This window comes from Crenobacter sp. CS_VA4, from assembly GCF_055597485.1.
On the sequence record NZ_JBVMAE010000016.1, the window covers coordinates 55,024 to 104,288 of the forward strand.

The window sequence follows — 49,265 nt, forward strand, 5'->3', positions numbered from 1 at the left end:
ACTGGACCCGTTCGTCAATACCACGGCGGATATGTTTGGCGGCATTTTCGACCGGGGCGGGGCGCGCCTGACCAACAGCGTGCATTATTATTCGCCGACACTGGCGGGCTTCCGGGGCGGTGTGACTTACAGCTTCGACGAGACGAGACCGGTTGCGACCAACGGGGCGGCGCAGAACAACCACCGCTTATCGACGGCAGCCAGGTATGAAAGGCAAGCGCTGACGCTGGTGCTGGGCTACGACGTGCAAGGCAACAAGCTCAATGCGGCCAAAACGGCGATCGACTACGACCGGCGCACTTTCAGCCGGGCCAGCGCCTCGTATGTTTTTACCAGCCGTACGACGTTTGGCGGCGCATTCGAACGGGACAGGAAATACAACAGCCGCACGAGCGATACCACGCAGGACGGATGGCTGGTCGCCCTGACCCAGAACTTCGGTCGCACCAATGTCAGCATGGTGTATTCGGAGCTCGGAAAGTTGCAGAGCGCCGCAATTGGCCAGCCGGACGACTACAAGGCCAAACAATGGCTGCTGGGCGCCATGTATGACTTATCCAAAGCCACGCAGCTGTATGCGTTTACGACCAAGATCCACAACAATCGTCGCGCAACCATCAACTTTACCGGCAGCATCGACCCCGTTTTCGACAGGAATGTCGGAACCCCGGCGGCCGCGCTGACGCCCGGTAATAGTCCGCAATCTATTGGCGTGGGGATGAGGGTGTTCTTTTAAAGCCTTGCCGGCGAATCAGGGCATCTTTGGATGCCCTTTTTCTTGCCTATAGGTCTCGTTCGAGAAGCTCGAGAAAGAAGGTTGGCCGAAAAGAAGGGAGGCATTAGCCACGGAAAAACACGAAATGCCGCGCGGCATTTCGTGTTTTTCCGTGGGGTTCGTGGCAAGCAAGCCTTTCAAAGCCGTTTCCCTATCCGGGGACACGGCTTCTGGGCTTCTCACTCACAGCTCGAGCTCGAGCCGAGAGCTTTTGGCGCGAGACACGCAGATCAGCATGCTGCGGCCGGCCGCCTTTTCCTCCTCGGACAGCACGAAGTCGCGGTGGTCGGGCTCGCCCGCGCAGACGGCTGTCTCGCAGCTGCGGCACAGGCCGGCGCGGCACGAAAACGGCACGGCAAATCCTTCCTGTTCCAGCACGTCGAGGATGCTCTGCCCGGGAGGCACCTGCAGCGTGCGGCCGCTCTGGCGTAGCACCAGCTCGAAGCCATCGCCGGCGCCGTTCTGGCCCGTCGCCGGCGGGGCGAACCATTCGAAGTGCACCGAGCCGGACGGACGGCCGTCGCAGGCGGCGTCGACCGCCCGCATCAACGCATCCGGTCCGCAGCAATAGACCTCTTCCCCGGCCTGCAGCGTCGCGGCCAACGCCGCGACGTCGAGCCGCCGCCCGTCCTGCTCGTCGTTGAAGTGAAACCGCACCCGTTGCGGGCCGAACCCGCGCAGTTCCTCGTAGAACGCGGCGCGCTGCCGGCTGCGCGCCGTGTAGATCAGGCGCCAGTCTTTGCCCGCGCGCTCGCACCAGCGGATCATCGAGAGGATAGGGGTGATGCCGATGCCGCCGGCGATGAACAGGTAGCGCGGCGCCTGCGTGCCGAGCGGGAAATGATTGCGCGGCGGCAGGATGCCCAGTTTCGCACCGACGCGCAGCTGGTCGTGGATATGGGCCGAACCACCGCGGCCGTCGGCAGCGCGGCCGACCGCAACGAGGTAGCGGTCGGTCTCGTTCGCGTCGTTGAGCAGCGAATAGTGGCGGATCAGGCCGTTGGCGAGATGCACTTCGAGATGCGCGCCGGGGGTGAAGGCGGGCAGGGGCCGGCCTGCGACGTCGCGCAACTCGAGCGCTACGACATCCTTGGCTTCGGCCGACATCCGGCTCACCCTGACCGTGATTTTCTCGTCGTGCATGGCGCTCTCCTGCTGTATGGGTTCGTAACTCGTCGACAGTCGCTGCGATCGGAGGGGGCGGCCGGGCTATCCCATCTGGCGCAAGCCACCGATGCGACGAGTATTGCCAGCGGAGAGCCCCCTGTTAAGTGGATGCGCTGCATTGCTGGTATGCAGCGGGTTCATCGCATCGGGGGCGCCTGCGCGTTCAGCCGGGCAGCGCGGCGGACGTTTCCTGCAGCAGGGTGCGGAACCAGCGCATCACCGGATTGAGTTCCTGGTAGCGGTGGTACTGCGCCACGACCGAAAAGCGCGGACAGGCGAACGGGGTCGGGTAGAGCGCGAGCGGCAGATAAGCCGCGTAGCGTTCGGCGAGCCGAGTGGGCAGGGTGGCGATGCGGTCGGTGCCGGCGACGAGGAAGGCGAGCTGGGCGAAACTCGGTACCACGCATTCCGCGCGTCGGACGATGCCCTGTTCGGCGAGCACTCGCTCGTCGAAGGTCGGCACGCGGCCGCCGGCGTATTCGACCACCACGTGGCCGAGCGAACGGAAGTCGTCCAGCGTGAGCGCGCCGTGCAGCCGGCGGTTCTCCGACCAGGCGATGCAGACGTAGCCGTCTTCGAACAGGACGTCCTGCGGGTGTTTGTCGAGCGCGAACGGCTCGGCCATCAGCAACAGGTCGATCTCGCCGCGTTCGAGCCGCTCCGGCCAGCTCTCGTGCATCTGGCGGATGTGCAGGCGGATGCCGGGCGCGAGCTTGGCCGCGCGACGGGCGACGTCGGGCAGCAGCACGGTGCCGGAATAGTCGGACGCCATTACCGTCAGCGTGCGCTCGGTGCGCTCGATCTCGACCGAGGGCTCGAGCGCGGTGATCGCCTCGATCTGCAACAAGGCATTGCGCACCGGCACGGCCAGCTCGCGCGCGAGCGCGGTCGGCATCATCTGCCGCCCGACCGGCACCAGCAATTCGTCCTGGAAGAATTCGCGCAAGCGGGCGAGCGCATGGCTCATCGCCGACTGGCTGATGAAGGTGCGCGCCGCCGCGCGCGACACGTTCTGCTCGACCAGCAGGGCGTCGAGGCTGACCAGCAGGTTCAGGTCGAGGCGTTTGAAGCGCATCGTTTATTTCTCCCTTACCCATGCGCGCGCTGCACGGATGGTATGTATACGCCGCATTATTTGGCCCGGGAAACGGCGTGCAACTATGTTCCTGCGGTGGCGGATGCAGGTCATCGGCCCGGCAGCCAGAACAAGGCACCATCGATCGCCCGCCGCCGCGTTTACCGAGAGAGAGGAGAAAGAATGAGCTTGCCCAATCCCGCGCTGATCGCCGCCGCCCGGAAAGCCTCGGCTCGGCTGGCAGACCGAAGCACCCCCTTCATCGCTAACGAATGGTATGTGGCGGCGTTTGCCGGCGAGGTCGGCCGTACCTTGCTGGCGCGCACGCTGCTCGGCCAACGCGTGGTGCTGTACCGCACCGAGGCGGGCCCGCCGGTGGCGCTGGCCGACCGTTGTGCGCACCGTTCCTTCCCGCTGTCGCAAAGCCGGCTCGACGGCGACACCATCGTCTGCGGCTACCACGGCTTCCGCTACGACGCCGGCGGCGACTGTATCGAAGTGCCGTCGCAGAAGCAATGCCCGCGCGGCATCGGCGTGCGCGCCTACCCGCTGGTCGAACGCGGCCCGCTGATCTGGATCTGGATGGGCGATGCCGGCCTCGCCGACGAGAGCCGCATCCCTGACCAGGCCTGGCTGTCGTCGCCCGAGTGGGAATGTTCGCAAGGCTATCTGCACCACGAAGGCAACTACGTGAGCATGCATGAGAACCTGCTCGATCTGACCCACCTGAGCTTCCTGCACGCCGACACCATCGGTACGCCGGACTATGCGAGCGCGCCGTTCGAGGTCGCGCTCAACGAAGGCCACTATAAGCTGGTGCGCCGCGTGGTGCCGACCCGGCTGTCGCCGGTATGGGCCGAGACCACCGGTCTTGGGCAGTCGGACACCGCCGCGCGCATCGCCACGTCGGAGTTCCTGTCGCCGGCGCTGCACCGCGTCAGCGTGACCTTCTACGATAACGCCTTGCCCGAGTCGGCAAGGCCCGAATTCCATATCCGCACCGCGCACATCCTGACGCCGGAAACGCCGACGACGATGCACTACTTCATCGTGCACGGCCGCGATTTCGCGCTCGACGACGAGCACATCACGCACTTTATGCACGAGCAGCTGTTCGCCACCTTCCGCGAGGACGTAGTGGGGTTGGGCGCGCTCGAACGGGTCCTCGCCTCACCCGGCGACGAGCCGTACGAATTCTCGGTGGCGAGCGATGCGCCGGCGGTGGCGATGCGTATCCACCTGAAGCAGCGCGCCGAGCAGGAGCAAGCCGAACGGGACGGGGCCGCCGGCGAAATATAAACCGGACTGTCCTGCCGACAACCCCATCCCTGCGGATGGGGTTTTTTGCTGGACGTTGCCGACCGGTTTGGGCACAGTCGCCGGCTCCTTCGCGGGGAGCCGGGCCCATAGCCTGTTCAGAATCTGTCGCGAGCTGCCCTCAGCGGGGGTGAAGAGCAGCGCAGAAACCGGAATGGACATTGAAGTCCATGAGGATTTCTGATCGCTGAGCGAATCAATAGATTCGCACGCCGAGCGCCTGAGCCCCGATCAGGGCCGCGCAGCAAGATTATGAACAGGCTAGAGTCGGGTCATGGTCAGCGGCGTGTGGACTGGCCGATAGGCAGCGTCATCACGACCAGGGCGCCGAGTACCAGCACGGCGACCGCGTAGAGGAGTCCCGAGGTGAAGCTCTGCGTGAGATCGTGCAGGTAGCCGATCAACACCGCGTTGAGCGCGCCGCCGACGTTGCCGGCGGCGTTGATCACCGCGATGCCGACCGCGCGGGCGCTCAGCGATAGCACGCTGTCCGGCGCGGTCCAGAAAATCGCCATCGCGGTGAACGCCCCGGTCGACGCCATGCACAGGCCGGCGAGGCGCACGATGGGGTCGGCGGCGAGCGCGGTGGTCAGCCAGCCGGCGGCCGCGAATAGCATCGGCCACACGATATGCCACTTGCGCTCCTGGCGGCGGTCCGAGCGGGCACCCCAGACGATCATCCCGGTGATCGTGCACAGCTGTGGAATCGCGGTGAGCAGGCCGATGGTGGCGTTGCTGCTGCCGGCGTTGAAGCTCTTCACGATCTGCGGCGCCCAGGTATTGACCATGCCGAGCGTGTTGACGAGGAAGAAGTAACCGAGCGCGAACTTGATCACGCCGGGCGAGAACAGCTCGCGCCAGACGTTGGCCGAATCGGCGGCCTTCGCGTCGGCCCCTTGTTCTGCATCCAGCATCTTGTCGAGGCAGGCTTTCTCTTCTGTGCTCAGCCACTTGGCCTTGGCCGGGCCGTCGTCGAGGTAGCACCACACCGCCAGCCCCAGCACCACCGACGGCGCCCCCTCGAGCAGGAACAGCCACTGCCAGCCGGCGAGGCCATGCAGCCCGTCCAGCCCCAGAATGTAACCCGACAACACCGAACCGAACGCCGTGGTGGCCGGCATCGCGATCATAAACAGCGCGTTGGCGCGGGCGCGGTACACGGCCGGAAACCAGTAGGTCAGATACAGCAGCATGCCCGGCAGGAAGCCCGCCTCGGTGATGCCGACCAGCACGCGCAGCAGGTACAGCGAGTGCGCGTCGTGCGCGAACATCGTGGCGGTCGACGCGATGCCCCACGCGATCATGATGGCGGCCATCCAGCGCCGCGCACCGACCTTGCCGAGCATGATGTTGCTCGGCACGCCGCACAGCACGTAGGCGATGTAGAACACGGTGGTGGCGAAGCCGAACTCGGTGGCGGTCAGCCCCATGCTCTTGCCCATCGTCAGGCCGGCGAAGCCGATATTGATCCGGTCGAGGAAGGAAAAGACGAACAGCACGAACAGAAAGCCGATCAGGCGGCGGGAGATTTTCTTCACCACCGCCTGCTCGAGCCGGCGCTGGACGGCAAGCGGGTCGTGGTCGGGCACGGCGTCCCGGTAGCCCGCGCGGGCCATTTTTTCCATGCTCATGGTTTCTCCTCTGTAGAGCGTGGGTGGTGGGTGTCGCGCCGCCTGGTTTTATCGGTGTGGCGGCGGCGTGGCGTCTGCTGCGTCAGCTCATGGCGTTTTTATTAAGATGTTAACTACAGGCTAAAAAACCGGCCGGCTGCCCCAGGCAAGCCGGCCCCAGTTCAATACACCTCAGTACACGCCGTCCTTGACCTCGGCCGCCGTGCCGCCCTTGAAGCGGCCGGCCAACGCCTCGGCGGTGCGGGCGAGCAGGGTGGTGTCGACGCCGACCGCGACGAACTGCGCGCCCAGCTCGATATAGCGGCGAGCCAGCTTCTCGTCGGCGCTGAGGATGCCGGCCGCCTTGCCGTGGCGGCGGATGCGCACGATCGCGTCCTCGATCGCGGCCTGCACCTCCGGATGACCGGGCTGGCCCAGGTAGCCGAGGTCGGCCGACAGGTCGGCCGGACCGATGAAGATGCCGTCGACGCCCTCGGTCGCCGCGATCGCGTCGAGATTGTCGAGGCCTGCTTGCGTCTCGATCTGCACCAACACGCACAGCTGCTCTTCCGCCTCCTTCAGATAACCGGGGATGCGGTTCCAGCGCGAGGCGCGCGCCAAGGCGCTGCCGACTCCGCGGATGCCGCGGGTCGGGTAGCGGGTCGACGCCACCGCCTGCGCGGTTTCTTCCGCGCTCTGCACCATCGGCAGCAGCAAGGTCTGCGCGCCGATGTCGAGCAGCTGCTTGATCAGCACCGGGTCGTTCCAGGCCGGCCGCACGATGGCGTGCGAGGGGTAGGGTGCCAGCGCCTGCAGCTGGCCGAGGATGGTGCGCAGATCGTTCGGCGCGTGCTCTCCGTCGATCAACAGCCAGTCGAAGCCGGCGCCGGCCAACAGCTCGGCGCTGTACGGGTCAGCCAGGCCCAGCCACAGGCCGATCTGCACCTCGCCGTTTTTCAGCGCGGCTTTGAAGGTATTCAGGGGGACTTGCATGGGTTCTCCTCAGACGAAGCGGCAGCTGATCGCGCCGAGCGGGCCGTAGTCGACGTGGAAGGTGTCGCCGGCGCGCGCCGGCACCGGGCGGGTGAACGAGCCGCCGAGGATCACCTGGCCCGGCTGCAAGCGGACGTCGAACGGCGCCAGCTTGTTGGCGAGCCACGCGACGCCGTTGGCCGGATGGTTGAGCACCGCGGCGGCGACGCCGGATTCCTCGATCACGCCGTTGCGGTACATCAGCGCGGACACCCAGCGCAGGTCCAGCTCGGACGGCTTCACCGGACGGCCGCCCATCACCACGCCGGCGTTGGCGGCGTTGTCGGAAATGGTGTCGAACACCTTGCGCGGCCGCTTGCTCTCCGGGTCGATCGACTGGCTGCGCGCGTCGATGATCTCGAGCGCCGGGATCACGTATTCGGTGGCGTTGTAGACGTCGAACAGCGTCACGTTCGGGCCGCGCAACGGCTTGCCGAGGATGAACGCCAGCTCGACCTCGACACGCGGCACGATGAAGCGGCCGGCCGGGATGTCCGAGCCGTCGTTGAAGAACATGTCGTCGAGCAACGTGCCGTAATCCGGCTCGTCGATCTGCGACGACATCTGCATCGCGCGCGAGGTCAGGCCGATCTTGTGGCCCTTCACGGTGCGGCCTTCGGCCAACTTCATGTCGACCCAGGTGCGCTGGATTTTGTACGCGTCTTCGATGGTGATGTCCGGGTAGTCGAGCGAGATCTGGCGGATCTGCTCGCGCGCCTTTTCGGCCTGGTGCAGCCGGCGGGCGGTCTGCTCGATGATGTCTTGACTCAGCATGCGGGTCTCCTCAGGCGTTCAGGCCGCCGAAGCACAAATATTTGATTTCCATGAAGTCCTCGAGGCCGTACTTCGAGCCCTCGCGGCCCAGGCCCGACTCCTTGATGCCGCCGAACGGGGCGACCTCGGTCGAGATGATTCCTTCGTTGATGCCGACCATGCCGGCCTCGATCGCCTCGGCGACGCGCCAGATCCGGCCGATATCGCGACTGTAGAAATACGCGGCGAGGCCGAACTCGGTGGCGTTGGCGAGGCGGATCGCGTCTTGCTCGGTTTTAAAACGGAATAGCGGCGCGAGCGGGCCGAAGGTTTCCTCGCGCGCGACCAGCATGGTGTCGTCGACGTCGGCGAGCACGGTCGGCTCGAAGAAGTTGCCGCCGAGCTCGTGCGGCTTGCCGCCGGTGACGATACGGGCCCCCTTGGACAGCGCGTCGTCGACGTGCTCGGCCACCTTGGCGACCGCGCGCGCATTGATCAGCGGGCCCTGCTGCACATCGCCGGCGACGGCCGGGCCGACTTCCAGCTGGCGCACCGCTTCGGCCAACTTGGCGGCAAACGCGTCGTAGACGCCGTCCTGAACCAGCAGGCGGTTGGCGCAGACGCAGGTCTGGCCGGTGTTGCGGAACTTGGACGCCAGCGCGCCCTGTACCGCGGCGTCGAGGTCGGCGTCGTCGAACACGATGAACGGCGCGTTGCCGCCCAGCTCCAGCCCGAGCTTCTTCACCGTGCCGGCGCACTGTTCCATCAAGAGCTTGCCGATGCGGGTCGAGCCGGTGAAGCTGAGCTTGCGCACCACCGGGCTGGCGGTCAGCGCCGCGCCGATCTCGGCGGCGCGGGTGCCGGTCACCACGTTGAGCACCCCGGCCGGCACGCCGGCGCGTTCGGCCAACTCGGCCAGCGCCAGCGCCGACAGCGGCGTCTCGGCGGCCGGTTTGACGACGACGGTGCAGCCGGCGGCCAACGCCGGGCCGACCTTGCGGGTGATCATCGCGTTCGGGAAGTTCCACGGCGTGATCGCCGCGACCACGCCGATCGGCTGCTTGATCGTCACCAGCCGCTTGTCGGCGGCCGGGCTCGGGATCACGTCGCCGTACGCGCGCTTGGCCTCTTCGGCAAACCACTCGATGAAGCTCGCGCCGTAGGCGATCTCGCCGCGGCTCTCAGCCAGCGGCTTGCCCTGTTCGCGGCTCAGGATCAGAGCCAGGTCGTCCTGGTGCTGCATGATCAGCTCGTACCAGCGGCGCAGCACCTGCGCGCGCGCCTTGGCCGGCTGCGCGCGCCAGGCGGGCTGCGCCGCCTCGGCCGCGGCAATCGCGCGCTCGGTGTCGGCGGCGGACAGGTCGGCCACCTCGGCCAGCGTCTCGCCGCTGGCCGGGTCGGTGACGGCGAAGGTGATGTGCTGCTCGCCGCTGTCCCAGACGCCGCCGATATAGGCCTGGGTCTGCAGCAGGGTGGGGTATTGAAGTTTCATCGGTCTCTTTGCGGACGGAATCTCGGGAAAGGGGGCGCCATCTGCCGCCTACTTGAAGCGCTGGTGCACGTTGTTGTGCTTGTAGTTGAGCTCGGGATGCAGTTCGGCCAACTCGAACGACAGCGCGAGATACCCTAGCTCGAACAGCGGCGCGAAGTGCGCCTTGATCAGCTTGAACAGCTCGTCGCCGACCCGCTTGCGGTCTTCGAGCGAACGGCCGGCGCCGATCTTCAGCGTCATGTGCACGAAGGCGTAATCCTCCTCGCCGTCGGCCATCCGGTAGGTGTCGAGCCACAGGGCGCGGCTGCGGATGCCGCCGATAGGGAACAGGCCGGTGCCGGCCAGATACTCGTGTACCTGTTCGAACAGGCCGGGAAGGTTGGCCGAACCCTTGATGTTGTCGGTGCATTCGACGATGAAGTGCGGCATGGTGCGCTCCTAAGCGGGGCCAAATTAAATGGGAAAGATTGCGTTGATCTGGCCGGTGCCGGAGCTCGGGAACAGCTCGGTGATCACCTCCACCGGCTTGTCGTAGCCGTCCCAGCCCAAGAGGCCGAGCAGCATCGCGGTGTCGTGCATCTTGCCCTCGCCGTAGCAGTACTCGGCGTACTCGGGCAGCATCGCGCAGAACTCCTTGAAGCGGCCCTGCTTCCACAGCTCGACGACCCGGAGGTCGACCTGGCGGTCGAACTCGCGCGAGTACGAGTTCATGCCTTTCACCGCGCGGCGGTCGGGGATGAAGTAGTGCGACAGCGAGCCGCTGGCGAACACCGCGACGGTGCCGTCGTACGCGTCGATCGCGGCGCGCACCGCCTCGCCGAAGGTCTTGCTGTCTTCGAGCGAGTGGGCATTGCACCAGCCGGCGACCGACACCACCTTGAAGTGCTGGTCGCCGTTCATGTAGCGCATCGGCACCAGCGTGCCGTATTCCAGCTCCAGGCTCGGGATGTTGTGCGCCTGCGCGCGCACGCCGCGCTCGACGGCTTTCTTCGCGATCAGCTCGCCGAGCAGCGGGTTGCCGTCGTACGAGAACGTCATGTCGCGGATGAAGTGCGGCAGCTCGTTACTGGTGTAGACGCCTTCAAACTTCTCGCCACAGTTGATGTGGTAGGCGCTGTTGACCAGCCAGTGCGTGTCGAACACCACGATGGTGTCGACGCCGAGGTCGCGGCAGCGCTGGCCGATGGCCTTGTGGCCGTCGATCGCCGCCTCGCGGCAACCGTGGTTCGGGCCGGGCAGCTCCGACAAATACATCGACGGGACGTGGGTGATCTTGGCCGCCAGGGCGAGTTTGCCCATGGGTTTCTCCTCAGGTTTCTTGATTTCTCCGCCCCGGGCAGATGTCGGGGCGGGCCCGTTCTTAGAGCCTGTTCATAATCTTGCTGCGCGGCCCTGATCGGGGCTCATGCGCTGCTCGAAATCCTCATGGACACCACGTCCATTCCGGTTTCTGTGCTGCTCTTCACCCCGCTGAGGGCCGCTCGCGACAGATTCTGAACAGGCTCTTACACGCCCCAGCGCGGGATGTGGTGGCTGCCCATCGAGATGCAGACGTTCTTGACCTCGGCGAACACCTCGAAGCTGTACGCGCCGCCCTCGCGGCCGGTGCCGGACGCCTTCACGCCGCCGAACGGCTGGCGCAGGTCGCGCACGTTCTGGCTGTTGATGAACACCATGCCGGCCTCGATGCCGCGGGCGAGGCGATGTGCCTTGCCGATGTCCTGCGTCCAGATGTACGACGCCAGGCCATACTCGACGTCGTTCGCCAGACGCAGCGCCTCGGCCTCGTCCTTGAACTTCATCAGGCACACCACCGGGCCGAAAATCTCTTCCTGCGCGATGCGCATCCGGTTGTCGACGTCGGCGAACACGGTCGGGCGGATGAAGTTGCCTTTGGCAAGATGCGCCGGCACGTCCGGGCGCTCCAGGCCGCCGGCGACAAGCTTGGCGCCTTCCTCGATGCCGATCTTGATGTAGCCGGTGACCTTGTCGTAGTGCGCCTTGGTGATCATCGAGCCGACCTGGGTGTTCGGGTCCTGTGGGTCGCCGACGATCAGGCGGCCGGCGCGGGCGGCGAATTCCTCGACGAACTGGTCGTAGACGCTTTCCTGGATGAAGATGCGGCTGCCTGCGGTGCAGCGCTCGCCATTGAGCGAGAAGATGGTGAACAGCGCGGCGTCGAGCGCGCGACGGAGGTCGGCATCGTCGAAGATCAGCACCGGCGACTTGCCGCCGAGCTCCATCGAGAACTTCTTCAGCCCGGCGTTCTGCATGATCTTGCGGCCGGTAGCGGTGCCGCCGGTGAACGACACCGCGCGCACGTCAGGATGGCGAACCAGCGCGTCACCGGCGGTGGCGCCGTAGCCCTGCACCACGTTCAGCACGCCCGGCGGGAGGCCGGCTTCCAGCGCCAGCCGACCGAGCTCGTTGGCGGTCAGCGGCGACAGCTCGGACATCTTCAGTACCGCGGTGTTGCCCAGAGCCAGGCAAGGCGCGGTCTTCCAGGTGGCGGTCATGAACGGCACGTTCCACGGCGACACCAGGCCGCATACGCCGACCGGCTGGTACAGCGTGTAGTTGAGCATCTGGTCGTCGACCGGGTAGGTGTGGCCGTCCATGCGGGTGCACACCTCGGCGAAGAAATCGAAGTTGTGCGAGGCGCGCGGGATCAGCACGTTCTTGGTCTGGTGAATTGGCAGGCCGGTGTCGAGCGTTTCCAGTTCGGCCAGCTTCGGCACGTTCGCATCGATCAGCTCGCCGAGCTTGCGCATCAGGCGCGCGCGCTCCTTGGCCGGGGTGTTGGCCCACTTTGGGAACGCTTCCTTCGCGGCGGCGACGGCGGCGTTGATTTCCGCCTCGCCGCCCGACGCCACTTCGGTAATCAGCTCGCCGGTGGCCGGGTTGAAGTCCTGGAAGGTTTCCGCGCTTTCGACCTCGCGGCCGTTGATCCAGTGCTTGATCATTTACTGCTCCTAGCTAGGTTGGCCGAAAGGGCAGCCCCGCCGGCCTGAATGGGGTTAGGCCAGCTGGCGTTCGTAATCGGCTTGGCTGACGATGCGGTTGGCGAGGCGGCCGACGCCTTCGACCTCGACGATCACCTCGTCGCCCGGCACCACGTCGGACAGGCCCTCCGGCGTGCCGGTGGCGATCATGTCACCCGGCGACAGCGTCATGAAGCCGCTGAGGTATTCGATCAGGAAGGGGATGTCGAACACCATGTCGCGGGTATTGCCCTGCTGGCGCAGCTCGCCGTTCACATAGGTGCGCAGGGTCAGGTTCGCCGGGTCGGGCACGTCGGCCTTGTCGATCCACCACGGCCCGATCGGCGTCAGCGTGTCGCGGTTCTTCACGCGCAGATTCGGTCGGTAGTAGTTCTCGAGGAAGTCGCGCACCGCGTAGTCGTTGCAGACGCTGTAGCCGGCGACATAGTCCATCGCGTCTTCGCGCTTGACGTTCTTGGCGGTCTTGCCGATCAGCACCACCAGCTCGCACTCGTAGTGCATGTAGTCGACGTTGTCCGGCCGCACCGACACCTGGCGGTGGCCGGTCAGGGTGGACGGCGACTTCAGGAAGACCAGCGGCTCGGTCGGCGCCTTGAACGCGAGTTCGGCGGCGTGGTCGGCGTAGTTGAGACCGAGCGCGAACACGGTGCCCTGCGCCGGCGGCAGCCATTCGACCGCGCTTTCGGCCAACTGCGTGCCGTCGGGCAGGGCAACCGAATGGTCGTCGTTCACCGTCACGTTATGGGTCTGGCCCTGGTAGCGGATGCGGGCGTGTTTCATGGCTGGGCCTCTTCTTTCACGGTCTCTTCGGCGATGACGGGGTTTTCCAGGCGGCCGATGCCGTCGATCTCTATAGCAACGACGTCGCCCGCTTTCAGGTCGACGCGGCGCAGCGGCGTGCCGGTGATCAGCAGGTCACCCGGCTCCAGCGTCATGAACTGGCTAAGCTGCGCGATCAGCGCCGGCACGCCGCGCACCAGGTCGGCGGTATGGCTGGTTTCGACCCGCTCGCCGTTCACATAGGTGCGGATCGTCAGGTCATCCGGGTCGGCAATGTCGGCCGCGTCGACCACCAGCGGGCCGATCGGGCAGAAACCGTCGCGACACTTGGCCTTCACCGCCGGGCGGTAGAAGCTGTCCTCCGGCAGGCTGACCTCGTTCACCACCGTGTAGCCGGCGACATAGTCGAGCGCCTCGGCCTCATCGACCTTGCGCGCCTGCTTGCCGATCACCACGCCCAGCGCGCCACCCGGCTGGATGCGCTCGACGCCGTTCGGAAACGGGATCGGAGCGCCGTGGCCGATCTGGGTGTTGCGGGTCTTGATGAACAGCACCGGGGTCTTCGGCGGGGTCTTGTACGGCGCATCGTGGAAGGCCGCCTCCAGCGAGTCGAGCAACTCGCGGTGGTTCAGCGCCACACCGTAGATGGTGCCGGTCACCGGTGCGAGCCACTGCGGCGCGTCCAGCACCGGGTTGCCGTTGTCCAGCTGCAGGCCGCCGTCCGGCAATGCCGTGACCGGGCTTGCAAGATGGTCGATCACTATCCTGCCTTGCTTCATGTCGGTTCCTCTTTTATTCGCCCTGCGGATGCGGCGCGGTCTGTGCGGCAAGCCCGGTACTTTCGCGATGGGCTTGAGCTTTTTATTTAATATGTTAACTTTATCGGGCGACGTCAACCGTCTTGTCTCAGTCCCACTCACGGCTCCATGCCGGTAAACACGATAATGACAATAGGTCGGGGCACTTTCCGGTAAACGACTGGTACTTTTCATGGCAGATGTGCCGCGCATCATGCCTACCTGTAGAAGTGTCGGCCGCCATGGAAGCGAGGGTGGTCAGCCCGGCCAAATACCCGTGGCGACTGACTTTGCCAGACAGCGGCTCCGTCGTTTCGGCCACGATGGTGACGGGTACGATTCGGTGTTTTGGCCGCCGGGCGTGGCCAGACAGCAACAGCAAGGCAGAAGGGGATCTCGAAAAGCCGTCGCGAGCGGCGCGCAGGCGAGGCGGACGGAGCGCAGAAACCGGAGTGGACTTAATGTCCATGAGGATTTCGAGCACCGCCCAACGAAGCATCCGCGCTGCGCAGCAGGTTTTTCGAGATCCCCTATGAAGAGGCGTCGCGCCCTAGACGACTATGAACGGAGTCCCCCGATGTCCCGCTTCACGCTCACCCGCCCCGTGCCCACCCTGACGACGGAAGCCGCGCTCGCCGGTGTCAGCGCCGCCATCCGCCATGCCCAGGAACGCCGTCTCGCCGTCAACGTCGCGGTCGTCGATGCCGCCGGCACGCTGCTGGCCTTCTTGCGCTGCGACGGGGCGCCGCTGCATTCGGTCGACATCGCGATCGACAAGGTGTATACCGCGGTCAGCTTCGGCCGCGCCACCGCAGACTGGCAGGCGGCGCTCGCCGACAAGCCCGAAGCGTTGCGACTGGGCCTCTTGTCGCGGCCGCGCTTCGCCGGCTTCGGCGGCGGCCTAGCAGTCATCGATCAGGGACAACGCGTCGGCGGCATCGGCGTGTCGGGCGCCTCGGAGGCGGACGATATCGCCTGCGCCGAGGCAGGGCTCGTCGCGATGCTGGCCGGCGCCAACCGAAACGGGAGCCCTCCATGAGCCAACAGCCGCGCACCCCGATCCCGAACATCGACATCGGCAAGGTCTACGACCAGCGCTACGAAGAGGCGCAGGTCCACTACGAGGCGTTCGGCAAGCTCGCCGAGTTCTTCGGCCGCAATATGCCGGTGCACCGGCACGATCGCTTTTTCCAGCTGCACTATCTGGAGACCGGCCAGATCCGCCTCTATCTCGAGGAGCAGCAGTACCTGGCCCAGGCCCCGCTATTCTTCCTGACCCCGCCGACGGTGCCGCACGCCTTCATCACCGAGTCGGACACCGAGGGTCACGTGCTGACGCTGCGCCAGGAGCTGGTGTGGGGCTTGCTCGACACGATGCCGAAGAACCTGGCCGAATCGCGGCTGATGAATCCATTCTGCGTCGAGCTGGGCAAGCTGCCGGCGGAGCTGGCCGGCGAGGCCGAACGGCTGCAGCTCTTGATCCGGCTGCTGGGCGAGGAATTCGCCGGCACCGGCAAGGGCAGGGACGCGGCGCTGCGCGCGCTGACCCAGCTCTTGCTGGTGTCCATCCTGCGCCTGTCCAGCCACGCCGAGGAGCACCGGCACTTCCGCCGCGAAGACCTGCAGATCTACCACCGCTTCAACGCGCTGATCGAAAGCCATTACCGCGAGCACTGGGCGCTGTGGCGCTACGCCGACGAGATCGGCGTGACCGAGGCGCGCCTCAACGACATCTGCCGGCGCATGGCCGACTTCTCGTCGAAACGGCTGGTGCACGACAGGCTGATCCAGGAGGCCAAGCGGCTGCTGGTGTTCTCGGCCGTGTCGGTCAACGAGATCGCCTACCATCTCGGCTTCAAGGACCCGGCATACTTCTCGCGCTTCTTCGTGCGCTACGTCGGTAAGACGCCGAGCCTGTACCGGGAAAACAGCCAGGACGTCGCGGCCGCCGACGCGTAAACGGCGGCAGCACTATCCACGGAAAGTCCTGCACTTTCTACAGAAAGCCTGTTTCGCTGGGACTTATCCGGCAAACCCCATCGCAGCATTGCCACGAAAAGTACAATTCATTCCACCTAAAGTCTATTCAATCACCCCAGCCGGCCTGCTTAAATTTGACCGTGGTCAAGGCGGACTCATCCCGACCTGACGAACGAGACAAAACCAAAGCAGCGAGAAACCTGAGGAGAACAGCGTGAAACCGGAAGACTTCCGTTCGGACAGCAAGCGCCCGTTTACCGGCGCCGAATACCTGCAGAGCCTGCGCGACGACCGCGAGATCTACATCTACGGCGACCGCGTCAAGGACGTCACCACCCACCCGGCCTTCCGCAACGCCGCCGCGTCGATCGCCAAGCTCTACGACGCGCTGCACGACCCGGCCACCAAGGATGAGCTGTGCTGGGACACCGACACCGGCAACGGCGGCTACACGCACAAATTCTTCCGCGCCGCGAAAAGTGCAGACGACCTGCGCCAGCAGCGCGATGCGATCGCCGCCTGGTCGCGTCTGACCTACGGCTGGATGGGCCGCACCCCCGACTACAAGGCCGCGTTCGGCACGGCCCTTGGCTCCAACCCCGAGTTCTACGGCAAGTTCGAGCAGAACGCCCGCGACTGGTACAAGCGCATCCAGGAGTCCTGCCTGTACCTGAACCACGCGATCGTCAACCCGCCGATCGACCGCGACAAGCCGGTCGACCAGGTGCGCGACGTGTACATCTCGGTCGACAAGGAGACCGACGAAGGCATCTACGTCAGCGGCGCCAAGGTGGTCGCGACCAATTCGGCGCTGACCCACTACAACTTCGTCGGCCAGGGTTCGGCGCAGGTATTGGGCGACAACACCGATTTCGCGCTGATGTTCATCGCGCCGATGAACACCAAGGGCATGAAGCTGATCTGCCGGCCGTCGTACGAACTGGCCGCCGGTGTGGCCGGCTCCCCGTTCGACTATCCGCTCTCCAGCCGCTTCGACGAGAACGACGCGATTCTGGTGATGGATAACGTGTTCATCCCGTGGGAGAACGTGCTGATCTATCGCGACTTCGAGCGCTGCCGCCAGTGGTTCCCGCAGGGCGGTTTCGGCCGACTGTTCCCGATGCAGGGCTGCACCCGCCTGGCGGTGAAGCTCGACTTCATCACCGGCTTGCTGGTGAAGGCGCTGCAGAGCACCGGCTCGCTGGATTTTCGCGGCGTGTCGGCTGCAGTCGGAGAAGTGACGGCCTGGCGCAACTTGTTCTGGTCGTTGACTGATGCAATGCACGGTAACGCCACCGAGTGGAAGAACGGCGCCTGGCTGCCGAGCACCGAGGCGCAGCAGGCCTACCGCGTGCTGACCCCGCAGGCCTACCCGGAAATCAAGAAGATCATCGAGCAGGTGGTCGCCAGCGGCCTGATCTACCTGCCATCCGGCGTGCGCGACTTCCAGAACCCGGCGATCGACAAGTACCTGAAACAGTACGTGCGCGGCTCGAACGGCATGGACTACAAGGAGCGGATCAAGATCCTGAAGCTGCTGTGGGACGCGATCGGCAGCGAGTTCGGCGGCCGCCACGAGCTGTACGAGATCAACTACGCCGGCAATCAGGACGAGATCCGTCTGCAGTGTCTGCGGCACGCGCAGGGCAGCGGCAATATGGCGCGCATGATCGGCATGGTCGACCAGTGCCTGGCCGACTACGACGAGAACGGCTGGACGGTCGACCATCTGACCAACCCGACCGACATCAACGCGCTCGACCGCATCCGCCAGTAGCACCCGACAACCGCAGGAGACCTATCATGGCGACACCCCTGGACCCCACCCGTCAGACCTTCCGCAACGCGATGGCGCTGTTTTCCGCGGCGGTCAACATCCTGACAACCGACGGCGAAGGCGGCCGCTGCGGCATCACCGCCACCGCGGTGTGCTCGGTCACCGATAACCCGCCGACCTTGCTCGCCTGCATCAACCGCAACAGCGCGATGAACGAGGTGTTCAAGCGCAACGGCAAGCTGTGCATCAACGTGCTGTCCGGCGAGCAGGAAGAGCTGGCCAAGCATTTCGCCGGCATGACCGGCTCGTCGATGGAAGAACGCTTTGCCTGGGACATCTGGGACGAGGGCGACGTCGGCGTACCGGTGCTCAAGGGCAGCCTGGCCAGCCTGCAGGGCCGTATCCAGCGCATCGAGGAAGTCGGCACCCACTCGATCTTCCTGATCGAGCTGGACGAGATCGGCGTGCAGGAGCACGGCGACAGCCTGGTGTACTTCGATCGCCACTTCCACCGCGTACAGCGCCCGGCCAAACTGGAAATGCGCGCCGCCTGAAGCACCGTTCGACCCTCTCGACGCCCGCGGCCAGCCGCGGGCTTTTTTCGTCCGCACCTTGTCATCCTTCCGGCGGATACCGCCCCGCGTCGCCGCTCCCTAGACTTCAGCTAACGTTGCACAACCAAAGTGAAGGAGAAGACGATGAGCGAACAGACACTATGGATTCAGGTCGGCGAGTTGGCCGAAGGCTTTGCCCCGGACAACAACACGCTGCCGACCAGCACGGAGCTGACCGGCAAGACGCTGACGCTTCACGCCGACGACGGCCGGCTGACCACGCTGTGCTTCGCGACCGCCGAAGAACTGGCCTGGTCGACCCGCATCGCAACGGGTGACGACCAGGAAGGACGCGACCGCTACCGCGCCAGCTCGCTGCGCGACGGCATCTACTTCGTCGACTACCTCCCGCAGCAAGAACGGGCGAGCAGCGTCAGCCTGGTGCTCGACCTGAACCGCGGCATCTTCACCGCCGTCTACGGCGAACTGCCGACCGAGGCCGAGGCGCGCCGCGACATGTTCGGCCGGGTGCTGGCCGGCGACGAGCTGACCGCGGTGACCGCTAGCTTCGTGCACGGCGCGATCGATGCCCCGGTCAGCGCCGACATGCCGCGCCACGAGGTGACCCGCGAGCTGGTCGGCCAGCGCATCCAGTACACCTACAGCGCCACCGAAGAGTACGAGCACGTTTATCTCAACGACAAGTTCTACAGCTGGCAATGCCTGAAGGGCGCCGAGCAGGGCCTGGCCGACACCGATCGCTGCCACTACTACAAGATCGACGAGTCGCTCTACCTGTTCGTGTGGCGCGAAAAGATCATCCCGACGCTGGGCGTGGTGATGGTCGACCTGCAGCGCAACAAGACCGACGGCAAGATCGTCGGCTACCGCGGCAACGACTTCAGCACCTTGGCCAACTTCCCGGTGGGCGCCTACGCCAAGCCGCTCAACCTGACCCGGTACGACTGAAAGGAGAGCGCCATGACGCTAGGAGTCGATCTTAACCGGGTCGCCCGCCAGCTCGATGCGGAGATGAGCCGCTTCGTGGACAGCCACCCGGTGTCCGGCCAGCGCTACCGCGAGGGGCTGCGCCACTGGCTGTACGGTGCACCGCTGCACTGGATGCAGCAGTGGCCGGGCAAGTACCCGCTCTATGTGCAATCGGCCAGCGGCGCGACGCTGACCGATGTCGACGGCCACCGCTACGTCGACTTCGCGCTCGGCGACACCGGCGCGATGTTCGGCCACGCGCAGCCGGCTGTCACCGCGGCGATCTCGTGCCAGCTCGAGCAGGGCGCTACGCTGATGCTGCCGACCGAGGACAGCCTGTGGGTGGGGCGGGAGCTGGCCCGGCGTTTCGGCCTGCCGTACTGGCAGGTCACCACCTCGGCCACCGACGCCAACCGCTTCGTGATCCGGCTGTGCCGGATGATCACCGGCCGCCGTAAGGTGGTCACCACCCACGGCAACTATCACGGCAGCGTCGACGAGACCCAGGTCGAGCTCGACGAAGAGGGCAGGATGGTGCCGCGCGACGGCGTGCACCCGAACGGGCTGAACCACGACGAGACCACCCGGCTGGTCGAATTCAACGACATCGCCGCTCTGGAGCAGGCGCTGGCTGCCGGCGACGTCGCCTGCGTGCTGACCGAGCCGATCATGACCAATATCGGCATGGTGCCGCCGGCACCGGGCTACCATGCGGCGCTACGCGAGCTGACCCGCCGCTACGACGTGCCGCTGATCATCGACGAGACCCACAGCATCTCGACCGGGCCGGGCGGTTATACCGCCGCGCACGGCCTCGAGCCGGACTTCTTCGTGCTCGGCAAGTGCATCGCCGGCGGCATCCCGGCAGCGGTGTGGGGTGTCAGCGCGGCGATGGCCGAGCGGATCTGGCGGGTGCGGCCGCACTTCACGCCGGGCGAGCCGATCAACCATTACGGCTTCGGCGGCACCTTGGCCGGCAGCGCGCTGCAACTGGCGGCGATGCGCGCGACTTTCAGCGAGGTGATGACAGAGAAGAACTACGCGCACATGGTGTCCCTGGCCGAACGGCTGGAGCAGGGCGTGCGAGCCTTGATCGACAAGCACCGGCTGCCGTGGCACGTGACCCGGGTCGGCGCGCGTTGTGAATACCTGTTCATGCCGCGCACGCCGCGCAACGGCGGCGAGGCGCACCGTGCGCGAAACGGCCTGCTCGAAGCGTACCTGCACCTGTTCATGCTCAACCGCGGCGTGCTGCTGACGCCGTTCCACAATATGGTGCTGGTTTGCCCGGCGATCACCAGCGCAGAAATCGAGCTGCACAACCGTCTGCTCGACCAGTGCCTGGCGACGCTGGTGGAATGACGCGCTAGCGGACACCCGTTCAGGCGTCCGTTCGGATCGTCCGGGTTTAACGCTTGTCACCACCTTGCAAAGGGGCTGCTTCGGCAGCCCCTTTTTGCGTTGTCGCGGCCCCCTGCCAAACTGCTAACCATCCCGCATCTGCAGGATAGCCAAACCCCGGTCGGGGCGAACACACTGCAGTCATGGGGCTAGGCTTGCCCGGGCAGATGGCTCGGTGGCCAACACCCTTGCAAACAAGACAGAGACGGACGCCATGATGCGTTCGCGGTGATGCAAAGGAGAGACGGATGTCCGATCAGTGCAGCGGTACAGCCAGCGCCAGCCTCGCGCAGTTCAGCGCGGCCTTGCTCGAAATCTATCGCCTGGCGCGCGAGGAATCGCTCGAGCGCTTTCACCAGACCGTGCTCGAATGCTTGCGACCGCTGTTGCCGTTCGGCAAGGCCTGGTGGGGCCGCGCGGCGCAGGCCGAGGACGGCCCACACGAGCACAGCTCCTTCCTGTTCGGCTTGCCCGACGCCTATATCGACGACTGGAAGGCAATCCGCCACGAGGACGTGACCGTCGCCAGGGTACACGCCGAGCCCGGTACCGCCGTCATCGTCGACATGCGCGACGCCGACGCGCCGGCCGGCCTCGCCTGGCTCGGCGAACGGCACGGCATCGGCGAGCTCTTGTGCGTGATCCATGTCGACCCCGTCACCCAGTTGAGCGACCACCTCGCGCTCTATCGCGCGCCGGGCGATGCGCGCTTTAACGACGCCGACCGCGAACTCTTGGCCTGTCTGATGCCGCACCTGGCTTCGGCGGTATCGGTGAACCAGATCCGTACCCTGCAGGCGCTGCGCAATACTTTGGCCGAACCGCGTCTCGCGATGGCCGTGTGCGACCAGGTCGGCATCCTGCATAGCGCCGAGGCGGGCTTTGTCGACCTACTGCTGACCGAGTGGCCCGACTGGGCCGGTCCTCAACTGCCAGCCAAGGTCAGGCCGCAGGGTTACGACGGCGGGCGCCTCAGCATCGAGGCACGCCGGGTCAACGACCTGTATCTGTTGACCGCACGCTATCGCTGCGCGATGGAGCAGCTCTCGGCGCGCGAGGGCGACGTCGCACGGCTGTTCGGTGATGGCAAGACCTACAAGGAAATCGCCCGCCTGCTCGGCATGTCGCCCAACACCGTGCGCCATCACATCCGCTCGATCTACGCCAAGCTCGGCGTCAACGGCAAGGCCGGCATCGCCCAGCTACTGCACCAGCTGCCGCCGTTTTCCTGATTCCCCGGTACCCGCCTGACGCTCCCCACCCCTAGGTCCTGATCGGCAGCCCGCCCACGCAGGCACGCCGCCGGGGGAGCGTGCGCGCGAAATCCGGCCCCAGCCACACCCGACCCACCCGAAAGGAGACCTAGCAAGATGAACGATGTCAGTCGTTTTCTAAGCTGTACCGCGCTCGCGCTGACCGCCGCGAGTAGTGGAGCGTTCGCCGCCGACACCAACGCGCGCGACTTCTTCAGCGCGCCGCCCGGCACGTCGCTCGGCGTGCTCTACCTGCCGGTGACGCGCGCCGACAGTTTTCGCAGCAAGGCCGGCGACGTCGGCCCGGCCGATCTCAGCGTCGACGCGGTCGCCTACCGCCAGGTCTGGTTCACCGACCTTTGCGGCACGCTATGCACGCCGCAGTTCATCGTGCCGGCCGCGCATATCGACGCGCGGCTGCCGGGCAGCGCACAAAGCCAGAGCATTACCGGCGTCGGCGACCCGCAGGTCGGCGGCACGCTGTTCTTCGCCAACCACCCCGAGGCACGCGAATACGGCGGCCTGTTGTCGCTACTCACGCTGCCGCTCGGCCGCTACGACCCACAGCACCCGGACGTCTCGCCCGGCGCCAACCGCTGGGGCGGTACCTTTCTCTTCAACTACACGCGCGGCGTCGGCAAGAACTGGGTGCTCGAAGGCTCGCTCGAGGCGCAGCTCTACGGCCGCGACGACGACTTCCACGGCGGCACGCTCAAACAGGAGCCGCTCTACCGGCTGCAGGCCTTCGCCTCCTACGACTTCACCCCGGCCACCTACGGCGCGCTGCGCCTCTATTACGCGCAGGGCGGCGCGCTGAAGCTGAACGGTCAGGACCTGTCCGACACGCGCCAGCGCTATACCCAGCTCGGCTTCGAGATCGGCCACTGGCTCGACCGCCAGAATCAGCTGATGTTCACCGCCGCCAAGAACGTCGAATCCGAAAACACCTTCGACAGCGCCCAGGCGATGCTGCGCTTCGTTCACGTCTACTGAATACGAACAGACCCGCACACCGGGCATACCCCCTACACACTGCAAAGGAGTAGCAAATGAGCAATCTCTCCGAAGCGCGGCTGGATACGCCGCCGCAAGCGGTGACCGGCGCCGGCACTCTGGCCGCCATCGTCGTCTTCGCCGCGATCGTACCCGCCGTCCTGATGATGGCACCGGCCATCGCCGCTCAACTGGCGGCTCAGCTGCACCTGGGGCCGGTCCAGATCGGCAACCTGTTCTCGGCCGAACTCGGCGCGATGAGCCTTGCCACGCTGCCGGCCTACTACTGGCTACCGCGGGTGAACTGGCGCCGCGCCGCGCTCGTGGCTGCACTCGTGTTCATCGCTGCCAACCTTGCCTCGGCGGCGGTACCGGGCTACGGCGCACTCTTGGTGCTGCGTTTCGTCAGTGCGCTGGCGGGCGGTTCGCTGATGATCCTGTGCTTGTCGGCCGCCGCGATGACGCCCAATCCCGACCGGGTCTACGGCTTCTGGTTGATAGGACAGCTGGCGCTGGGCGCGCTGGGCCTCGCAGTTCTGCCGACGCTGTTCGAACGCCACGGCATCGCGGTCGGTTACCTGATCCTTGCCGCGCTGATGGCGCTCAGCTGCCCGCTCGCGCGGCATCTGCCCGTCGCCAGCCGTCCTGCGCCTACGGGTTCGGCCAACCTCGCCGCGTCCGGCTTCGCGGTCAAGGCGGCCATCGGCATCGTGGCGGTGCTGACCTTCTATATCAGCCTGGGCGGGGTGTGGACCTTCATCGGCGCGATCGCGGCGAAGGCGGCGATCTCGCCGCAGGCCTCGGGCAACATCCTCGCCATCGCCACCTTGCTCGGCGTGGTCGGGGCAGCCTGCGCGTCGGCGATCGGCAACCGTGTCGGTCGTGGGCGGCTGCTCCTGGGCGGTTACGGCTTGATGATCATCGCGGTCCTGCTCCTGATCGGCACGCCCGACGCGTCGCGCTTTGCGCTCGCCACCTTCTGCTTCAAATACGCGTGGACCTTCGTACTGCCCTTCATCCTCGCCACGCTCGCCGGCGTCGATCACACCGGCCGACTGATGAGCACCACCAATCTGGTGATTGGCGGAGGGCTAGCGATCGGCCCGGCGCTGGCCGGCCAGCTGATCGAGGCGAATGGCGGTGATTTCCACGCGCTGCTCGTGACCGCCGTCGTGGTCGCCGCCGTCTCACTCGGGCTGATCCTCGCCTTGCAGGGCCGCGCACTTGGTTCGGCCAACCTTCGCTGACTCGCCTCGGCCCATTTCCACCTAGGAGAACGACAGATGACACGACGCACCGCCTTCTATTTCGATGAACAGTGCCTGTGGCACAGCGCCGGCCTGCACGCGCTGACGCTGCCGGTGGGCGGCTGGGTACAGCCACCCGCGGCGGCCGGCCACGCCGAGTCGCCCGAAACCAAACGCCGCCTCAAGAGCCTGATGGACGTCTCCGGCCTGACGCGGCAACTGGTAGTGAAAAGCGCGCCGATGGCGAACGAAGCGGACCTCTTGCGCGTGCACGGCGCCGCCTACCTCGAACGCTTCAAGGCGCTCAGCGACGCCGGCGGCGGCGAGCTCGGCCCGCAGGCACCGATCGGGCGCGGCAGCTACGAGATCGCCAAGTTGTCGGCCGGGCTTGCTCTGGCAGCCGTCGACGCGGTGCTCGCCGGCGAAGTCGACAACGCCTATGCGCTGTCGCGTCCGCCCGGCCACCACTGCCTGCCCGACGAGGCGATGGGCTTCTGCTTTCTCGCCAACATCCCGATCGCGATCGAAGCGGCCAAGGCCGAGCACGGGATCGAACGCGTGGCGGTGCTCGACTGGGACGTGCACCACGGCAACGGCACGCAGGCGATCTATTACGACCGCCCCGACGTGCTGACCCTGTCGCTGCACCAGGATGGCTGCTTCCCGCCCGGATACGGCGGCGCCGACGACCGCGGCGCCGGGGCGGGCGAGGGCGCCAATATCAATGTGCCACTCTTGCCCGGCGGCGGGCATGACGCCTATCTCTATGCGATGGAACGCATCGTCGTGCCGGCGCTCGAACGCTTCCGTCCCGAACTGATCGTGGTGGCCAGCGGTTTTGACGCCAATGCGGTCGACCCCTTGGCGCGCATGCTGGCGCACAGCGATACCTTCCGCGCGATGACGGGGCTGGTGCGCGAGGTGGCCGCACGGCATGCGGGAGGCCGCCTGGTGATAGTGCATGAGGGCGGGTATTCCGAAGCCTATGTGCCGTTTTGCGGACTCGCGGTGATCGAGGAACTGGCGGGCGTGCGCACCGAAGTCGTCGATCCGATGCGCGACTTCATCGAGTTGCAGCAACCGGGTGTGCCGATGCGCAGGCTGCAGCGCGAACTGATCGACGCCATGGCCGTCGGGTTCGGGCTGTAATAGGGAAGGTGTCGCGCTAGCCGGGGCGCCCCGGAGCTGAACAAGGGGCCGGCCTGCATCGCATAGCAGACCGGCCCGTTTCTGTGGGGGAGGGAGGGCTTACTGGGACAGGCTGCGCATGCGGGTTTCCGACGGCAGTTCGTCGAACAGGCGCCGGTAATCACGAGAGAAATGCCCCAAGTGATAAAAGCCCCAGTGGCCGGCCACTTCTCGGATGCTCGGCACGACTCGATGCGGCGCCAGCAGCATGCGCCTCACCCCGTTGAGGCGGATCGAACGCAGGTAGTCGACCGGGGTGGTGTTGGCCACCTGTTGGAAACCGTTCTGCAGCGTGCGGCGGCTGATGCGCAACTGCCGGCACAGGTCGAGCACGGTGACCGGCTCGTCCGGCGTTGCCAGCACGATCGCCTGGCTACGCTTAACGATGTCGCTGTAGGTGGCATGGGTGATGTCACGGCGCGGCTCGGGCTCCGCGTCGCTGAGCAGGTCGAGCAGTAGGCTGATGAACTGGTGCTTGACCAGCTTGCGGGTGCCGTCGAAGTTCAGCATGTCCCGGTTTTCCACCAGCTGACCCAGCGTCTCGAGCAGCGTAGATCGGGCAGCGCACAGCCTCTCGGCGTTCACCCGGATCACCGGCTGCCCCCAGCGGCTACCCTCCAGGCTGGCGAACAGCTGCGGCGCCAGCATCGCCAGCTCGTCGTAGTCGATCGACACCTGGATCCAGTCCATATTCGGGGCGACGTGGAACAGGAACTCCTCCTTGCCACGCAACGCCATGATGGCGTCGGCGCCCACCGGACAGCCCTGCAACGACGACTGGGTCGGCGGCACGACGGGCACGGCAAAATGCACCATCCGCGGCGGGGTCTCGCCGTGCTGAACCACGCGCTGATTGAGCACCTCCCGGTAGACCTGCAGGCCGTCGATGCTGAGCTGGACCAGCGAGCTGCTGAAGCTGCCCGCCGAGATCTGGTCGTAGACCTGCCGCCAGCGGGTCACCGCTGCCGCATGCGCCTGAGCGTCGTCAAAACGGTGTACTTCGGCCAGCATTCCGCCATCCTCCAAACTCGCCCCGGACCTGGGTGACAAATCGAATAGATCCGGTCGCGAACACAGCCAAACGCTATAGCAGGGCGCGACGGATCAGGCATTTAGTTAATATATTACATATATTGTCCGACAGGCTAGCCACCGCCCGTCGGTTCGGGCGATTTCTTCATTCCGACCGCCCCTCGACCACCACGGCCGGCAAGACCTGTTTACCCGCCGAACCACGACACGCACTCCCTCTGCCGCGTCGATGTGACGCCCGTCACCACCATCGCAAGGCTTTGCCGATTTGGGATAAGGCCTCGCCAAACCAGCTTGTACATTGAGTCATAAGCAAGACGGCAATCGCACAACAACACCAGCCGTACAGTGGTTCAAGCAAAGGAGAACAAGATGGATAGAGCAGGATGGGTGCCGGTGCTCGCATCGGTACAGGCGTTCCTCGACAAGGAACACGGGCTGATCGTCGACGGCCGACCGGTGGCGGCACGGCAGGGCGGACGCATCGAGGTGCGCAACCCGGCCAGCGCCGAGGTGATCGCCAGCGTCGCCGACGCCGATGAGGACGACGTCAATCTGGTAGTGGAAAGCGCTCACCGCGCGTTCACTTCCGGCGTCTGGTCCGGGCTGCGCCCGGCCGACCGCGAGCGCATCCTGCTGAAGCTCGCCGACGTGCTCGAAGCGCACGCCGAGGAGCTCGCGCAGCTCGAAACGCTCAACCAGGGCAAGTCGATCCATATCTCGCGCGCCATCGAGGTCGGCGCCGCGATCGAGTATGTGCGCTACATGGCCGGCTGGGCGACCAAGATCACCGGCGAAACGATGGACGTGTCGATCCCGGTGCCGGCCGGCACCCGCTACACCGCCTTCACCCGCCGCGAGCCGGTGGGCGTGGTGGCCGGCATCGTGCCGTGGAATTTCCCGCTGATGATCGCGATCTGGAAGCTGATCCCGGCGCTGGCCGCCGGCTGCACCATCGTGTTGAAACCCTCCACCGAAACCCCGCTGACGGCGCTCAGGTTGGCCGAACTGGCGCTCGAAGCCGGCATCCCGCCCGGCGTGGTCAACGTCGTCACCGGCCGCGGCAGCCGTGCAGGCCAGGCATTGGCCAGCCACAAGCTGGTCAGCAAGATCTCGTTCACCGGCTCGACCGAGATCGGCAAGACCGTCGGCCACGCCGCCGTCGACAATATGACCCGCTTCTCGCTGGAGCTGGGCGGCAAGAACCCGATGGTGATGCTCGGCGATGTCGACGTCGACACCGCGATCCAGGGCGCGCTGATGGGCGGCTTCCTCAACCAGGGCCAGGTGTGCGCCGCCGCGTCGCGCCTCTACATCCACCGCAGCAAGTTCGACCAGATCGTCGAGGGCATCGCCGCGGCGGCCAACGGCATGAGCATCGGCGCCGGCATGGACCCGACCGCGCAGATCAACCCTCTGGTGTCGGCGCGCCAGCAGCAGTCGGTGTGCCGCTACATCGAGATCGGCCGCGCCGAAGGCGCCCGCGTGCTCGCAGGCGGCGGCGCGGCCGACCTGCCGGGCTACTTCGTGAAGCCGACCGTGCTGGTCGACGTCGATCACAGCAAGACCGTGGTGCGCGAGGAGATCTTCGGGCCGGTGCTGGTCGCGATGCCGTTCGACACGCTCGACGAGGCGATCCGTCTCGCCAACGACTCGCCGTTTGGTCTCGCCGCCAGCGTCTGGACCAACGACCTGACCGCGGTGATGGACGCGGTGCCGAGAATCCAGGCCGGCACCGTCTGGGTGAACAGCCATATCCCGCTCGACCCGAACCTGCCGTTCGGCGGCCACAAGCAGTCCGGCATCGGCCGCGAATTCGGCCGTGCCGCCGTCGAGAGCTTCACCGAACTCAAGTCCGTGTGCATCGCGCACTGACCCGTCGTACCGAGGAGAAACACGATGTCTTACCAAGAGTCCCGCTTCTGGCACCCGATGCTGCACCCGAATGAGATGAAGCAGCGCGAACCGATCCGCATCGTGCGCGGCGACGGCTGCCATGTGTTCGACGACAGGGGCCGCCGCTTAGTCGACGGCGTCGCCGGCCTGTGGAACGTCAACGTCGGCCATAACCGCGCCGAGGTGAAGCAGGCGATCGTCGACCAGCTCGACGAGCTCGAATACTTCCAGCTGTTCGATGGCATCAGCCACCCGCGCGCCGAGGAGCTGTCGGCGGTGCTAATCGATATGCTCGCGCCCGAGGGCATGGCGCGTGTCGCGTTCAGTTCCGGCGGTTCGGACGCGATCGAGACCGCACTGAAGCTCGCGCGCCAATACTGGCGCGTCTGTGGCCAGCCGGACCGCACCAAGTTCATCTCGCTGAAGCAGGGCTACCACGGCACGCACTTCGGCGGCGCTTCGGTCAACGGCAACACGGTGTTCCGCCGCAACTACGAGCCGCTGCTGCCGGGCTGCTTCCACGTCGAGACGCCGTGGACCTACCGCAACCCGTTCACCGAAGACCCGGAAGAGCTGGCGCGCATCTGCGCCGAGATGCTCGAGCGCGAGATCCTGTTTCAGAGCCCGGACACCGTCGCCGCCTTCATCGCCGAGCCGATCCAGGGCGCCGGCGGGGTGATCGTGCCGCCGGCCAACTACTGGCCGCTGATCCGCGCGGTCTGCGACAAGTACGGCGTGCTGTTGATCGCCGACGAGATCGTCACCGGCTTCGGCCGCTCGGGGTCGATGTTCGGCAGCCGGCTGTGGGGCGTGAAGCCCGACATCATGTGCCTCGCGAAGGGCATCTCGTCCGGCTACGTGCCGCTCGGGGCGACCGTCGTGAACGATCGGATCGCCGACGCATTCGCGCAGAACCAGGACTTCTGCGGCGCGATCATGCACGGCTACACCTACTCGGGCCACCCGGTCGCGTGCGCGGCGGCGATCGCCAACCTCAAGATCGTCCGCGACGAGAACCTGCCGGCCAACGCCGCGACCCAGGGCGAATACCTGCTTGGCAAGCTCAAGCCGTTCGCCGAGCGTTTCGCCGCCGTCGGCGAGGTGCGCGGCCGCGGCCTGATGATCGCGCTCGACCTGGTGAAGGACAAGGCCACGCGCGAACCGGTCGATCCGATGGACGGCTATGCCAACCGGGTCGCCGAGATCGCCCGCGAGAACGGCGTGCTGGTCCGCCCGGTCGGCACCAAGATCATCCTGTCGCCGCCGCTGGTGATCGAGCAGGCGCACGCCGACGCGATCGTCACGGCGCTCGAGGCCGGCCTCAGCGAGGCGTAAACCCACGGTCGCCCGCGACGGTGCCGTTCCGTCGCGGGTTTTCGATGGCCAGCCCGAAGGAGTACGTCATGGCCACGCTCTCAACCGGCACGAACGAGCTGTTCGCGCGCCGCTGCATCGATGCGCTGACCGGGCTCGTCGCCGTCTCGTCCTGCGCCTTTTACCGGGTGGACGACGCGCTGCGCCCGCACGACTACGTGCTGCATCGCGTGGCCGGACGCACCCACGACACCTACCTGGCCCACTTCCAGCACCTGGACCCCTTGCTGCCGTCGCGCGTCGCCGCCGGCCGCCAGAGCATCGTGACGATGGACGAGGCCCTGCCCGGTGCGCTGCGGCGGCAGTCCGGCTACGCCAGCTTCATGTCGCATCACGACATGGTCGACGTCACCGAGCTGTTCATACGCAGCAAGGGCCGGGTGGTCGCCGGGCTGTCGCTGATCCGCGGCGCCCATCTCGGCCGGTTCAGCCGCGACGACGTGGCCAGGCTGGATCACCTGCACGGCCTGATCGAGCTGGCCGCCCATTCCGCACTGGATGCCGAGCCGCCCGCGCATGCACTGACGCCGCGCGAGCAGCAGATCGCCGACCTGATCCGCGACGGCAGCAGCAACAAGCTGATCGCCCGGCAACTGGGCCTCGAGCTCTCTACCGTGAAGACCCATCTTCAACGGCTGTTCCGCAAACTGGGGGTAAGCAACCGCACCGAACTCGTAGCCACGCTGTTCCTTGACTGAAAGACCGCGCAGGCCAACCCTGTGCAAGCGACAACAAAAATAGCGGGCCCAAGCCCCACAAAACCAAAGACGTCCAGAGGAGAAACCAGATGTCGATTTCAGAGAAACTCGCCCAGCACCTTGACCGCGGGGTGGTGGGATTTCCCGTGGCGCTTGCCAGTTCGGTGGGCGTGGTGATGGCAAGCCCGGTCATCCTGACCGTCACCAGCGGCTTCGGCATGGCCGGCGGCACCTTCGCGCTCGCCATGCTGATCGCCTTCATCATGATGCAGGCGCAGGCCACCACCTTCTCAGAGGCGGCGTCGATGCTGCCGACCTCGGGCGCCGTGTACGACTACATCTCGTGCGGCATGGGCCGCTTCTTCGCCATCACCGGCACCATTGCCGCCTACCTGTTGGTGCACGTATTCGCCGGCACCGCCGAAACCATCCTGTCCGGCATCATGGCGCTGGTGAACTTCGATACGCTCAACGCCGCGATGGAACACAGCGGCACCTCGTGGATGGTCGGGGTGGCGATGGTGATCTTCTTCGGTCTGCTCAACGCCATCGGCATCACGGTGTTCGGCAAGGCCGAGATCATCCTGACCTTCGGCATGTGGGCCACCCTGACGATCTTCGGCGTGATCGGCCTGATCAAGGCGCCGGCGGTGCAGCTGACCGGTTGGTTCGGTGACCCGGTGTCGCTGGCGGACCCGACCGCGGTGCTCAGCCTGATCGGCATGGCGATGTTCATGTTCGTCGGCTTCGAATTGGTGACGCCGCTCTCGCCCGAGCTGAAAAACGCCGGCCGCAACATTCCGCGCGCGATCAAGCTCGGCCTGACCGGCGTGGCCGTCACCATGTTCATCTACGGCGCCGCGGTGCGCCGCCAGGTGGAGAACGTGCCGATGGACCCGAAAGGCCTGACCCATCTGCTCGACACCCCGTCGGCGATCCCGCACTTCGCGATGCAGGTGATGGGGCCGTTCGGCAAGGCCTGGCTCGGCGTCGGGCTGCTGTTCGCCGGCGCCGCCACCATCAACACGCTGATCGCCGCGCTGCCGCGCATCCTGTACGGCATGGCGCTCGATGGCGCGCTGCCGAAAGCGTTCACCTATCTGCATCCGCGCTTCAAGACGCCGCTGGTCGGCATCCTGGTGGCGGTGGCGATCCCGTGCATCCACGCCTGGATCATCCACGGCGATCTGGACCGCATCATGCCGCTGGTACTGGCCGCCGTCTGTGCCTGGGGGGTCGCCTATCTGCTGGTGACGATCTCGGTGGTACGGCTGCGCTTTACCCGCCCGGACTTCCCGCGCGCGTACAAGTCGCCGTGGTTCCCGCTGCCGCAGATCGTCTCCAGCGTAGGCATCATCATCGCGATCTGGTACATCACCCCGCCCGGCATGAACGAGCGCGACATCTACGTGCCGTTCGGCATCATGCTCGGCCTGACCGCGCTGTATGCGCTGTTCTGGACCGTGTTCGTCCAGAAGGTCAACCCGTTCAAGCCGGTGCCGATCGAGCAGATTCTCGAGGAAGAATTCGGCAAGGCCGGTACGCACGGCTCACTGATCGACGAAGAGATGAATCGTGTTCCGAGCGCTGGCTGATTGGCTGCGGCGCGAGCATCGGCCCAAGGGCTACCGCCCCGGGCTGACGCTGGAGAGGGTGCGGCGCGACCTGGCTCCGCTCGACTGCACCGTGCTCGATCCGACCCATGCCCGCTGCGAGGCGGGCGAGGGCGGCCTGAGCTTCGACGTGTGCGAGCGCGCCGAGTCGATGTTCCTGTCGCATACGGTGCTGTGCGAGTTCGTGTTGCCGCTGCCATCGAGCGGCGTGCTTGGGCGCGCCCGGATCGAGCTTAGGCACACCGGCGCGCTCAGGCGCCAGGGCATCGCCCTCAGCGTCAAGGAAGGCGAGCGGGCCGCGCTGGAACCGTTGCTGCAGCAGATCCAGAACGACGCGGCGCTCAACGCCGCCATCCTGCCGCTCGATTTTCGCCGCTGCGAGCTGAGCCATGATGAAGACGGCTGGCGCGTACTGATCGAGCACTTCGGCGCGAGCGAGGTGGTCAACCGTTTTCCGTCGATGCGGCGCTATATCCGGCTGACCGCCGAACAGCGCCAGGCGCTGCTCGCGAGCCTTGCCGCGTTTCGGCGGCTACTGGGCTGATCCGCCCATGCCGGGGAACCGGCGCACAGGATCATTAAAATAATCTGGAGGAGAAATGAGCAGTCTGAAAACACTCTGCCTGGGTGTGGCGGCAATGTGCCTCGCTATGGCGCACGCGGCTCACGCGGACACAAAAAAGCCCAATGTGTTGCTGATCGTCGCCGATGATTTGGGCCGTTCGGATCTCGGCGCCTTCGGTAGCGAAATCGATACGCCGAATCTCGATACGCTGATCAAGAGCAGCCGGATGCTAAAGACCATGTACGTGGCGCCGACCTGCTCGCCGACGCGTTCGATGCTGCTGTCCGGCACCGACAACCACCTGGCCGGCGTCGGCAATATGGCCGAGATGATCACGCCGCACCTGACGCCGGAAGAGTTGGACCATCCCGGTTACGAGGGCCGTCTGAACGACCGGGTCGCGCCACTATCCGAGCTGATGAAGGAGGCCGGCTACCATACCTATATGGCCGGCAAGTGGCACCTGGGCGGCGGCGAAGGCCAGCGCCCGGACCAGCGCGGTTTCGAGCAGTCGTACGCGTTGATGGGCGGCGGGGCTTCGCACTTCAAGCAAAGCGCGCCGATGCAGATCTCGTCGGACGCGCCGCCGACGACCTACCGCGATAACGGCGTGAAGGTCGACCTGCCGGACAACTTCTATTCATCGCAGTTTTATACCGACAAGCTGATTGCCTACATCGACGCCAACCGCAAGGACAGCAAGCCGTTCTTCGCCTATGCCGCCTATACCGCAGCCCACCTGCCGCTGCAGGCACCCGATGCATACCTGAAGAAATACCGCGGCAAATACGACGTCGGCTACGACGTGATCGCGCAGCGCCGGGTGCAGAAGATGAAGGAGCTGGGGGTGGTGAGCCCGGACAGCCAGGTGGTGCCGATGCCGGCCGGCGTCAAACCGTGGAAGGCGCTGAGCCCGGAAGAAAAGGCGCGCTCGGCCCGCACCATGGAGGCGTACGCGGCGATGGTCGATGCGTTTGACCATAACGTCGGCCGGCTGATCGACTACCTGAAGGCGAGCGGTCAGTACGACAACACGCTGATCGTGTTCCTGTCCGATAACGGCCCGGAAGGCAACGAGTGGGACAAGGACGTCGAAAACGACACCTGGATCCCGGCGCACTTCGACCTGAGCCTCGCCAATATCGGCCGCCCGAACTCGTTCGCGTTCGAAGGGCCGGCCTGGGGACAGGTGAGTGCGCAGCCGTTCCGCATGTACAAGGCGTATACCAACGAAGGCGGCGTGCGCTCGCCGGCGTTCATCCGCTATCCGGGCCTGGTCAAGCCGGGCAAGAGCGACCCGGTGGTCACTGCGATGGACATCATGCCGACCATTCTCGAGGCGGCCGGGATCAAGCATCCGGGCATCGAATACCACGGCAAGACGGTGCAGCCGATGAAGGGCATGTCGATGCTGCCGTATCTCACGGGCAAGGCCGGCACGGTGCACAACCCCGACTACACGGTCGGCATCGAGCTGATGGGGCGCAACGCGATCCGCAAGGGCGACTGGAAGGTCGTCTACTCGTACCAGCACGGCAAGGGCGCCTGGGCGCTCTACAATCTGGCGCACGATCAGGGCGAACTGCACGACCTGTCCAAGCAGAATCCGCAGAAGCTCAACGAACTGTTGATCGAATGGGCGCAGTACGTGCAGCAGAACAACGTGATCGTCACCGGCCGCGACACCACCTATCCACGCCGCGACTACTAAATCGAGCCTCCCCGTCTACGGGCGGGGATCTTTATTGAGGCATCAAGAAGGTTGGGCGCTCTATGTCGTCTTTCAGTAATTCAGGACTAGCCTGGCTGCTTGTGCTCGCGGCGGTGCTGGCCGCCGGATCGGCCGCGGCTGCGAGCCCGTATCCGCCGCTCGGCTCGCTCAAGGCGTGCCAGGCTTATTCGGGGCTGCCCGCCGGTGGCGCCAAGACCGACCAGCTATGGGTGCCGGGCGGATCGTTCATCATGGGTTCCGACACCGACTACCCGGAGGAGGGTAAGGCGCACAAGGTGACCGTGAGCGGCTTCTGGATCGACCGCCATGACGTCACCAATGCGCAGTTTCGCCAGTTCGTCGAGGCGACCGGCTACAAGACCCTGGCCGAGCGAGGGCTCGATCCGAAGCGCTATCCGGGGCTGCCGGCCGAGATGTACCGGCCGGGTTCCACGGTGTTCGTGCCGCCGAAGAAGCTGATGATCGAGAACATGCAGTGGTGGCAGTTTATCTCCGGCGCGGACTGGCAGCACCCGACCGGGCCGGGCAGCTCGATCAAGGGCCTTGATAACCATCCGGTGGTGCACATCGCTTTTGAGGACGCGTTCGCCTACGCCCAGTGGCAGGGCCGCGCGCTGCCGACCGAGGCCGAGTTCGAGTACGCCGCCAAGGGCGGCAGCACCACGACCTTCCCGTGGGGCAAGACGCTGACGCTCAATGGCAAGGCGATGGCTAACACTTGGCAAGGTGCGTTCCCATTCAAGAACGACCGGACCGACGGGTTTGTCGCGACCACGCCGGTCGGTTGCTACCCGGCCAATGGCTTCGGCCTGTACGACATGGTCGGCAATGTGTGGGAATGGGTGACCGACCGCTGGAGCGCGCATCATCCGGAGGAGGAACAGCTCAACCCACAGGTGGACCTCGAGGATGCGCTGGTGAAGGCGTCGCGCACGCCGCCGCTCGGCGTGATCAAGGGCGGCTCCTTCCTGTGTTCGCCGGTCTACTGCAAGCGCTACCGGCCGAGCGCACGCCACGCGCAAGACCCGACGATGGGCACCAATCACATCGGCTTTCGTACCGTGCTGCGCACTGCAGGGCCGAAATGATGGCTCTGCTTGCGCCGTCCATTCAGATATTCTTGGGGTCCCGCTTGTGGACCTGACAAGGCGACAGGGCGGCCATTGGCCGCCCTGTTTGCAAGTCCCTGCCTCTCAACCCTGTCTTACTTGTGGAGCCGGCAACTCCTCCAGTTGGGATAGCAGGTCCAGCAGCACGGACAGCTTCTCATTGCCCATGTAGGCTTCTATCTGTTCGTAGCAGAGCACGGCTTCCGGGGAAATTTGCTGCGTCAGCTCACGTCCGTGTGTCGATAGGGAAATAATCAGCCGCCGACTGTCGACACTGTCTCGCTCGCGCTTGATCAAACCGGCCTTTTCCATCCGTACCAGAATGCCGGTCAGGCTAGGCGACAGAATGCAGGCCCGGTCGGCAATCACGCCCGCTTCCAGCTCGCCGTGATCGTCCAACAGACGCAGGATGCGCCACTGCTGCTCGGTCACGCCGTAATTGTTGAGGATGGGCCGAAAATAGGCCATGACCGATTCGCGTGCCCGCAACAGGTGCTGTGGGAGGCGATGATTACGTTTCTGGGAAGCAGTTTCCATATCTTGATAAATGCCAATTCACAATTTACTTAATAAGTTAACATCTCGCTGAGTCAATGTGCAATGCGCGACCGCAGGTTTGCCGATGATTGAATCTACAGTTGAATTCACTGGCTGAGCCTTTCCATTTTGAGCAAGTACCTGATTTTTCAACTTGTGCGAAAAATTTTGGCGAACTCTGCAAACCTACACAAGATTCAGTTCAAACCGCCCGGCAGTCGTGCTTTGAAATTAACTAAGTCGTTAATTAACTTGAATCATGACCAAGCGCGTTGCCACGCCCCGTCTGCCGGGACGACCCGTCGCCGCCCAGGCGCACCCGGACCTGCGCGAGCAGCTGCTCGACGCGGCCACCATGCTGTTTGCCGAGCAGGGCATCGCCGCGACCACGATGGGGCAGATCGCCGCACAGGCCGGGGTAACGCCGGCGATGGTGCACTACTACTTCACCAACCGCGACCAGTTGCTCGACGCGGTGGTGGCCGAGCGGCTGATGCGCATCGTCGCCTACGTCTGGGGTCCGGTCGGGCGGGATGAGGCCGATGCGCTGACGCTGGTGACCGGCCTAGTCGAACGGCTGATCGACAGCGCCGAGCGGCTGCCGTGGCTGCCGCCGTTGTGGGTGCGCGAGGTGCTGAACGAGGGCGGGCTATTGCGCGAACGAATGCTGCAGCGGCTGCCGTTCGAGAAGCTGCAGTGGTTGGCCGAACGGGTGGCGGCCGGGCAGCGCGCCGGTACGGTCAACCCGGCGCTCGAGCCGCGGCTGGTGTTTCTGTCGGTGCTGGGGCTGACCCTGCTGCCGCTCGCCACCGCGCGAACCTGGCGGCGGCTGCCGGCGCTGGCCGGGCTGGAGCGTGACGCGCTGCAGCGTCACGTGGTCGCGCTGCTGACGTCGGGTCTGGCCGGCGTGCCGCCCGCCGATTGATTCCGTTGGAGACTGCCGATGCGCCGTTTTCCTCGTTCTCATTTCACCCTGCTTCCCGGCCTGCTGGTTGGCGTGCTGCTGGCCGGCTGCGGCGAGCCGGCGCAGACGACCTTCCAGGGCTATGTCGAGGGCGAGTTCGTCTACGTCGCCTCGTCGCAGCCGGGACGGCTCGACAGCTTGGCGGTGCGGCGCGGCCAGCAGGTGTCGGCCAAGTTGCCGCTGTTCGCGCTGGAGTCGGCTGATGAGACCGCGGCCCGCCAGCAGGCGCAGCGTCAGCTCGACGTGGCCGAGGCGCAACTCAAAGACCTGCAGACCGGCAAGCGTCCGCCCGAGCTCGACGTGATCCGCGCCCAGCTCGTCCAGGCGCAGGCCCAGGCGAACAAGGCCGCGCTGCAGCTGACGCGCGACCGCGAGCAGTACCGCGCCGGCGGCATTGCCAAGTCCCAGCTCGACGATAGCCAGGCCAGCGCCGACAGCAATGCCGCGCGGGTGCGCGAGCTGCAGAGCCAGCTGGCAGTCGGCCGCCTGCCGGGGCGCGACGAGCAGCTGCGCGCCCAGACCGCCCAGGTGGCCGCCGCGCGCGCCGCGCTGGCGCAGGCCGACTGGAAGCTCGGCCAGAAGTCGGTGACGGCGACCCGCGCCGGCCGGGTGTTCGACACGCTGTACCGGGTCGGCGAGTGGGTGCCGGCCGGCAGCCCGGTGGTGCGGCTGCTGCCGCCGGAGAACATCAAGCTGCGCTTCTTCGTGCCCGAGCCGGTGTTCGGCCGGCTGGCGGTCGGCCAGGCGGTGTCGGTGCGCTGCGACGGCTGCCGGGCGGTGCTGCCGGCGACGATCAGCTACATCGCGACCGAGGCCGAGTACACCCCGCCGGTGATCTACAGTAACGAGAGCCGCGCCAAGCTCGTCTACCTGATCGAGGCGCATCCGACGCTGGCCGATGCGCCCAAGCTGCACCCCGGCCAGCCGGTGGAGGTGACGCTGCGATGAACGATTCGGCCGACCTTCAGTACATGATCGACGTGCGCGGCCTCAACAAGCACTTCGGCGACAAACACGTGGTGCGCGACCTGAGCCTGCAGGTGCAGCGCGGCGAGATCTTCGGCTTCCTCGGCCCGAACGGCAGCGGCAAGACCACCTCGATCCGGATGCTGTGCGGCCTGCTCACGCCCGACTCGGGCAGCGGCACCTGCCTCGGCTACGACATCCTGAAACAGAGCGACCAGATCAAGCGCCACGTTGGCTACATGACGCAGCGCTTCTCCTACTGGGAAGACCTGACGATCCGCGAGAACCTCGACTTCGTCGCGCGCCTTTATGAAATGCCCGACCGGAAACGGGTGGTCGACGAGGCGCTGGAGGGGCTCGGCCTGGCGTCGCGCGCCAAGCAGCTGACCGGCACCCTGTCCGGAGGCTGGAAGCAGCGGCTGGCGCTGGCCGCCTGCATGCTGCACAAGCCGCGTCTGTTGCTGCTCGACGAACCGACTGCCGGCGTCGACCCGGCCGCGCGGCGCGACTTCTGGGAAGAGCTACACCAGCTGGCCGCGCAGGGCATCAGCGTGCTGGTCAGCACCCACTACATGGACGAGGCCGAGCGCTGCCACAAGCTCGCCTACATCTCCTACGGCTCGCTGTTGGCGCGGGGCAGTGCCGCCGAGGTGATCGCCCAGCAGGGGCTGACGACCTGGGCGATCCACGGCGAGCAGCTGGTCGAGCTGTCGCAGCGGCTGCGCGGCCAGCCCGGCGTCGACCTGACCGTGGCGTTCGGCTCCGCGCTGCACGTCAGCGGCCGCGACGGCGTGGCGCTCGAGCGCACGCTGAAGGCCGCGACCGCCGGCCAGGGATGGCGGCTCGAGCCCGAAGAGACCAGCCTGGAGCATGTGTTCATCTACCTGATGAGCCGCTCGACCGACAATTTCGGCGCCGATCCGGCCGGGGGGCGGCGATGAACAACTTCGGCTTCTCGGTCGCGCGCTGGTGGAGCATCGTGCTCAAGGAGTTCCTGCAGCTCAAGCGCGACCGCATCACCTTCGCGATGATCATCGTGATCCCGCTGGTGCAGCTGACCTTGTTCGGCTTTGCGATCAACACCGACCCCAAGCACATGCCGACCGCCGTCATCGCCGCCGACCAGAGCGAGTTCACCCGCAGCTTCGTCGCGGCGCTGCGCAATTCCGACTACTTCACCATCGTCGGCACGCTGCCCAACGAGGAGGCGGGCAGGGCGGCGCTGGCGCAGGGCAAAGTGCAGTTCGTGCTCAACATCCCGCCCGACTTCACCCGCCGGCTGCTGCGCGGCGAACGGCCGGCCTTGCTGGTCGAGGCCGACGCCACCGACCCGACCGCCACCGGCCTCGCGCTGGCGGCGGCGCAGCAGTTCGCGCAGTCGGTCGCCAGCAAGGACCTGACCGGGCCGCTGACGCCGCTCGCCGGCGGCCGGTCGGCCTTCGAGGTGCGGGTGCAGCGGCTCTACAACCCCGAGGGCGTCACCCAGTACAACGTGGTGCCCGGCCTGATGGGGGTGATCCTGACGATGACGATGGTGATGATGACCGGCCTCGCGATGACCCGCGAGCGCGAGCGCGGCACGATGGAGAACCTGCTCGCCGCCCCGGTGCGGCCGCTCGAGGTGATGACCGGCAAGATCATCCCGTATATCGCGATCGGGCTGATTCAGGTCTCCATCATCCTGACGGCGGCGCGCTTCGTGTTCCACGTGCCGTTCGCCGGCAGCCTGGTGGCGATCTATCTCGCGGCGCTGCTGTTTATCGCCGCCACGCTGACGGTGGGCATCACCTTGTCGTCGCTGGCGCAGAACCAGCTGCAGGGGGTGCAGCTGACGTTTTTCTACTTCCTGCCCAATATCCTGCTGTCGGGCTTCATGTTCCCGTTTCAGGGCATGCCGCACTGGGCGCAGTTTCTCGGCAGCCTGCTGCCGCTCACCTATTTCAACCGCCTGATCCGCGGCATCCTGCTCAAGGGCAACGGCTGGGCCGATCTGTGGCCGAGCGTCTGGCCCTTGATGCTGTTTACCGTGGTGGTGATGACGGTTGCGGTGAAGTTCTACCGCCGTACTTTGGATTGAGGGGATTGAGGAGGACGCGATGCGCTCGCCAGTAGGGGGTCCCGCCTTTCGCCGCCGCGTCGTGCCTGTCGTGCTCGCCGTCGTGCTCGCCGGCTGCGCGGTCGGCCCCGACTTCACGCCGCCGGCCGGCCCGGACACGAAGGCCTATCTGCCGGGTGGCCAGCCCAGTGAGACCGTCGCCGCCAGTGGCCCGGGCGGCGCGGCGCAGCGCTTCGATGCTACGGCCGACGTGCCGGCAGAATGGTGGACGCTGTTCCGCTCACCGGCGCTCGACCGCTTGGTGCGCACCGCGCTGGCCGACAGTCCGACGTTGGCCGAAGCGCGCGCCAAGCTCACCCAGGCTCAGCAGGACTACCGCGCGCAGGCCGGCGCGACGCAGTACCCGGCGGTCGACGCCAAGCTCGGCGCCACCCGCCAGCAGGTCGATACCGCCGTGTTCGGCATCACTAACGTCCCCAACCCCGGGCCGTTCAACCTCTACAACGCCAGTGTCAACGTCTCGTACATGCTCGACCTGTTCGGCGCCAACCGCCGCGCGCTCGAAGGGCTGCTCGCCCAGGTCGACTACCAGCGCTACGAACTGGAGGCCGCCCGGCTGAGCCTTTCGGCCAACATCGTGTCCGCCGCGATCCGCCAGGCCGCGCTGCGCGAACGGATCGCCATCACCCAGGCGCTGTACACCGCGCAGCAGCAACAGCTCGACATCATGGCCGCCCGCTACCGCGCCGGCGGCATCGCCCGGCTCGATCTGCAGAACCAGCAGAGCCTGCTCGCGCAGACCGCCGCCGTGCTGCCGCCGCTGCAGAAGCAGCTGGCGCTGCTCGATCACCAGCTGGCGGCCTACCTCGGCCAGCCGCCGGCCGACGCCGACATTCCCGAACTCGACCTCGCCAGCCTGCAGCTGCCGGCCGAGCTGCCGCTATCGCTGCCGTCGAGTTTGGCGCGCCAGCGCCCCGACATCCGCGCCGCCGAAGCATTGTGGCATCAGGCCAGCACCGGCGTCGGCGTCGCCACCGCCAAGCTCTACCCGCAGCTCACGCTGAGCGGCAGCTTCGGCTCGGAGCGCACCCGCATCGGCGACGTCGCCAACGGCCTCAACGTCTGGAACCTGGGGTTCAACCTGCTGCAGCCGGTGTTCCACGGCGGCGAGCTGCAGGCCAAACGTCGCTCGGCGCAGGCCGCCTACGACGCCGCGGCCGCCGGCTACCGGCAGGCGGTGCTGCAGGGCCTGCAGCAGGTCGCTGACGCGCTCGGCGCGCTCGACCATGACGCGCGTACGCTGCAGGCACGTGCGAGCGCCGCCGACCAAGCCGACGCCAGCTACCGGATCAGCCGGCAGCAGTACCAAGCCGGCGGCATCAGCCAGCTGGCGCTGCTCGACGCGCAACGGCAGCAATTGCAAACCCGGCTCGACCGCGTAGAGGCGCAGGCGGATCGCTACGCCGATAGTGCGGCGTTGCTGCAGTCACTCGGTGGTGGGTGGTGGGGACAGCAGTCTCCGCCGTAGCCGATGGCAGGGGGTAATAGCGCTCGTCGTTGCGCCGGCATGGGGAGTTCGGGGAGAAAATGGCCAAACGGGAGCATAAATAGCTCGTCGGTGACCCATTCTGGGTGAATGTCGCCATTCGGCTACAGACAGAAGTCGAACGCTTGTGGTGTTCTGGCGGCGTGGCATCGATGCGTTGTCGCCTTGCGGTGACAAAATCGGTCGATATCTAGTGGCTTTCGTCGTGCGCTACGATGCCGTTTTTGATTTTTCTGTTTAAGCGATTGAATTTACTTAGAAAAACAGAGCTGGCATGGAGGCTGCTAATAGCCTGTCGTGGGAATTTTCCCCCTCTGATCACGACAGGATAAAAGTCATGAAAAAACTCCTCATTGCCCTCCTGACCCTCGCGCCGATCACCGCCGTCTATGCCGCCCCGCAAGCCTCCGCGCCGTCGTCCGAACCGCCTCCGCAGCACGCCCAAAGCGCCAAGAAAAAGCCCAAACACACCGCCGCGTCCGAGTCGACACCGCAACAAGCGCAGGCCGCCAAGAAGACCGCCGCCTCGAGTTCGGCCGATGAGGGCGCCGCGCCGAAGCAGGGCAGCTAGGAGCCGCTGACTAACCCATCCCGGCGTTGAGAAACACCGCACGCTGTTGATGGAGGTCAATAGAAGACAAACCCCGTGCTCTTACACGGGGTTATCGCTTCTGCACGCTGGCCGACCAGGGCTCAGCCATATTTCTTGACGGCCGCCTCGATCGTGCTGCCCGCCTTGATCAAGTCGTCGAGCACCATCACCGGATGAAACTCGATGGTTGTATGCAGCGCCAGGAACCACGGTTCGGCAATCGCGGGCATCTCAGACGCATCGTTCATCTCGAGGAACAGATACGCGGTCCGTTGGCCGTTGTCGTCGGTGAAATAGGCGGCTTCGGGCTTCAAGTCGGCCAGGATGGACTGGATGGTCGAGCCGAGCTTTCCCATCTTCGCCGCCGCGTTCCCGGCACCGACCGGGATGTTTACCTTGACTAGAAATCGCATAGATCACCTCCGGAAAAACAGTGGATGGTTGTGGATCCAGCTGTCTCGGGTGTCATCCAGGCCGATGAGCAGCAGTGTGTGTCGCTCGTCAGCACAGCCGGCACCTGGGCAGTACGTCGCAGTGTTCTATAGCTAATTGAGGCATGGTCGACAAGCTCGGGCAGAGCGGAGCCCTGTGCACATGTCCTCGCTCGCGCCGTGCACGGCATCACCGAACACATCGAAACCTTCCTCGATCGCCGACAAGGCCGGGAGCGCCACGCCGAGCCCCGGTCACCATGCCGGCAATGAGCAAAGGACAGAACCATGCGTAACATCCTAAGCATTCACCGTGCCGGTGAGTCCCACTGGGTGGGGGATGGCTTTCCGGTGCAGACCGTTTTCTCCTACAACGACGAGCGCTTGGTCGAAGCCCTCAGTCCCTTTCTATTGCTGGATCACGCCGGGCCGGCGAGCTTCACGCCGACGGGTAAGCCCCGAGGCGTGGGGCAGCATCCGCACCGCGGCTTTGAGACCGTCACCATCGTCTATCAAGGCGAGGTCGCCCACCGCGATTCCACCGGCAGCGGCGGCGTGATCGGGCCGGGTGATGTTCAGTGGATGACCGCCGCGTCCGGGATCGTGCACGAGGAGTTCCACTCGTCCAATTTCACCCTCCACGGCGGCGTGCTCCACATGGCCCAGTTGTGGGTCAATCTGCCGGCGCACGACAAGTTGGCGTCACCGCGCTATCAGACGGTGCTCAGCGACACCATTCCCGTCGTTGCGCTGCCCGAGGACGGCGGCACCTTGCGTGTGATCGCCGGCGACTACACGGGGCACCATGGCCCCGCGCAGACGTTCACACCGATCAACGTCTGGGATCTGCGGCTGCACCCCGGACACCGTGTGGCACTGGATCTACCCGAAGGGCACACGTCGGCGCTGGTCGTGTTGCAAGGCCGGGTACGAGTCAATGGGGCTGAGCAGGCGAGCGCGACCGAACTGGTGATGTTCGAACGCAAGGGCGGAGGCATCGCGCTCGAAGCGGACTCGGACGCGATTTGCCTGCTGCTCACCGGCGAGCCGATCCCGGAGCCCATCGTCGGCTACGGTCCCTTTGTGATGAATTCGAACGAGGAGATCCGAAAGGCCTTCGTGGATTATCAAAACGGGCGGTTCGGGACCACGGGCGCGTAAGGGGTGCCTGGCCGTCTGGCTGTTGCCAGGTCTGGTCTGCCGCAGCGGCAAGCCGAATCAACCTGCTGAAGCTGACTGGGCATGCCGGTGAGGAAGGCGCGCCTGATCGTTGCCGGGACGGAGACCTTGTCCCGGGTGATACCACAAAGCCGATTTGGCCTGGCTTTGAAGGAAAAGGGTCACACAGCCTATGGTAAAGTCTTTGCCTTGTATGACAATCAGACGCACCGATCAAAACGACAGGAATCGTCACCATGCTGGACCATGTGCTAAGGGATTCCTTGGCAAGGGAAGCACACTCACGCCCTTTTCTTCGTCTGGAAGGCCCCGCCAGACTGTCCCATCTGGCCATCTACGACGAGGAGTCGGGTGATATTCACCAGAGCCTGATTGGCGAGTTGTGTTCCGCACTCGGCATTGCTCCGCCCCCTCATTCGGCCAGCCACTTTACCCACCAGCACGACGGGTTTCACCTGAAGTGGGAACGCCACACCGAGTTCTCCACATTCACCTTCGTCCTGGAGAGGGCTCAGGGAGAGCCGTTTTCCGAGACGCCGATCAGCCGGATTCCGTCCGCCTGGATGTTGAATCTGAAGGGCAAGCGGCTCGTGGCCTTACACGCGGAGGTCATGCGTGGCGAGTCGGCCGTAAAGGCTTCGGGCTCACTCAAGCAGTGGTTCACCGGGCCGGTCCTGGTCGGCAGCCGGGTGTTGGCCGGTGGTGAAGTCTGGTGCGACTGGCATATTTATCCGGACGGCTTTTCACGCTTTGTGGTTCTGGATCTCGACTTTCGGGAAGCCCAGGTGGGCCGGCTGTTGCAGCGGCTCTATGAGATCGAAACCTATCGGATGATGGCGTTGCTGGCGCTGCCGATCGCCCGCGAGATGGCCGGCACGCTGGACAGGCTGGAGACAGAGCTGTCGGTGATCATGGAGAGGATGGATGCCAACGCGGATGGCAGCGAAGATCCGACATTGTTGCAGTTGCTGACAAACCTTGCGGTCCGGGTGCAGGCCTTGAGTATCCACAGCAACCGCTTTAGCGCCTCGCGTGCCTACGATCGCCTACTGTCCGCCCGCGTCATCGAACTGCGTGAAGAGCGGATTGAAGGGGTGCCGACCATCGGAGAGTTCATGGAACGGCGCCAGTCACCCGCGATGGATACCTGCCGTTCTGTTCAGGCGCGCCAGGAGCACCTGGCAACGCTGGTGGCTCGGGCCGTCGACCTGTTGCGTACCCGGGTCAATCTGGCGCAGGAGCGGCAGACCAATGCATTGCTGCAAGGGATGAATCGCACCGCGCAGACCCAGTTGCAGATGCAACATGCGGTGGAAGGGCTCTCTGTCGCGGCGATTTCCTACTACGTGCTCAGCCTGTTGGGGGTGGGGCTGAAAGCCCTGAAGGGCATGGGTTTGCCGCTGGAGCCGGAGGTGGGAGAGGGACTGCTGATCGTCCCTGTCGTACTCGGCATCTTTTTTGGTGTCCGGCGCCTGCGCAAGGCGTTCACGCTCCATTGACCGTTGCTGACGGGAGTTTGTCCCGATTTTTGAGAACGTCTGGTTAGTGCAGGCGCTGCTCCTAATGACTCTTATTGCCTCACTCTCATCCTGGCAATCAGCACTAGCAGCGTAGCACCTGCAAAGACTGCACCGATATGGAAGGTGGCTTGGGAACCATGGTATTGCCAGAGCCAGCCAGCAATTACGCTGGCTAGCAGCAGCGCCACACCGCTGACCAAATTGAATAAGCCGAAACCGGTGCCTTTGAGCTCGGCGGGTGAGGTATCGGCGACTAGGGTGGCCAGCAATCCTTGACTGAATCCCATATGTAGACCCCAAAGTGCCACGCCCAGCATCAAGGCTTGGGTGGTCGCCGCCTGAGCTAGAACCAGGTCGGCGCCAATTAACAGCACGAGGCTGAAGCCCAATAAGGCTAAGCGGCTGAGACGATCGGAAAGCCAGCCTGCCGGGTAGGCGGACAGGGTATAGAACAGTGCCATCACCACTAGCACTAGCGGGATCCACAACGTCGGTAGTCCCAACTCCTGGGCTCGTAATACGAGAAAAGCCTCACTGAACCGAGCCAGCGTAAAAATCGCTCCCAGCAGTACGACGAACCAGTAGGCCGGTGAGAGCCGACGCAGTAATGCCCATTGAATCGGGAAACGTCGAGGACTGGACGTTGCCGGCGCCGATGAGGTTTCCCGAATACCAAACCAGAGCAGAAAAACAGTCAGGACAGCGGGGATCACGGCAAACCACAGCACCTGCTGGATATTGCTGCTGAGCAGGTACATCAGCAGGATAGCCAGCAGCGGGCCAAGGAAGGCCCCGACTGTATCCATCGATTGTCGCAGGCCAAAGCAGGCGCCACGAATGGCGGGAGGTGCGACGTCGGCCACCAGAGCATCGCGTGGCGCGCCCCGAATGCCTTTGCCGATCCGGTCGAGGAAGCGTGCCGTAAAGACAGCGTCGGCCGAATGGGCCAGTGGGAAAATCGGCTTGGTCACCGCGGCGAGGCCGTATCCCAGCAACAGCAATGTCTTGCGGCGCCGGATGAAGTCACTGACGGCGCCGGAGAGCACCTTGACGATCATGGCGGTGGCTTCTGCAATGCCTTCGATCACACCCAACGTCAGCGCACTGACCCCTAGGGTACTCACCATGAAGATGGGCAGCAGACTGTGGATCAGTTCGGAGGACAGATCCATGCAGAGGCTGACGAAACCGAGGATCCAGACCGTACGGGGAATCTTCGCGACGGAAGTAATGGCGGCCAAGCGCAACTCTCCTAATGAAGTGGCACGTTGATGATGTTGATACCGGCCATAGGGGTGGCCAGGCCAATATGTTGCTCGTTAATCGTTACGTCACGGCAACCGCGGCTAACTGATCGCTTATCGCCCGGTAGGCCGCGGCCGGATGGGGGAAACACACTTGTACCTTGAAGCCATTGCCCTCCGGCCCGGCACCCAGCGACACGAGGGCGCCATGTTGCTCGGCGATCTGTTTGACGATGGACAGTCCTAGTCCGCTGCCGGATCCGCTCGGGTTGCTGCCACGATAGAAGCGCTCCAGCACCCGTGAGCGCTCGGCCTCGGCAATGCCAGGGCCGTTGTCGCACACTTCGAGCACGACGCCGCGCGTGTCCAGACGGACCGCGAGATCGATCTTGCCCTTTGGCGCGGTGTAACGGATCGCGTTGTCGACCAGATTGTTGAGCAAGATGCGCAGATTCCCCGGGTCTCCGACGACCACGGCAGGGTCATGCTCGGCGAGTCCCAAGTCGATCTGCTTGGCTTCGGCCAAGCGAATCTGATCCATGATGACGGACTTGCAGAGAGCCGTTAGCTCAACGGGCTGCGGTGCTGGCGACTGCGCTTCGGGTTCCAACCGGGCCAGCGTCAGCAGTTGCTGGGCCAGGTGGCCAAGCCGGACGACACCCTGCTGGAGTTGTGCCAGTGCGCTCTGGCGTTCCTCCTCGTCAGTGGCACGTTGCGCCAGCTGTGCCTGGATGCTGAGCGCCATGATTGGGGTGCGCAGCTCGTGCGCGGCGTCGGCGATGAAATCCCTTTGCATGGTGAAGGCCTGATCCAGACGCTGCAGCAGGTCGTTGAGCGCCGTCACCAGAGGCTTGACCTCCCCTGGCAGGGAAGCCGTGGCGATCGGCTCCATGCTCTTGACGTTGCGCTGCGCCAGTTCCGACGCAATTTGCCGCAGCGGCTTCAGTCCGTAGCCGATGCCGAACCAGAGGAACAGTGCCAGCAGCGGAAGCAACGATAGCACTGGCCAGAACAGATGCACCGCGACACCGGCGAGCGCTTCCCAACGAGCATCCTGGACTTGGGCTACGCGGATGCGCTTATCGCCACGCGGGCTGACGAAGGTGTGCCAAGTCTGGTCTCCCACCCTTACATCGAGAAGCCCGGCCTGTTGCGGCGGCGGCAACGAGAGTGACGGATTGGTCGTGTAACGCAGCCGGCCTTGGTTGTCCCATACCTGCAGCAACACCTCGTCGGCCTTGTCGTCATCGGTATGTTTCTTGTACTTAGCAGAGTCGACCAAGGCAACGTGACCGCCGCCACTGTCCACGCTGACGTTCTCGGCGATGTAGCGCATCTGGTCGTTCAGAAGGTCGCCCAGTACCAGTGACGCGCCCCAGTAGGTACCTATACTAGCCAGTACCCCGGCCAGGAAGGTGGCCGGCAGCAGCCACAACAGCAGACGGCGGCGTAGCGAGTTCATGCGTCCTCCCCAATGTGGTAGCCGACCCCACGCACGGTGCGGATTACCTCGGCCCCCAGCTTTTTGCGAAGGTTGTGGATGTGCACTTCCACCGCATTGCTGCTGACTTCCTCTCCCCATCCGTACAGCCGCTCCTCCAGCTGCTCCCGTGACAACACGGCGCCGGGGGCTCGCATCAACTCTTGCAGCACCGCGAACTCCTTGGCGGACATCGGTACCGGTTCATCGTGCAACCAGACCTGGTGTCGTACCGGATCGAGCCGCAGCGGTCCGCAATGCAGTTCGGTCGGTGCCCGCCCCGTCTGTCTGCGGCTGACCGCCCGAATCCGCGCGATCAGCTCCTCCAGCGCGAACGGCTTTACTAGGTAGTCATCTGCACCGCTGTCGAGGCCAGCCAACCGATCAGGTAGCGCATCGCGCGCGGTGATGATGATCACCGGCAGCGTCTCATCGCGTTGCCGCAGGGTCTTGAGCACCTGCATGCCGTCCCAGCGTGGCAAGCCGAGGTCGAGTAGCAGCAGCGCATAAGGATTGATCTCCAGAGCCAGCGCCGCGGCTTTGCCGTCCTGCACCCAGTCCACCGTGAACCCTTCCTGGCGCAGGCCTTGCTGTAGACCGTTTCCGATCATCGGGTCGTCTTCTACCAGAAGTAGCCGCATTGCTCGTTCCAATTTGCTCGTTACATGTCCAACCGTTGTGGCTGCGCTGACTAGCTCGCCTAGTCAGCAACGCCTTCCTTCTTCTCCGCAAGCGGGGCGCCTCTTTGCTCGTCGACCCGCACTTCGCTGCGATACACCCCATTCAGTAGCGTTACCTTGTGCACGCCCTTCTCGTCATAGAGTGCCAGTTTTGCTGTGACCATACCGCCGATGGCCTCGGTAATCGTCTTGTCGATCTCCTGGGCCAGGCTGAATAGGCTGAGGGACGACAATGCCTGATGTTCCAGTTGCTTAAGTCGAGCGCCATGCCACGCGACTCCTGCACCTACTGCCCCGACTAAAGAGATTGCTACTAGCCCCTGCATGATTTGTTTCCCGAGAAGACGCATGGCCTTTACTCCATTGAGATTGGACCGATCAACCCGGCGTGCAGGCATAGAGGGATGCCTCATGGTAAGAGGGATTCGGGGAGATGCCGCATTGGGCTCTCATGAACCTTTGAAATAGCCCTTGCCGACTAGCTCGCCTAATCATCATCGTCTTCCTTTTTCACCCCAAGAGAGGCGCCACTTTGGGCATCAATCCGTACTTCGCTGCGCTGAGCGCCGTTTAGCAGCGTCACCTTGTAGACCAATTGCCCATCTTTGAGCTTCAGTTTGGCCGCGATAGCCTGACCGCCGGCAGTGGCTGCGGCCTTATCGATCGCCTGGACCAAGCTGAGCTTGGCGGTGGACAGTGCTTGATGCTCTTGCTGCTCATCTCGCGCCTCGCCATACCATGCGATACCGCCGCCCACCATGGCAATGACACTGATCGCCACCAGCCCCAGACCGATTTGTTTCCCACTAAGACGCATAGTCTGTTCCTTACCTTGTGATTTGCACGAGCCACCCGGAGTGGGGGGCAT

General features: G+C 65.2%; 46 protein-coding genes (1 of these 46 running past the window's edge). 27 read left to right on the top strand and 19 right to left on the bottom strand.

Annotated features, from left to right (window positions below; translation table 11 throughout):
• A protein-coding gene (locus tag ACZ2IA_RS15490; protein WP_470293488.1) for a porin crosses the window boundary here: on the top strand, positions 1-736 show its 3' portion. 386 nt of this gene lie to the left of the window's left edge; 736 of the gene's 1,122 nt are visible here — the last part of the coding sequence; its start codon lies off the left edge, out of view; it ends in the stop codon at positions 734-736.
• Between the two features lie 222 nt (positions 737-958).
• On the opposite strand, the gene ACZ2IA_RS15495 is transcribed toward ACZ2IA_RS15490, so the two are convergent.
• Positions 959-1,918, bottom strand: coding sequence for a PDR/VanB family oxidoreductase (locus ACZ2IA_RS15495; protein WP_470293489.1), 960 nt, complete (start codon positions 1,916-1,918; stop codon positions 959-961).
• A gap of 187 nt (positions 1,919-2,105) precedes the next feature.
• Positions 2,106-3,017 carry a LysR family transcriptional regulator gene (locus tag ACZ2IA_RS15500; RefSeq protein WP_470293490.1) on the bottom strand — a complete coding sequence of 304 codons (912 nt, stop codon included), beginning with the start codon at positions 3,015-3,017 and terminating at the stop codon, positions 2,106-2,108.
• Positions 3,018-3,200: 183 nt separating this feature from the next.
• On the opposite strand from ACZ2IA_RS15500, the gene ACZ2IA_RS15505 reads away from it, so the two are divergent.
• On the top strand, positions 3,201-4,316 hold the full coding sequence (locus ACZ2IA_RS15505) for a Rieske 2Fe-2S domain-containing protein (protein WP_470293491.1): 1,116 nt from the start codon (positions 3,201-3,203) through the stop codon (positions 4,314-4,316).
• A gap of 296 nt (positions 4,317-4,612) precedes the next feature.
• Here the strand turns inward: ACZ2IA_RS15505 and ACZ2IA_RS15510 are convergent, their stop codons facing one another.
• The 9 genes from ACZ2IA_RS15510 to ACZ2IA_RS15550 form a co-directional block, all read right to left on the bottom strand.
• Positions 4,613-5,965, bottom strand: coding sequence for an MFS transporter (locus tag ACZ2IA_RS15510; RefSeq protein WP_470293492.1), 1,353 nt, complete (start codon positions 5,963-5,965; stop codon positions 4,613-4,615).
• A gap of 171 nt (positions 5,966-6,136) precedes the next feature.
• Positions 6,137-6,937: a 4-hydroxy-2-oxoheptanedioate aldolase gene (hpaI, locus tag ACZ2IA_RS15515; RefSeq protein ID WP_470293493.1), complete on the bottom strand. Its 801-nt coding sequence runs from the start codon at positions 6,935-6,937 to the stop codon at positions 6,137-6,139.
• Between the two features lie 9 nt (positions 6,938-6,946).
• The gene (hpaH, locus tag ACZ2IA_RS15520) at positions 6,947-7,750 is read right to left on the bottom strand and encodes a 2-oxo-hept-4-ene-1,7-dioate hydratase (protein ID WP_470293494.1); all 804 of its coding nucleotides are present in this window, start codon (positions 7,748-7,750) and stop codon (positions 6,947-6,949) included.
• Positions 7,751-7,760: 10 nt separating this feature from the next.
• Positions 7,761-9,221, bottom strand: a complete 1,461-nt coding sequence (locus ACZ2IA_RS15525) for an NAD-dependent succinate-semialdehyde dehydrogenase (RefSeq protein ID WP_470293495.1) — start codon at positions 9,219-9,221, stop codon at positions 7,761-7,763.
• Positions 9,222-9,269: 48 nt separating this feature from the next.
• On the bottom strand, positions 9,270-9,650 hold the full coding sequence (locus ACZ2IA_RS15530; protein WP_470293496.1) for a tautomerase family protein: 381 nt from the start codon (positions 9,648-9,650) through the stop codon (positions 9,270-9,272).
• Positions 9,651-9,674: 24 nt separating this feature from the next.
• A complete protein-coding gene (gene hpaD, locus ACZ2IA_RS15535) occupies positions 9,675-10,520 on the bottom strand; it encodes a 3,4-dihydroxyphenylacetate 2,3-dioxygenase (protein WP_470293497.1) in 846 nt (281 codons plus the stop codon).
• A gap of 206 nt (positions 10,521-10,726) precedes the next feature.
• On the bottom strand, positions 10,727-12,184 hold the full coding sequence (gene hpaE, locus ACZ2IA_RS15540) for a 5-carboxymethyl-2-hydroxymuconate semialdehyde dehydrogenase (RefSeq protein ID WP_470293498.1): 1,458 nt from the start codon (positions 12,182-12,184) through the stop codon (positions 10,727-10,729).
• A 54-nt stretch (positions 12,185-12,238) separates the two neighbouring features.
• Positions 12,239-13,003: a fumarylacetoacetate hydrolase family protein gene (locus ACZ2IA_RS15545; protein WP_470293499.1), complete on the bottom strand. Its 765-nt coding sequence runs from the start codon at positions 13,001-13,003 to the stop codon at positions 12,239-12,241.
• Positions 13,000-13,782: a fumarylacetoacetate hydrolase family protein gene (locus ACZ2IA_RS15550; protein ID WP_470293500.1), complete on the bottom strand. Its 783-nt coding sequence runs from the start codon at positions 13,780-13,782 to the stop codon at positions 13,000-13,002. The genes ACZ2IA_RS15545 and ACZ2IA_RS15550 overlap by 4 nt, the downstream gene beginning before the upstream one ends.
• Positions 13,783-14,377: 595 nt before the next feature.
• On the opposite strand from ACZ2IA_RS15550, the gene ACZ2IA_RS15555 reads away from it, so the two are divergent.
• From ACZ2IA_RS15555 to ACZ2IA_RS15600, 10 genes are all read left to right on the top strand, one after another.
• Complete coding sequence (locus ACZ2IA_RS15555) at positions 14,378-14,839, top strand: GlcG/HbpS family heme-binding protein (protein ID WP_470293501.1); 462 nt, start codon at positions 14,378-14,380, stop codon at positions 14,837-14,839.
• Positions 14,836-15,759 (top strand): 4-hydroxyphenylacetate catabolism regulatory protein HpaA, encoded by a 924-nt coding sequence (gene hpaA, locus ACZ2IA_RS15560; protein WP_470293502.1) that lies wholly within the window; start codon positions 14,836-14,838, stop codon positions 15,757-15,759. Before ACZ2IA_RS15555 ends, hpaA begins: the two co-directional genes overlap by 4 nt.
• Positions 15,760-15,994: 235 nt before the next feature.
• The gene (gene hpaB, locus ACZ2IA_RS15565; RefSeq protein WP_470293503.1) at positions 15,995-17,557 is read left to right on the top strand and encodes a 4-hydroxyphenylacetate 3-monooxygenase, oxygenase component; all 1,563 of its coding nucleotides are present in this window, start codon (positions 15,995-15,997) and stop codon (positions 17,555-17,557) included.
• A gap of 26 nt (positions 17,558-17,583) precedes the next feature.
• Complete coding sequence (gene hpaC, locus ACZ2IA_RS15570; RefSeq protein ID WP_470293504.1) at positions 17,584-18,111, top strand: 4-hydroxyphenylacetate 3-monooxygenase, reductase component; 528 nt, start codon at positions 17,584-17,586, stop codon at positions 18,109-18,111.
• A 144-nt stretch (positions 18,112-18,255) separates the two neighbouring features.
• Positions 18,256-19,080, top strand: a complete 825-nt coding sequence (locus ACZ2IA_RS15575) for a molybdenum cofactor biosynthesis F family protein (protein ID WP_470293505.1) — start codon at positions 18,256-18,258, stop codon at positions 19,078-19,080.
• A 12-nt stretch (positions 19,081-19,092) separates the two neighbouring features.
• Positions 19,093-20,463: an aspartate aminotransferase family protein gene (locus tag ACZ2IA_RS15580; RefSeq protein ID WP_470293506.1), complete on the top strand. Its 1,371-nt coding sequence runs from the start codon at positions 19,093-19,095 to the stop codon at positions 20,461-20,463.
• A 287-nt stretch (positions 20,464-20,750) separates the two neighbouring features.
• Positions 20,751-21,734, top strand: coding sequence for a helix-turn-helix transcriptional regulator (locus ACZ2IA_RS15585; protein WP_470293507.1), 984 nt, complete (start codon positions 20,751-20,753; stop codon positions 21,732-21,734).
• Positions 21,735-21,872: 138 nt separating this feature from the next.
• Entirely contained in the window at positions 21,873-22,748 is an 876-nt protein-coding gene (locus tag ACZ2IA_RS15590; RefSeq protein ID WP_470293508.1) for a transporter, read from the top strand.
• A 56-nt stretch (positions 22,749-22,804) separates the two neighbouring features.
• Positions 22,805-23,995: an MFS transporter gene (locus tag ACZ2IA_RS15595; RefSeq protein WP_470293509.1), complete on the top strand. Its 1,191-nt coding sequence runs from the start codon at positions 22,805-22,807 to the stop codon at positions 23,993-23,995.
• Between the two features lie 36 nt (positions 23,996-24,031).
• A complete protein-coding gene (locus tag ACZ2IA_RS15600; protein ID WP_470293510.1) occupies positions 24,032-25,144 on the top strand; it encodes a class II histone deacetylase in 1,113 nt (370 codons plus the stop codon).
• A 99-nt stretch (positions 25,145-25,243) separates the two neighbouring features.
• Here ACZ2IA_RS15600 and ACZ2IA_RS15605 read toward each other — a convergent pair whose 3' ends face one another.
• Entirely contained in the window at positions 25,244-26,194 is a 951-nt protein-coding gene (locus ACZ2IA_RS15605; RefSeq protein ID WP_470293511.1) for a helix-turn-helix domain-containing protein, read from the bottom strand.
• 393 nt (positions 26,195-26,587) lie between these two features.
• Between ACZ2IA_RS15605 and ACZ2IA_RS15610 the strand changes: the two genes are divergently transcribed.
• From ACZ2IA_RS15610 to ACZ2IA_RS15640, 7 genes are all read left to right on the top strand, one after another.
• A complete protein-coding gene (locus ACZ2IA_RS15610) occupies positions 26,588-28,090 on the top strand; it encodes an aldehyde dehydrogenase family protein (RefSeq protein WP_470293512.1) in 1,503 nt (500 codons plus the stop codon).
• Between the two features lie 24 nt (positions 28,091-28,114).
• Positions 28,115-29,446 (top strand): aspartate aminotransferase family protein, encoded by a 1,332-nt coding sequence (locus ACZ2IA_RS15615; RefSeq protein ID WP_470293513.1) that lies wholly within the window; start codon positions 28,115-28,117, stop codon positions 29,444-29,446.
• 68 nt (positions 29,447-29,514) lie between these two features.
• Positions 29,515-30,183, top strand: a complete 669-nt coding sequence (locus ACZ2IA_RS15620) for a helix-turn-helix transcriptional regulator (protein WP_470293514.1) — start codon at positions 29,515-29,517, stop codon at positions 30,181-30,183.
• Between the two features lie 89 nt (positions 30,184-30,272).
• Positions 30,273-31,778 carry an APC family permease gene (locus tag ACZ2IA_RS15625; RefSeq protein WP_470293515.1) on the top strand — a complete coding sequence of 502 codons (1,506 nt, stop codon included), beginning with the start codon at positions 30,273-30,275 and terminating at the stop codon, positions 31,776-31,778.
• Positions 31,759-32,340, top strand: a complete 582-nt coding sequence (locus ACZ2IA_RS15630; RefSeq protein WP_470293516.1) for a DUF3156 family protein — start codon at positions 31,759-31,761, stop codon at positions 32,338-32,340. The genes ACZ2IA_RS15625 and ACZ2IA_RS15630 overlap by 20 nt, the downstream gene beginning before the upstream one ends.
• Positions 32,341-32,395: 55 nt before the next feature.
• Positions 32,396-34,072 carry an arylsulfatase gene (locus tag ACZ2IA_RS15635; RefSeq protein WP_470293517.1) on the top strand — a complete coding sequence of 559 codons (1,677 nt, stop codon included), beginning with the start codon at positions 32,396-32,398 and terminating at the stop codon, positions 34,070-34,072.
• Between the two features lie 62 nt (positions 34,073-34,134).
• Positions 34,135-35,181 (top strand): formylglycine-generating enzyme family protein, encoded by a 1,047-nt coding sequence (locus ACZ2IA_RS15640; RefSeq protein ID WP_470293518.1) that lies wholly within the window; start codon positions 34,135-34,137, stop codon positions 35,179-35,181.
• 105 nt (positions 35,182-35,286) lie between these two features.
• Here ACZ2IA_RS15640 and hpaR read toward each other — a convergent pair whose 3' ends face one another.
• Positions 35,287-35,739 (bottom strand): homoprotocatechuate degradation operon regulator HpaR, encoded by a 453-nt coding sequence (gene hpaR, locus ACZ2IA_RS15645; RefSeq protein WP_470293519.1) that lies wholly within the window; start codon positions 35,737-35,739, stop codon positions 35,287-35,289.
• Between the two features lie 259 nt (positions 35,740-35,998).
• On the opposite strand from hpaR, the gene ACZ2IA_RS15650 reads away from it, so the two are divergent.
• The 6 genes from ACZ2IA_RS15650 to ACZ2IA_RS15675 all read left to right on the top strand — a co-directional run bounded on the left by ACZ2IA_RS15650 (position 35,999) and on the right by ACZ2IA_RS15675 (position 41,842).
• Positions 35,999-36,664, top strand: coding sequence for a TetR/AcrR family transcriptional regulator (locus tag ACZ2IA_RS15650; protein WP_470293520.1), 666 nt, complete (start codon positions 35,999-36,001; stop codon positions 36,662-36,664).
• A gap of 18 nt (positions 36,665-36,682) precedes the next feature.
• Positions 36,683-37,651 carry an HlyD family secretion protein gene (locus tag ACZ2IA_RS15655; RefSeq protein WP_470293521.1) on the top strand — a complete coding sequence of 323 codons (969 nt, stop codon included), beginning with the start codon at positions 36,683-36,685 and terminating at the stop codon, positions 37,649-37,651.
• Positions 37,648-38,610, top strand: coding sequence for an ABC transporter ATP-binding protein (locus tag ACZ2IA_RS15660; RefSeq protein WP_470293522.1), 963 nt, complete (start codon positions 37,648-37,650; stop codon positions 38,608-38,610). The genes ACZ2IA_RS15655 and ACZ2IA_RS15660 overlap by 4 nt, the downstream gene beginning before the upstream one ends.
• The gene (locus tag ACZ2IA_RS15665; protein ID WP_470293523.1) at positions 38,607-39,746 is read left to right on the top strand and encodes an ABC transporter permease; all 1,140 of its coding nucleotides are present in this window, start codon (positions 38,607-38,609) and stop codon (positions 39,744-39,746) included. The genes ACZ2IA_RS15660 and ACZ2IA_RS15665 overlap by 4 nt, the downstream gene beginning before the upstream one ends.
• Positions 39,747-39,765: 19 nt before the next feature.
• Positions 39,766-41,253 carry an efflux transporter outer membrane subunit gene (locus tag ACZ2IA_RS15670; protein WP_470293524.1) on the top strand — a complete coding sequence of 496 codons (1,488 nt, stop codon included), beginning with the start codon at positions 39,766-39,768 and terminating at the stop codon, positions 41,251-41,253.
• A 355-nt stretch (positions 41,254-41,608) separates the two neighbouring features.
• Positions 41,609-41,842: a hypothetical protein gene (locus tag ACZ2IA_RS15675; RefSeq protein WP_470293525.1), complete on the top strand. Its 234-nt coding sequence runs from the start codon at positions 41,609-41,611 to the stop codon at positions 41,840-41,842.
• A 122-nt stretch (positions 41,843-41,964) separates the two neighbouring features.
• On the opposite strand, the gene ACZ2IA_RS15680 is transcribed toward ACZ2IA_RS15675, so the two are convergent.
• Positions 41,965-42,276, bottom strand: a complete 312-nt coding sequence (locus ACZ2IA_RS15680) for a hypothetical protein (RefSeq protein ID WP_470293526.1) — start codon at positions 42,274-42,276, stop codon at positions 41,965-41,967.
• A 306-nt stretch (positions 42,277-42,582) separates the two neighbouring features.
• Between ACZ2IA_RS15680 and ACZ2IA_RS15685 the strand changes: the two genes are divergently transcribed.
• A complete protein-coding gene (locus tag ACZ2IA_RS15685) occupies positions 42,583-43,455 on the top strand; it encodes a pirin family protein (RefSeq protein ID WP_470293527.1) in 873 nt (290 codons plus the stop codon).
• A gap of 254 nt (positions 43,456-43,709) precedes the next feature.
• The gene (locus ACZ2IA_RS15690; RefSeq protein ID WP_470293528.1) at positions 43,710-44,972 is read left to right on the top strand and encodes a DUF3422 family protein; all 1,263 of its coding nucleotides are present in this window, start codon (positions 43,710-43,712) and stop codon (positions 44,970-44,972) included.
• 71 nt (positions 44,973-45,043) lie between these two features.
• On the opposite strand, the gene ACZ2IA_RS15695 is transcribed toward ACZ2IA_RS15690, so the two are convergent.
• From ACZ2IA_RS15695 to ACZ2IA_RS15715, 5 genes are all read right to left on the bottom strand, one after another.
• Entirely contained in the window at positions 45,044-46,234 is a 1,191-nt protein-coding gene (locus ACZ2IA_RS15695; protein WP_470293529.1) for an MFS transporter, read from the bottom strand.
• 85 nt (positions 46,235-46,319) lie between these two features.
• Positions 46,320-47,699, bottom strand: coding sequence for an ATP-binding protein (locus tag ACZ2IA_RS15700; RefSeq protein WP_470293530.1), 1,380 nt, complete (start codon positions 47,697-47,699; stop codon positions 46,320-46,322).
• Positions 47,696-48,358, bottom strand: coding sequence for a response regulator (locus ACZ2IA_RS15705; RefSeq protein ID WP_470293531.1), 663 nt, complete (start codon positions 48,356-48,358; stop codon positions 47,696-47,698). The genes ACZ2IA_RS15700 and ACZ2IA_RS15705 overlap by 4 nt, the downstream gene beginning before the upstream one ends.
• A 59-nt stretch (positions 48,359-48,417) precedes the next feature.
• The gene (locus ACZ2IA_RS15710; RefSeq protein WP_470293532.1) at positions 48,418-48,747 is read right to left on the bottom strand and encodes a hypothetical protein; all 330 of its coding nucleotides are present in this window, start codon (positions 48,745-48,747) and stop codon (positions 48,418-48,420) included.
• A gap of 137 nt (positions 48,748-48,884) precedes the next feature.
• Positions 48,885-49,265, bottom strand: a 381-nt coding sequence (locus ACZ2IA_RS15715; protein ID WP_470293533.1) for a PepSY domain-containing protein, incomplete at its 5' end; no start/stop codon positions are given.

Excerpts from the sequence above, each read along its gene's own strand:
- ACZ2IA_RS15700 (WP_470293530.1), bottom strand. The coding sequence starts at position 47,699 with ATGAACTCGCTACGCCGCCGTCTGCTGTTGTGGCTGCTGCCGGCCACC.
- ACZ2IA_RS15530 (WP_470293496.1), bottom strand. The coding sequence starts at position 9,650 with ATGCCGCACTTCATCGTCGAATGCACCGACAACATCAAGGGTTCGGCC.
- hpaD (WP_470293497.1), bottom strand. The coding sequence starts at position 10,520 with ATGGGCAAACTCGCCCTGGCGGCCAAGATCACCCACGTCCCGTCGATG.
- ACZ2IA_RS15610 (WP_470293512.1), top strand. The coding sequence starts at position 26,588 with ATGGATAGAGCAGGATGGGTGCCGGTGCTCGCATCGGTACAGGCGTTC.
- ACZ2IA_RS15575 (WP_470293505.1), top strand. The coding sequence starts at position 18,256 with ATGAGCGAACAGACACTATGGATTCAGGTCGGCGAGTTGGCCGAAGGC.
- hpaH (WP_470293494.1), bottom strand. The coding sequence starts at position 7,750 with ATGCTGAGTCAAGACATCATCGAGCAGACCGCCCGCCGGCTGCACCAG.
- ACZ2IA_RS15690 (WP_470293528.1), top strand. The coding sequence starts at position 43,710 with ATGCTGGACCATGTGCTAAGGGATTCCTTGGCAAGGGAAGCACACTCA.
- ACZ2IA_RS15705 (WP_470293531.1), bottom strand. The coding sequence starts at position 48,358 with ATGCGGCTACTTCTGGTAGAAGACGACCCGATGATCGGAAACGGTCTA.
- ACZ2IA_RS15650 (WP_470293520.1), top strand. The coding sequence starts at position 35,999 with ATGACCAAGCGCGTTGCCACGCCCCGTCTGCCGGGACGACCCGTCGCC.
- hpaI (WP_470293493.1), bottom strand. The coding sequence starts at position 6,937 with ATGCAAGTCCCCCTGAATACCTTCAAAGCCGCGCTGAAAAACGGCGAG.
- hpaA (WP_470293502.1), top strand. The coding sequence starts at position 14,836 with ATGAGCCAACAGCCGCGCACCCCGATCCCGAACATCGACATCGGCAAG.
- ACZ2IA_RS15525 (WP_470293495.1), bottom strand. The coding sequence starts at position 9,221 with ATGAAACTTCAATACCCCACCCTGCTGCAGACCCAGGCCTATATCGGC.
- ACZ2IA_RS15680 (WP_470293526.1), bottom strand. The coding sequence starts at position 42,276 with ATGCGATTTCTAGTCAAGGTAAACATCCCGGTCGGTGCCGGGAACGCG.
- ACZ2IA_RS15580 (WP_470293506.1), top strand. The coding sequence starts at position 19,093 with ATGACGCTAGGAGTCGATCTTAACCGGGTCGCCCGCCAGCTCGATGCG.
- ACZ2IA_RS15590 (WP_470293508.1), top strand. The coding sequence starts at position 21,873 with ATGAACGATGTCAGTCGTTTTCTAAGCTGTACCGCGCTCGCGCTGACC.
- ACZ2IA_RS15710 (WP_470293532.1), bottom strand. The coding sequence starts at position 48,747 with ATGCGTCTTCTCGGGAAACAAATCATGCAGGGGCTAGTAGCAATCTCT.
- ACZ2IA_RS15665 (WP_470293523.1), top strand. The coding sequence starts at position 38,607 with ATGAACAACTTCGGCTTCTCGGTCGCGCGCTGGTGGAGCATCGTGCTC.
- ACZ2IA_RS15505 (WP_470293491.1), top strand. The coding sequence starts at position 3,201 with ATGAGCTTGCCCAATCCCGCGCTGATCGCCGCCGCCCGGAAAGCCTCG.
- ACZ2IA_RS15625 (WP_470293515.1), top strand. The coding sequence starts at position 30,273 with ATGTCGATTTCAGAGAAACTCGCCCAGCACCTTGACCGCGGGGTGGTG.
- ACZ2IA_RS15655 (WP_470293521.1), top strand. The coding sequence starts at position 36,683 with ATGCGCCGTTTTCCTCGTTCTCATTTCACCCTGCTTCCCGGCCTGCTG.
- ACZ2IA_RS15615 (WP_470293513.1), top strand. The coding sequence starts at position 28,115 with ATGTCTTACCAAGAGTCCCGCTTCTGGCACCCGATGCTGCACCCGAAT.
- ACZ2IA_RS15685 (WP_470293527.1), top strand. The coding sequence starts at position 42,583 with ATGCGTAACATCCTAAGCATTCACCGTGCCGGTGAGTCCCACTGGGTG.
- ACZ2IA_RS15675 (WP_470293525.1), top strand. The coding sequence starts at position 41,609 with ATGAAAAAACTCCTCATTGCCCTCCTGACCCTCGCGCCGATCACCGCC.
- ACZ2IA_RS15555 (WP_470293501.1), top strand. The coding sequence starts at position 14,378 with ATGTCCCGCTTCACGCTCACCCGCCCCGTGCCCACCCTGACGACGGAA.
- ACZ2IA_RS15500 (WP_470293490.1), bottom strand. The coding sequence starts at position 3,017 with ATGCGCTTCAAACGCCTCGACCTGAACCTGCTGGTCAGCCTCGACGCC.
- ACZ2IA_RS15620 (WP_470293514.1), top strand. The coding sequence starts at position 29,515 with ATGGCCACGCTCTCAACCGGCACGAACGAGCTGTTCGCGCGCCGCTGC.
- ACZ2IA_RS15600 (WP_470293510.1), top strand. The coding sequence starts at position 24,032 with ATGACACGACGCACCGCCTTCTATTTCGATGAACAGTGCCTGTGGCAC.
- ACZ2IA_RS15550 (WP_470293500.1), bottom strand. The coding sequence starts at position 13,782 with ATGAAGCAAGGCAGGATAGTGATCGACCATCTTGCAAGCCCGGTCACG.
- ACZ2IA_RS15545 (WP_470293499.1), bottom strand. The coding sequence starts at position 13,003 with ATGAAACACGCCCGCATCCGCTACCAGGGCCAGACCCATAACGTGACG.
- ACZ2IA_RS15635 (WP_470293517.1), top strand. The coding sequence starts at position 32,396 with ATGAGCAGTCTGAAAACACTCTGCCTGGGTGTGGCGGCAATGTGCCTC.
- hpaR (WP_470293519.1), bottom strand. The coding sequence starts at position 35,739 with ATGGAAACTGCTTCCCAGAAACGTAATCATCGCCTCCCACAGCACCTG.
- hpaC (WP_470293504.1), top strand. The coding sequence starts at position 17,584 with ATGGCGACACCCCTGGACCCCACCCGTCAGACCTTCCGCAACGCGATG.
- ACZ2IA_RS15595 (WP_470293509.1), top strand. The coding sequence starts at position 22,805 with ATGAGCAATCTCTCCGAAGCGCGGCTGGATACGCCGCCGCAAGCGGTG.
- ACZ2IA_RS15660 (WP_470293522.1), top strand. The coding sequence starts at position 37,648 with ATGAACGATTCGGCCGACCTTCAGTACATGATCGACGTGCGCGGCCTC.
- ACZ2IA_RS15605 (WP_470293511.1), bottom strand. The coding sequence starts at position 26,194 with ATGCTGGCCGAAGTACACCGTTTTGACGACGCTCAGGCGCATGCGGCA.
- ACZ2IA_RS15585 (WP_470293507.1), top strand. The coding sequence starts at position 20,751 with ATGTCCGATCAGTGCAGCGGTACAGCCAGCGCCAGCCTCGCGCAGTTC.
- ACZ2IA_RS15670 (WP_470293524.1), top strand. The coding sequence starts at position 39,766 with ATGCGCTCGCCAGTAGGGGGTCCCGCCTTTCGCCGCCGCGTCGTGCCT.
- hpaE (WP_470293498.1), bottom strand. The coding sequence starts at position 12,184 with ATGATCAAGCACTGGATCAACGGCCGCGAGGTCGAAAGCGCGGAAACC.
- ACZ2IA_RS15495 (WP_470293489.1), bottom strand. The coding sequence starts at position 1,918 with ATGCACGACGAGAAAATCACGGTCAGGGTGAGCCGGATGTCGGCCGAA.
- ACZ2IA_RS15510 (WP_470293492.1), bottom strand. The coding sequence starts at position 5,965 with ATGAGCATGGAAAAAATGGCCCGCGCGGGCTACCGGGACGCCGTGCCC.
- ACZ2IA_RS15640 (WP_470293518.1), top strand. The coding sequence starts at position 34,135 with ATGTCGTCTTTCAGTAATTCAGGACTAGCCTGGCTGCTTGTGCTCGCG.